We start from the raw sequence: 57,014 nt of genomic DNA, 5'->3' as shown, positions 1-57,014 counted from the left end.
GACCCGCCCGCTTCCACCACGATCACCGAATGGCCCGCTTCGGCCAGCCGATACGCCACTGCGCAACCGCCCGACCCTGCGCCCACAACCACATAATCCGCCTGCATCATTCTTGGCTCCAAAGCGGGACAGGCCGGGTCAAGGATCGCGCCAGCGACCGCGCGAAACGCGCGGCTTGTCCTTGACGCGGCCTGACCCGCGATACACTCGATATGGCGCGTTCAGGGCAGACCTGCCCCTGAACCGCCTCTCAGCAAAATAACGACACCTGCCGCCCCATACCGACGCCGGGGCAAAACGCCCGCCGACAGGCGGGCCAGCGTCAAATCTCTTCGCGCCGCAAGGCGCGGCAATTTGGTTGAAACCGCTCAATAGGGCGCATCGACATCCCCCATTCCAAGGTAGACGGACTTCACCCGCGTGTAATGCTCCAGCGCCGCATGGCCATTCTCACGCCCGACGCCGCTGGCCTTGACCCCGCCGAAGGGCATTTCCACCGGCGTCAGGTTATAGGCGTTGATCCAGCAGGTGCCCGCCTGCAACCGCCCCACCACCCGGTGCGCGCGGGTCAGGTCGCGCGTGAACACCCCTGCCGCCAGCCCGTATTCCGTGGCATTGGCGCGGACGATCACCTCATCCTCGTCGTCGAAGGCCAGCACCGACATCACCGGGCCGAAAATCTCTTCGCGGGCAATGGTCATCTCGTCGGTCACATCGGCGAAGACGGTCGGTTCCACGAACCAGCCGCCCGCCGATTTGCCGCCGCAAACCAGCCGCGCGCCTTGGGCCACGCCGCGCGCGATATAGCCCATCACCCGCTCTGCCTGCGCGGCACTGACCAGCGGCCCCATCTGCGTGGCCTCGTCCAGCGGATCGCCCAGGACAATGCGCTTTGTGCGCGCGACCAGACGCTCCAGAAACGGCTCCAGCACCGCGCGGGCCACGAACACCCGCGTGCCATTGGTGCAGATCTGCCCCGAGGAATAGAAATTCCCCAGCATCGCCGCGCCCACAGCATTGTCAAGATCGGCATCCTCGAACACGATCAGGGGCGATTTGCCGCCCAGCTCCATGGTGACTGCGCGAATGCCCTCGGCAGCTTGCGCATAGACCTTGCGCCCCGTTGGCACCGACCCGGTCAGCGAAACCTTGGCCACGCGGCTGTCGCTCACCAGTGCTGCGCCCACATCGCCCGCGCCTTGCACCACGTTGAACAGGCCTGCGGGCAGGCCCGCTTCGGTCAATATCTCGGCCAGCGCCAAAGCCGACAGTGGCGTCACCTCGGACGGTTTGAACACCAGCGCATTGCCAAAGGCCAAAGCGGGCGCGGCTTTCCACGCGGCAATCTGGATCGGGTAGTTCCATGCCCCGATTCCTGCGCAGACCCCCAAGGGTTCGCGCAAAGTATAGGCCATGTCGCGCCCAAGCGGGATGGTCTGGCCAGTGGCGGTCGGCGCGAAGCCCGCGAAATATTCCAGTGCATCCGCGCCAGAGGCGGCATCGGCCACCAGCGTTTCTTGCAGTGGCTTGCCCGTGTCCAGCGTTTCCAATTCGGACAATTCGCGGTTGCGCGCGCGCATGATCTGCGCGGCGCGGTGCAGGATGCGCCCGCGCTCCACGGGCGGGCGCGCGGCCCAGTCGGTCTGCGCATCTGCCGCCGCCGCCAAAGCTTGTTCAACAATCGCGGGCGTGGCCGAATGCAGTTGCGCAATCACCTCGCCCGTGGCGGGGTAATGGCTGTGAAACAGCTTGCCCGCGTCATCTTCAACATAGCCACCGCCAATGAAATGGCTGGCCTTGGGTTGTGCTTTCATGGGTGCCCCCCGTCTATTGCGGCGTCCAGCCAGACCTGCACCTGTTCGCAGACGCGGGTGCTGTCCGGCTCTCCGGTGCCAAGGGCCTCGAACAGATAGGCCCCGTCGATCATAGCCGCTGCGCCATCGGCCAAGACGCCCGCGCGCGGACCCACAAGCGGGCGAAGCGCGTCGCGCAGGTTCGACCGCAGCCGCGCTTGATAAATGCGCAGCAGCCGCGCGGCATCATCCTGACGCTGCGCCAGAACGTAGAAATTCAGCCATGCCGCGACCACCTCGCGCCGAAAATTACTGCCGGTGAAGGACACGCGCACCAGCGCGCGCAGCCGGTCGCGCGGCGTGTCACAGGCAACCAGCGCGCCGCGAATTTCAGCGCCATAGACTGACAGCACATGGCGCATGGCGGCCAGAAACATCGCTTCTTTCGACCCGAAATAATGGTGTGCCAGCGCCGAAGACATGCCCGCGCGCTTGGCAATTCGGCTAACGGTCACATCCAAAGACCCCGCTTGCCCGATCTCGACAATAGCGGCTTTGATAAGCGCATCGCGCCTGATAGGTTCCATTCCAACCTTCGGCATGGCAGCCCTGCACCTTTTTGCAACATTTTGGTTGCAGGTTTGCTATCCGATTGTTTATTGATTGGTCAATCAAGAAAAAACGCAACATGGGAGATATATCAATGACCCTTCGTATGACGACACTTGCCGCCGCCGTTTTTGCCGCGGGGCCAGCCTTTGCCGAGTGCAACTCTGTCACGTTTTCCGATGTGGGCTGGACCGATATTACCGCCACCACCGCCGTCGCCACCACGCTGCTGGACGCTTTGGGCTACAACACCAACACGCTGGTTCTGTCGGTGCCGGTGACTTATACATCCATGGCCAATGGCGATGTCGATGTATTCCTTGGCAACTGGATGCCCACGATGGAAGCCGACATTGCCCCCTATCGTGAGGCCGGCACTGTCGAGACCCTGCGCCGCAACCTGGCGGGCGCGAAATACACGCTGGCCACCAATGCAGCAGGTGCTGCGCTGGGCATCACCGATTTCGCCAGCATCGCCGCGCAGTCGGACGCGCTGGATGGCAAGATTTACGGTATCGAGCCGGGCAATGACGGCAACCGCCTGATCCTTGACATGATCGCGGCAGACGCCTTCGGGCTGTCGGGCTTCGAAGTGGTCGAAAGCTCTGAACAAGGGATGCTGAGCCAAGTCGCCCGCGCCGACCGCCGGGATGAACCGGTTGTGTTCCTGGGGTGGGAGCCGCACCCGATGAACGCCGCCTACGACATGACATATCTGGCCGGGGGCGATGATTGGTTCGGCCCCAACTTCGGCGGGGCAGAGGTGTACACCAACACCCGCGCGGGCTTTGCACAGGAATGCCCCAATATCGGCGCGTTCCTGAACAATCTGGAATTTTCGCTGGCCATGGAAAACGAGATCATGGGCGCGATCCTGAATGACGGCACCATGCCCGAAGCCGCCGCCAGCGCGTGGCTGTCGGCCAACACCGGCGCTATCGGCCCATGGCTGGACGGTGTGACCACCGCCGATGGCGGTGACGCCATGGACGCCGTCATGGCCGCGCTGAACTGATCCCTTCGCGCCCCGGCCTTTGGTCCGGGGCGTTTTTTCAAACAAGGGGCACCGCATGGCCGACGCATTCACCCAACCCATTATTGACGCCAAGATCCCGGTGGGCCGCGTGGTCGCCATGGGGTTCGAATGGCTGCAAGACACATTCATCACCGCGTTCGACGCGCTGGAACTGACCTTGCGCAGCATGATCGGCGGCTTGGAAACCGCGCTGATCGAACCGCATCCGTTCATCGTGATCGCGGCCTTTGGGGCCGTGACATGGCTGTTGCAGCGCAAATGGGTGTCGGTTCTGGTCGTGGTGCTATGCGCGGTATTCGCGTTGAACCAAGGCTATTGGGATTTGACCATGCAAACGCTGACGCTGGTTCTGGCGTCTTGCGTCGTGTGCATGGGGGTGGGTGTGCCCTTGGGCATTTACGCCGCGCATCATCCGAAATTCTACCGCGCCTTGACGCCTGTTCTGGACCTGATGCAAACGCTGCCGGTATTCGTCTACCTTATCCCGGTGCTGGTGCTGTTCGGGCTGGGCATGGTGCCGGGGTTGGTGGCGACCGTCATTTTCGCCATGCCCGCCGCAATCCGGCTGACGGAACTTGGCATCCGCTCGACCCCGCGCGCGCTGTCAGAGGCCGCGACCGCCTTTGGCGCGACCACGGCACAACGCATTTTCAAGGTGGAACTGCCCTTCGCCTTTCCGCAGATCATGGCAGGGCTGAACCAGACGATCATGCTGTCGCTGTCGATGGTCGTGATCGCGGGGCTGGTGGGCGCGCCGGGTTTGGGCGTGTCGATCGTGCGCGCACTGAACACGGTGAACGCGGCGCTGGGGTTTGAAGCAGGTGCGGTGATCGTGGCCGTCGCCATCATGCTGGACCGCATGTTGCGGGTGGAGGCGGTGCGATGACTGATCCTGCCGTTCGGTTTCAGAATGTCTCTATCGTGTTTGGCTCGAACCCCTACAAGGCGATCCCGCTGATGGAAACCGGCCAAAGCCGCGACGCCATCAAGGAAAAAACGGGCCAGGTTCTGGGCGTGCATGATTGCTCCCTCGATGTGGCGCCGGGAGAGATTGTTGTCCTGATGGGCTTGTCGGGGTCCGGCAAATCCACGCTGTTGCGCGCGGTCAACGGGCTGAACCCCATCGTGCAGGGCGATGTGCTGGTCCATGATGGCGACGGGCTGGTCAGTGTGCCAAATGCAAACCGCGCCACGCTACGCCGATTGCGCACGCAGACGGTCGCAATGGTGTTCCAGCAATTCGGGCTGCTGCCATGGCGCTCTGTGCGGGAAAATGTCGGGCTGGGGCTGGAACTGGCGGGCATGGGCAAACGCGCCCGGCACGAGAAGATCGACACGCAGCTAGAGCTTGTCGGCCTGACGCAATGGGCAGACCAACCTGTCAGCGCGCTGTCAGGGGGTATGCAGCAACGTGTCGGGCTGGCCCGCGCCTTTGCCACCGATGCGCCGGTTTTGCTGATGGACGAGCCCTTCTCGGCGCTGGACCCGCTGATCCGCGCGCGGCTGCAAGATGAATTGCTGGAACTGCAAGATCGGCTGAAACGCACAATCATCTTTGTCAGCCACGATCTGGACGAGGCGTTCAAGCTGGGCAACCGCATTGCCATTCTGGAAGGTGGGCGGATGATCCAATGCGGCACGCCCGCGCAGATCTTCCAAAGCCCGGCGAACCAGTATGTGGCCGATTTCGTTGCCAATATGAACCCGCTTGGCGTGCTGCGCGCACGCGACGCGTTGGTCCATGCAAGTGCCTTGGGCACGCCGACGCGCAGCGTTCCGGCCGATATGCCCATCCGCGAGGTCATGGCGCAATTCGACGGCCAACACGACATGCTTGCCGTGTCGGACGGGGACGCAACATTGGGCCGGGTCACGCGGGCATCTGTCTTGTCGGCGCTGTCGGCCACGCGCGGGGTCATCGCGGACCGGGGATAACCGGCACTGGGCGGCGCGGCATCTTCCCTTTCCGGCCCGCGCGTGGCACCAAAGGGCGCAGACCCGCACCGAAGGACCGCATAGATGCACACGCCCGCCCCCTACCCTGCCGCCCGCATGCGCCGCCTGCGCCGCACCCGCGCCCTGCGCGAGATGGTGCAAGAAAACGGGCTGACGGCGGGCGACCTGATCTGGCCGGTTTTCATTCGCGATGGCGAGGGGATAGAGGAACCGATCCCATCTCTGCCGGGGGTGAACCGCCTGTCGCTGGACCGCCTGCTGCCCGCCGCCGAGCGGGCACTGACCCTTGGTATTCCGGCGATTTGCCTGTTTCCCTATACTGCGCAAGAGCTGCGCACCGAAGATTGCGCCGAAGCGTGGAACCCAGAAAACCTGACCAATCGCGCAATCCGCATGCTGAAGGCCGAATTGCCGGACCTGATGGTCATGACCGATATCGCGCTGGACCCGTATAACGCCAACGGCCATGACGGGTTCGTTGTGGATGGGTGCATCCTGAACGATGAAACCGTCGATGCGCTGGTCAAGATGGGGCTGGCGCAGGCCGAAGCGGGGGCCGATATCCTTGGCCCCTCCGACATGATGGATGGCCGCATCGGCGCGCTGCGCACCGCGATGGAGGCCGCAGGGCACCGCGATGTGGCGATCCTGTCCTACGCTGCCAAATTCGCCAGCGGGTTTTACGGGCCATTCCGCGACGCGGTCGGCGCAGGCGCGCGGTTGGTGGGCGACAAGGCAACCTACCAGATCAACCCTGCCAACCGCGAAGAGGCCTTGGCCTGCGTCGCCCGCGATCTGGCCGAAGGGGCAGATATGGTCATGGTCAAACCGGGCATGCCGTATCTGGACATTTGCCGCGCGGTGAAGGACCGCTTCGCGCGCCCGACCTTCGCCTATCAGGTCTCTGGCGAATATGCGATGCTGATGGCGGCGGCGCAGAATGGCTGGCTGGATGGCGACAAGGTCATGCTGGAAAGCCTGCTGGCCTTCAAACGCGCGGGCTGTGACGGGATTTTGACCTATTTCGCCCCGCGTGTCGCCGAATCCTTGCGCAAGTAATCGCTGCGCCGTGCCAAGCAAGCGTGACAAGCCGCGCGGTTCGCGCTATTTTTGGCCACAAGGTCGCAGCATAGCGGCACATCTCATCAGAGGCAGAGCAATGACACAGATTAGCAGACGAGCCTTCACGCTCGCGGGGTTGGCGGGTATCGGATCGGGTTTGGCGGCCTGCGGCAACCCGATTGGCGGCGAAGGTGCGGCGCGGCTTGATGCGCGCGTCGATGCGGCACGCGACTACCTGCGCAACAATTACCCCGGCTTGGAAGAACTGTTCGATAAATCGCGCGGTATCCTGTATATCCCCGTCGTTACCGAAGCGGGGCTGTTCGTCGGCGGCTCTTATGGGCGCGGGGCGCTGCGCATTGACGATGCAAGCGTGGATTACTACCAAGCCACGCGCGCCAGCTTGGGGCTGCAAATCGGCGCACAGCAATACGCACATGCGCTGTTTTTCATGACCGAACAGGCGCTGTCGGATTTTCGGTATTCCGAAGGCTGGGCCGCAAGTGCCGACCTGCGCTACGCCACGCCAACGCGGGGTGGATCGCTTGGGGCCGAAACCACGACTCAATTCGCCCCTGTGATTGCAGTCGTGTTCGGTCAGTCCGGTATCTTGGCCGGTGCATCGCTGGCAGGCGTCAAGTACGCTCGCATCATCCCGTGAGGCATCTGCGCCCCGGCCATCGCGCCGGGGCGTCTTGTTTACCCTGCCAGTGCGGCCACGTCTTCCGGTGTGCCAAAATTGCGGGTCTCGGACCCTTTGGCAATACGCTTGACCATACCCGACAGCGCCTTGCCTGCGCCGATCTCCCAGAACTCTGTCACACCTTGATCGGCCATCCACGCCACCGACTCGCGCCAGCGCACAGAGCCTGTGACCTGTTCGATCAACAGCGCGCGGATCGTGTCGGGGTCGCTGACCGCTTCAGCCCGAACATTGGCGACCAGCGGCACGGCGGGCGCGTTCAGTGTGACATTGGCCAAGGCCTCTGCCATGGCATCGGCGGCGGGTTGCATCAGCGCGCAATGGAAGGGTGCAGAGACCGGCAACAACATGGCCCGCCGCGCGCCGCGCGCCTTAGCAATGTCGACCGCGCGCTCCACGGCCGCCTTGTGGCCTGACACCACCACTTGCGCAGGATCGTTATCATTTGCGGCTTGGCAGACTTGGCCTTGCGCGGCCTCTGACGCAACCTCGGACGCGGCGGCGAAATCCAGCCCCAGCAGCGCCGCCATCGCCCCCTCGCCCACGGGCACCGCCTGTTGCATCGCCCGGCCCCGGATGCGCAGCAGCTTCGCCGCGTCAGATACCGACAGCGCCCCGGCCGCAGCCAGCGCGGAATATTCACCCAACGAATGCCCGGCCACGAACGCGGCATCGGTGATCGCCACGCCCTCTGCCTGCATCGCGCGCAGGGCTGCGAGCGATGTCGCCATCAGCGCCGGTTGCGCATTCGCGGTCAGGGTCAGATCAGCGATATCGCCATCCCAGATCAGCGCCGACAGCGCCTCTCCCAAAGCGTCGTCCACTTCCTGAAACACGGCCTTCGCCGCCGGGTAGCTGTCGGCCAGTGCGCGGCCCATGCCGATGGTTTGCGCCCCTTGACCGGGGAATAGGAATGCGCGGCTCATATCAATCTCCAACCCTTGTGTGCGCTATGGGAATGCCCCAAACCGCCGCCCGGTTCAAGCGCTGCGCGGGCTTGCGCGGGGGCGCTGGTGTGGTAGCGTCCTGACAACCCTTTACTCGGAGCTTGCCATGCTTGACCGCCCCACCCCCAATGACCTGCGCGCCTTCTGGATGCCGTTCACCGCGAACCGCCAATTCAAATCGGCCCCGCGCATGTTGGTGGCCGCAAGCGGGATGCATTACACCACCTCTGACGGGCGGCAGATTCTGGATGGCACGGCAGGGCTGTGGTGCTGCAACGCGGGCCATGCGCGCCCGCTGATTACCGAAGCGATCCAGAAACAGGTGACGGAGCTGGATTACGCCCCCGCCTTCCAGATGGGCCACCCCAAGGCGTTTGAGCTGGCCAACCGGCTGGTGGACATGGCCCCCGACGGCATGGACCACGCGTTTTTCACCAATTCCGGGTCGGAAAGCGTGGAAACCGCGCTGAAAATCGCCATCGCCTATCATCGTGCGCTTGGCAATGGCACCCGCACCCGCCTTATCGGGCGCGAACGGGGCTATCACGGGGTGAATTTCGGCGGCATTTCAGTGGGCGGCATTGTCAACAACCGCCGCCATTTCGGGGCCATGCTGGCAGGCGTTGACCATCTGCCCCATACCCATCTGCCGGAAAACCAGTGGTCGCGCGGCCAGCCCGAGCATGGCGCGTATCTGGCCGATGATCTGGAACGCATGGTGGCATTGCACGGCGCCGACACGATCGCGGCGGTGATCGTGGAACCCGTGGCCGGGTCCACCGGAGTTCTGATCCCGCCCAAGGGCTATTTGCAGCGCCTGCGCGAGATCACGCGCAAGCATGGCATTTTGCTGATCTTTGACGAGGTTATCACCGGTTTCGGCCGCCTTGGCAGCCCCTTTGCCGCGCAGCATTTCGACGTGATGCCCGATATGATTACCTGCGCAAAGGGCCTGACCAACGGTGTGATCCCGATGGGCGCGGTGCTGACCACGGCAGATATTCACGACGCATTCATGCAAGGGCCGGAAAACCTGATCGAACTGTTCCACGGCTATACCTATTCCGGCAGCCCGATTGCCTCTGCCGCCGGGCTTGCCACGTTGGAGACCTACAAGCAGGACGACCTGTTCGCCCGCGCGCATGACCTTGCCCGCTATTGGGAGGACGCGGTGCATTCGCTGAAAGGGCACCGCCATGTCATCGACACCCGCAACATGGGGCTGATCGGCGCGGTGGAACTGGAACCGATTGCGGGCGCGCCCACCAAGCGGGCCTTCAACGCCTTTCTGCAAGCCTATGAAAAAGGCATCCTGATCCGCACCACGGGCGACATCATCGCCTTGTCGCCGCCGCTGATTATCGAAAAATCGCATATCGACCAGTTGATCGGCACGCTGGCAGAGGTGTTGGACACCCTTGAGTAAATCCGTCGCCCGCGTGGCCCGCGCGTTGCACGACGCGGGCCTTGCCAACACCATTTCCGAACCCGGAGAGGCGCGCACCGCCGAACTGGCCGCCCAAGCCTGCGGCTGTGCGCTGGACCAGATCGTGAAGTCGATCCTGTTTGCAGGGCAATCCAGCGGCGCGCTGTATCTGTTCCTGACCGCAGGCGGCAACCGTATCTGCGCCACCAAGGCCAGCGCGCTCGCGGGCGAGGCTTTGGGCCGCGCCGATGCGGCACAGGTGCGCGCGACCACAGGCTTTGCCATTGGTGGCGTGGCCCCCATCGGCCACCTGACCGCACCCAGAACATGGGCCGATCCGCGTTTGCTGGAATTCGACATTGTCTTTGCAGCCGCCGGAACGCCACGCCATGTCTTTTCAATCTGCCCGCGCGTTCTTATTTCTGTCGCCACTGCCACCGTTGCGGATTTCACAGAATGACCTTGCCCGACCCGGCGCTACAGCCCGAATTCTACACTGACGTGCCCCTTAAACGCGCTGGGGCATGGGCCATTGACCTTGTGGTCACCTTGGCGCTGACCTTGGTGGGGCTTGTGCTGACCCTGTTCATCAGCGCGTTTTTCCTGCCGTTGTTGTTTGCCGCCGTCTCGATCGCTTATCGCACGATCATGCTGGCGCGCTACGGCGCAACCGTGGGCATGATGGTCATGGCGCTGAAATGGCGCCACCTGAACGGGCGCACGCCCGATGCCACCACCGCGCTGATCTATAGCAGCACCTATGCCGTGATGTGGACGGTCTTTCCCCTTCAGATTGTTTCCATAGCGTTGATATTGCTGACCCAATACCGCCAAGGGTTGCACGATCACCTTCTATCAACCACAATGTTGCATAATATTGCCCCTGAATAATGCGGGCTGGTCTTGTTTGCAGGCTTGGCGAAAGGTCAACTGCTTGCTAACCTTTCACCGAAATCCATAGGCTGAGCCGTCCATGCGTCATTCCCTGCCGACAGTTCCCCAGTTTTATGTGACAGCTCCGCAACCCTGCCCCTATTTGCCAGGCCGGATGGAACGCAAGCTGTTCACCGCCTTGCAGGGCGACCATGCAGAGGCCATGAATGACAAGCTGTCGCAACAGGGGTTCCGTCGGTCGCAGAACGTGCTGTATCGCCCGTCCTGTGCGGATTGCGCAGCGTGCCTGTCGGCGCGCATCCGGGTGGCAGATTTTACGCCAACACGGTCGCAGCGCCGCGTGCTGAAGCGCAATGCGCATTTGAAACGCGATGTGACCAGCGCTTGGGCGACCGAAGACCAATATGCCCTGTTCCGCCGCTATCTGGACCGCCGCCATACCTTTGGCGGCATGGCGGATATGGACGTGTTCGAATATTCCGCCATGGTCGAGGAAACCCCGGTGCGCACGCGCGTTCTGGAATACCGCGACGCGGCGACCGGCCCGAACGGGCCGCTTGTCGCCGCCTGCCTGAGCGATGTGCTGGATGACGGGTTGAGCTTGGTTTATTCCTTTTTTGACCCGGATATGGCGGACCAGTCGCTGGGCAGTTTCATGATCCTTGACCAGATCGACCTTGCGCGCCGGGTTGGGTTGCCCTTTGTGTATCTGGGGTATTGGGTGCCCGGCAGCCCAAAGATGGACTACAAAGCGCGGTTTTCCGCGCTCGAAATCTATCACATGGGCAAGTGGCAAGACCTGGACGACCCGGCGCGGTTTTCTGGCGCGACACATCCGCTTTCCGTGCAACCGATTGCCGAACAGGTGGCGCAACTGTCCCTGCCGACCGACATGGGCGGGCCGGTCAACGTGCCGCCGCGCAAGGGCAAACTGTAACGCGCCCTAGCGTTCAAACACCCGCGCGGCGAGCAAAATGCGCGACAATGCCGTCACGCCGCACAGCGCGGCAAAGCCATAGGCCATGGCGGCAAACCAACCGGGCCAAAGACATAGCGCCACGAAAAAGGCGATTGTCTCTGCCCCTTCCAGCAATCCGCCGGTAAAATACAGCGATTTCACGCCATGGGCGTCGCTGCGCATCTTCTTCTTCTCGGCCAAGATCGCGTAGCCAAGAAACGATGCGCCGTTAATGTAGAAACTGGCCAAAAGCACCGCGCCGGCCACGCCATTGCTGGCCGGGTCATGCAGGACAAAGGCCAGCGGGATTGCCGCGTAGAACACGAAATCGCAGGTGATATCCAGATAGCCGCCGAAATCCGTCACCCCTTGCGCACGCGCGACCGCACCATCCAGACCATCTGCCACGCGTGAGGCAAGGATCAGCGCCACCGCCAGCAGGAAATGCCCGGCGACAATGGCCCCCCCCGCCGCCAGCCCAAAGGCCAGCCCGATCAGCGTGACCATATTCGCGGTCAACCCCGACCGGGCTATCTGCCCGCCGATCATGTTCAGCGGCGGGTCAATATAGGGGCGCAGATGTCGGTCCAACATGGGGGCGGCCTTTTGCAGATGCTCGTTTGTGTTACCGTATACGCGACAGGCAAGGCTGATGTTTCACGGTAAAGTGTCGCAAGCTGAAACTTACTGTAACCTTTGGCCGTCCCGTAGCGTAAATGCACATAAGAGGAAAACAGGAAGGACCATTTCATGCGATTTTTGACCTGCGCCGCGGCGTGCGCACTGGCCTTGGCCCAGCCCATCAATGCCCAAAGCCTGGACTTGGCCGATTGGCCCGCCGTTCTGGAACAGGCCCAAGGGCAGACGGTCTATTGGCACGCATGGGGCGGTGATCCGCGGATCAATGCCTTTATCGAACAGGTGGGTGCCGAGCTAAGCGCGCGGCACGGTGTGATCTTGGAACATGTGCGCCTTGCCGACACAGCCGATGCCGTGACCCGTGTTGTGTCCGAACGCGCCGCAGGGCGCGATACGGGCGGCGCGGTCGATGTGATCTGGATCAACGGGGCGAATTTCGCATCCATGAAGGAGCAAGGCCTGCTGTTTGGCCCATTCGCCTATGACCTGCCCAATTGGTCGCTGGTCGATACCGACGCCAACCCCGCGATCGAGATCGACTTTACCCTGCCGGTCGAAGGCTATGGCAGCCCATGGGCCATGTTCCAGATGGTGTTCGAATATGACAGCGCCACGGTCCCGGAACCGCCGCGTTCGCTAGACACATTGCGCGCATGGATTGCCGAGAATCCCGGCCGTTTCACCTATCCGCAGCCACCCGATTTCTTGGGCACGTCATTCCTGAAGCAAGCCCTTTATGGCGTGCTGGATGACCCGTCTGTGCTGCTTGGCCCGACCGATGCGGTGGAGTACGACACCGTCACCGCGCCGCTTTGGGCCTTCCTTGATGAGATTACACCCAACCTATGGCGGGCGGGCCGCGCCTACCCGGCAAATGAACCCGCGCTGGGGCAGTTGCTGGCCGATGGAGAGGTTGATATCGGTTTCAGCTTCAACCCCGGCAGGGCCTCTGCGGCGATTGCCGATGGCGAATTGCCCGACACGATCCGCACCATGGTCTTTGACGAAGGCACGCTGGCCAATTCGTCCTACTTGTCCATTCCTTACAACGCGGCCAACCAAGCGGGCGCGCTGGTGCTGGCCAACCTGATCCTTGACCCGGAAATACAGGCACTGGCCCAAGACCCGGCCGTGCTGGGCTTCCAAACCGTGCTGGGCATGGACCGGCTGGAAGCCGAGGGCCGCGCCCGGTTCGATGCGCTGGATCTGGGCATCGCCACGCTTGCGCCCGATGAAATGGGCACCGGCCTGCTGGAACCCCATCCAAGCTGGATGACCCGCATCGCCGCCGACTGGACCGAACGGTACGGCACCGCTGAATGATCCGTATCGCACCGCGATTGGTGGTCGCCCTGATGGCGCTGCCGGTCGCGGCAGGGCTGGCAGGTGCAATGCTGCCGGCCTTCGGCTATTTCCCGGCACTGGGCGGCATGGCGTTCAGCCTTGACCCTTGGCGCGACCTGCTGGCATGGCCGGGCCTTGCGAAGGCGGTGCGGCTGTCGCTGGTCACCGGGCTTGGCGCGACCCTTCTGTCGCTGGCCATAACGCTGCTGATTGTCGCGGCATGGCAAGGCACGCGCAGCTTTCGCGTGGTCACCAGCCTGCTGGCCCCGCTTCTGTCGCTGCCCCATGCGGCGGCGGCCTTTGGGCTGGCCTTTCTGATCGCGCCCTCGGGCTGGATCGCGCGCGCGGTGTCGCCATGGGCCACCGGGTGGGACCGCCCGCCAGACCTGTTGATCGTGCATGACCAAGCAGGGCTGGCCCTGATTGCCGGGCTGGTGATAAAAGAAGTGCCTTTCCTGATGCTGATGACACTGGCCGCCTTGGGCCAGTCTGATAGCACCCGCCGCATGGCCGCGGCGCGCAGCCTGGGCTATGGGCGCGTGACCGGCTGGGCCAAAACCGTTCTGCCAAGTGTCTACCGCCAGATCCGCCTGCCAGTTTTTGCCGTGCTGGCCTATTCCATGTCGGTTGTGGATGTGGCCCTTATCCTTGGGCCGACACGCCCGGCCACGCTTGCCGTTCAAGTGCTGGACTGGATGACCGCGCCCGACCTGTCCTTGCGCTTCACGGCCAGCGCAGGCGCGGTGCTGCAACTGCTGCTGGTTCTGGGCGCACTGGCTGCGTGGATCTTGTCCGAACGCCTTGTCGCAGCGCGCGGACGGGTCTGGGCCGCACATGGCGCGCGCGGTGTCGGCTGGGACCGGCCATTGCGCGGCCTTGTCATGGTGCCGATGCTGATGATCGGGCTAGGCGTGGGCCTTGGGCTGGCCGGGCTGGCGCTGTGGTCGCTCGCGGGGTTGTGGCGCTTCCCGGACCTGCTGCCACAAAGCTACGGCTTGCGCGTCTGGGCTGACCAATCCGCCCAGCTTTGGCGGTTGAGCGGCACAACCACAGCGTTGGCCGGCCTTTCGGCCATGATCGCGCTGGCGCTAACAATTGCCACCTTGCAGGCCGGGCCAGCGCGCACCGTAGGCATTATTTACCTGCCGCTTCTGGTGCCGCAGATCGCGTTTTTGCCCGGACTGTCGGCACTGGGATTGTGGCTTGGGCTTGATGGCACCACGGGCGCGGTGCTGCTGGTGCATCTGGTTTTCGTGCTGCCCTATGTCATGCTGTCACTGTCTGACCCGTGGCAGGCTTGGGACAGCCGAGCGGGGCTTGCGGCGGCCACGCTCGGCGCAGCGCCGTGGCGGGTGCTGCTGGCCGTGCGCCTACCCATGCTGATGCGCGCGCTATGTATCGCCTTTGCGGTGGGCTTTGCCACATCGGTGGCGCAATACTTGCCAAGCTTGCTGATTGGCGCAGGGCGGGTCAACACGCTGACAACAGAAGCGGTGGCGCTGGCCGCGTCGGGCAATCGGCGGCTGATCGGAGTTTGGGCCATGATGCAGATGGCACTGCCGCTGGCGGTCTTTGCGCTGGCGCTGGTGGTGCCCGCGCTGATCGCACGCCGCAGACGAGGGCTAAAGGTGACATGAGTCTGAAACTGGACCAATTGCGCATTGCGCAGGATGGGCGGCTGATGGTCGCGCTGGATATCTCTGTCGCGGCAGGGCAGGTGCTGACCATCATGGGGCCATCCGGCTGCGGCAAATCCACGGCACTGGCTGCGATTGTGGGCGCATTGCCGCCCGCATTCCGCATGTCGGGGCGGATATTTCTGAACGGACAGGATGTGACCGCACAGCCCATACATGCACGCCGCATGGGGCTGTTGTTTCAGGACGATGTGTTATTTCCCCATCTGTCGGTTGCAGGCAATCTGGGCTTTGGCGTGCCGCGTGGTCTTCGTGACCGGGCCGCGCGCATAGAGGCCGCGCTGGATGCAGCCGGTCTGAGCGGTATGGGCGCGCGCGATCCTGCAACGCTTTCGGGCGGACAAAAAGCACGGGTTGCGTTGATGCGGACCTTGCTAAGCGCACCGCAGGCCTTGCTTCTGGACGAGCCATTCTCGAAGCTTGATGCCGGGCTGCGCGCGCAGATCCGCGACTTCACCTTTGCACAGGCCCGCGCACTGCCCGTCATTCTGGTCACGCATGATATGGAGGATGCCCGCGCCGCAGGCGGCCCAATCATTTCCGTGACGGGAGAGCAGCTTGGCTGACCGGATTGTCGGCGAAGAAATCAAGCAGGGTGTGATGCAGCCGCTCCAGCTTAAGAGGCTTGGTCAAGCATGCATCAAAGCCTGCTTGCAGGTAGCTTTCGACCTGATGTGACATTGCATTCGCGGTGAACGCGAAGGCCGGGGTCTGGGCCAACCCGGCGCGTTTTTCATCACGGCGAATGGTGTTCAGCACCGTCACCCCATCCATGCCCGGCATGGAAATGTCCAGGATCATCAGGTCAAACCGTTCTGCGCGCGATTTTTGCAACGCATCCAGCCCGTCATTGGCCAATGTGACCCGCGCACCCAGTTGCCCCAACATAATGCTGAGGATCATCTGATTGGTGCGATTGTCATCAGCGGCCAGAATCGACAATTCGGGCAGGCTGCGGGATGTATCGACATTGGCGACCGACAGCGCCCGCGCCTGCACATCGACCGGTGCCAGCGGAATGGGCAACGTGACCGATATTGTCGTGCCAACATCTGGGGCAGTTTTCGTCTGGATGGTGCCGCCCATCAGGTCCACAAGGTTGCGCACGATGGACATGCCCAGCCCCGTGCCCCCAAAGCGGCGCGAAATGGTGCTGTCGGCCTGCGCAAACGGGTCGAACATGCGCGCATGTTGCGCTTCGGTCATGCCAATCCCGGTGTCTTCAACCGTCACGATGACAGAATGCTCATCCGGCGCGTTGATATCGACAAGGACGTGACCATACTCGGTGAATTTGATCGCGTTAGAGATCATGTTGTGCAGGATCTGGGTCAGGCGTTGCGGGTCGCCCAACCGGTCCTGCCCCAAGGGATCGTTGATCTTTACTGCAAAGGACAAGCGCTTCTCGGACGCTCGCAGCGTGTGCACCTCTTCGGTGCGCCGGGCCAGATCGGTCAGCGAAAACGGCGTGGAATCCAGTTCCAGCGCATCCGCCTCGATCTTCGACATGTCGAGAAGATCGTTGATGATGCCCATCAGCAACCCGCCGCTGTCGCGCAGGATATCCAGCATCCGCATTTGTGCGGGATCGCTCGTCATCTCTTCCAGAATGTCGGAAATGCCAAGAATACCGTTCAGCGGCGTGCGGATTTCATGGCTCATCTTGGCGAGGAAATTGGACTTTGCGATATTGGCGCGATGCGCCTCTTGCAATGCGGTTTCGCGGGCCTGCTCGGCCTTTACCAAGCCGGTAACGTCGGTCACGGAATAGACCACCGACGCAACCTCGACCCCGCCGCGCGAAATTGGGGCTGCGTTGATGGATGCGTAGCGCACCCCGTCCGGGCAATGCAGCGCGATACGGTGGTTTTGCACCATTGCCCCGGTGCGCTTAACAATGCTGAACGGCTCTCGCTCATCCGGCACCGCCCGGCCTTTGATATCGGTGATCCGCCACTGCGGCGCGTTGTATTTCTGCCCGATCATCTCGTCGACGCTCACGCCCAGAACGCGTTCCGCCTCGTCATTGGCATAAACGATCTCGCCGGTCTCTGACAGCACGACAAAGCCGGCGGCGTTGGTGCTGACAATACCTTTCAGGAAGGCACGCTCGCGCGCCAGTTCTTCTTCCGCGCGACGCATTTCGATTGTTGTCTTGCGCCGCATCAGAACCGAGCGCACGACATCCGCGAAGGACCGAAGCAGATAAATCTCGCCGGGCAGAAATTTGCCCACGTTGTTCACGCTGTCGAACCCGACGAAACCGACAAGGTCCTCTTCGTCGATCATCGGCACAATCAGCAGCGACCGTATCCCCTGCTGAGACAAGAATTCGTATTTTTCCGAATCCGGCGGCAGCTCGTCGATATCGGGCAGGTGGAATGCCCTGCCAGAGCTGATCGGTTCCAGCATCCATTCGAACGCTTCGACCGGCAAATCCTGCAACTGCGCGATCATCGGCTCGGTTTGGTCGCTGCACCATTCGTGGGTGTTGCTGCCGCGGTCCCCTTGAATCATGAAGACATAGGCACGGTCACGGCCCGTGAAGGTGCCAAGCTGCGCCAAGCCATCCTGCACTGCGCCATCCACATGCTCGACAGACGCAGACAAAAGGCGATTGATCAGCGTGACCACAAGCGCCTGTATTTCGGTTAGCCGTTGTTCGTTGCCACGATCCGGCATCGTCATTTCCTGCTTTGGGTCAGACACGGACAACCCCCGCCATCGGCGCCGGATAAAATCGGCATCTTCCATGGTAAACGACTTTCTCGAAATAGTCTTCGCCTTGATATGCTCTCGCGTTGGTAGACTATCGAGCGTTAATTTTCAATTTAAACACGCAAGGTCCAAAGTCACATTACCCAAGCCGCCGACCGTGTGCAAATAGGGTTGCGTTGGCACGACCATGGCCTATAACCCGCCCCAATTTGCGCGGCCCTTGGCGGGGCGCGCGTCTGCGCGTGCAAGGGGGTCAGCCATGCCGAAAAGAACCGACATCCAATCCATCATGATTATCGGGGCCGGGCCCATCGTGATCGGGCAGGCATGCGAGTTCGACTATTCCGGCGCGCAAGCCTGCAAGGCGCTACGCGAGGAAGGGTATCGGGTCATTCTGGTCAATTCGAACCCTGCGACCATCATGACCGATCCGGGGCTGGCGGATGCCACCTATATCGAACCCATCACGCCAGAGATTGTCGCCAAGATTATCGAAAAAGAACGCCCCGACGCGCTGCTGCCCACGATGGGCGGGCAAACCGGGCTGAACACCTCGCTGGCGCTGGCCGATATGGGTGTATTGGAAAAGTTCGGGGTGGAACTGATCGGCGCGAATCGCGAAGCCATCGAAATGGCCGAAGACCGCAAGCTGTTCCGCGAGGCGATGGACCGTATCGGGCTGGAGAACCCGAAAGCCACGATCATTGCCGCGCCGAAGCTGGACAACGGCAAATACGACATCAATGCCGGTGTTGCCGCCGCCATAGAGGCTATCGAATATGTCGGCCTGCCCGCCATTATCCGCCCCGCTTTCACGCTGGGGGGCACGGGCGGCGGCGTGGCCTATAACCGCGACGATTACGAACGCATCTGCCGGTCGGGACTGGACGCATCGCCCGTGGCGCAAATTCTGGTCGATGAATCGCTGCTGGGCTGGAAAGAGTATGAGATGGAGGTCGTGCGCGACCGCGCCGACAACGCCATCATCGTCTGTTCCATCGAAAACGTGGACCCGATGGGCGTGCACACGGGCGATTCGATCACCGTGGCCCCTGCCCTGACGCTGACCGACAAGGAATACCAGATCATGCGCAACGGCTCTATCGCCGTGCTGCGTGAAATCGGTGTCGAGACCGGCGGGTCCAACGTGCAATGGGCGATCAACCCCGCCGATGGCCGCATGGTCGTGATCGAGATGAACCCGCGTGTGTCGCGTTCTTCGGCGCTGGCGTCGAAGGCGACGGGTTTCCCGATCGCCAAGATCGCCGCGAAACTGGCCATCGGCTACACGCTGGACGAATTGGACAACGATATCACGAAAGTGACACCTGCGTCGTTCGAACCGACCATAGATTATGTTGTCACCAAGATCCCAAGGTTCGCTTTTGAAAAGTTCGCAGGTTCCAAGCCCGAACTGACCACCGCTATGAAATCGGTGGGCGAAGCAATGGCGATTGGCCGGACCTTCCACGAATCCATGCAAAAAGCCTTGGCCAGCATGGAAACCGGCCTGACCGGCTTTGACGAGATCGCCATTCCCGGCGCCCCTGACCGCGCCGCGATCATCAAGGCCATCAGCAGCCAGACCCCGGACCGGTTGCGGCTGATTGCACAGGCTATGCGCGAAGGGCTGTCGAATGACGACATTCAGGCTGCGACATCCTTCGACCCGTGGTTCTTGGCGCGCATCCGCGAGATCATCGAAGCTGAAGCAGGCATCCGCAAGGCCGGCCTGCCCGTGACTGCCGAGGGGCTGCGCGAGGTGAAAATGCTGGGCTTCACCGATGCCCGCTTGGCCGCGCTGACCGGCCGTGACGAAGACCAAGTGCGCCGCGCGCGCCGCAATCTGGGCGTGAACGCGGTGTTCAAACGGATCGACACCTGCGCCGCCGAGTTCGAGGCGCAAACCCCCTACATGTATTCCACCTATGAAACCCCGGTCATGGGTGACGCCGAATGCGAGGCGCGCCCCTCGGACCGCAAAAAGGTGGTTATCTTGGGCGGCGGCCCGAACCGGATCGGCCAAGGGATAGAGTTCGACTATTGCTGCTGCCACGCCTGTTTTGCGCTGACCGATGTCGGCTATGAAACCATCATGATCAACTGCAACCCGGAAACCGTGTCGACCGATTACGACACATCGGACCGGCTGTATTTTGAGCCGCTGACGCTGGAGCATGTTCTGGAAATCCTGCGTGTCGAGCAGGAAAACGGCACGCTGCACGGGGTTATCGTGCAGTTTGGCGGGCAGACACCGCTGAAGCTGGCAAACGCGCTTCAGGATGAAGGCATTCCCATACTCGGCACCAGCCCCGATGCGATTGACTTGGCCGAGGACCGCGAAAGGTTTCAGGCGCTGCTGAACAAGTTGGGTTTGCGCCAGCCGGTCAATGGCATTGCCTCTAGCCCCGAACAGGCGTTCAATATCGCGCAACAGGTTGGCTACCCGTTGGTGATCCGCCCATCTTATGTTCTGGGCGGTCGCGCGATGGAGATCGTGCGCGACGACGCGCATCTGGAACGCTATATCCGCGATGCGGTGGTCGTGTCGGGCAAGAACCCGGTGCTGCTGGACAGCTACCTGATCGGCGCGGTCGAGGTGGATGTGGATGCACTGTGTGACGGCAAGAATGTGCATGTCGCGGGCATTATGCAGCATATTGAGGAAGCGGGCGTGCATTCGGGCGACTCCGCCTGCTCTTTGCCCCCCTATTCGCTGGATGCCGACACAATCGCAGAATTGCGCGTGCAGACCGAAGCCATGGCGCGCGGGCTGAACGTGGTCGGGCTGATGAATGTGCAATTCGCTATCAAGGATGGCGAAATCTATGTGCTGGAAGTGAACCCGCGCGCGTCGCGCACCGTGCCATTCGTGGCCAAGGCCACCGACAGCGCGATTGCGTCCATCGCTGCGCGGCTTATGGCGGGTGAACCCTTGTCGAACTTCCCGATGCGCGCGCCGATCAGCGCCGATGTCGCCCCCTCGGACCCGCTGCCAATGGGCGATCCGATGACGCTGGCGGACCCGCAAACGCCGTGGTTCTCGGTCAAGGAAGCGGTGTTGCCCTTCGCGCGGTTCCCCGGTGTCGACACGCTTCTGGGGCCGGAAATGCGCTCCACCGGCGAGGTGATGGGCTGGGCACGCCGCTTTGACCGCGCGTTCTACAAGGCCCAGCTTGGCGCAGGTGTGGACCTGCCAAGCGAAGGCCGCGTGTTCTTGTCGATCAAGGATTACGACAAGGGACCGATGATGCTAGAGGCCGCCAAGCTTCTGGTCGAGATGGGCTTTGTCATTGTCGCCACACGCGGCACCGCCGATTGGCTGGCCGCGCAGGATGTGCCCTGCGAATTGGTCAACAAGGTCTATGAGGGCCGTCCGAATATCGTGGACCTGCTGAAAAGCGGCGAAATTGCCATGGTGCTGAACACCACCGAAGGCGCACAGGCGATAGAGGACAGCCGCGAAATTCGCGCGGTGGCCCTTTATGACAAGATCCCCTATTACACCACGGCGGCAGGTAGCCATGCGGCGGTTCAGGCCATCCGCGCCATGCTGGAAGGCGATATCGGGGTGCGGGCGCTGCAACACGCGGCGGCGGAGTAATCCGCCGCGCCAGCCGCGTCGTGCGACCCGCTGAAACGCCCCTGATCCGCTGCGGCTGTTCTGAGCGGCTGAAAAGACTTGGCTCTGGGCATCGTCCAAAACTGCAAGCGTTGCGCGCCCAACAGGCCCGGCAACCACGTTAGCTTGGCATCTGCCAGCTAGTTGCTGCCGACCGACCAACCCTTTGCACATGAAAAAGGCCGCCCCGAAGGGCGGCCTTTCGCGGTTCATGCGGTGCCGGGCAGGCTTACATCATGCCGCCCATGCCGCCCATGCCGCCCATATCGGGCATACCGCCTGCGTTGCCGCCTTTCGGCTCTGGCTTGTCGGCGATCATGGCTTCGGTGGTGATCAGCAGGCCAGCGACCGAAGCTGCATCTTGCAGCGCGGTGCGCACGACCTTTGCGGGGTCGATCACGCCAAACTTGAACATGTCGCCATATTCGCCGGTCTGTGCGTTGAAGCCGAAGGTCTTATCGTCGGATTCGCGGATCTTGCCTGCAACGACAGAGCCGTCAAAGCCTGCATTGTCCGCGATCTGGCGCAGCGGTGCTTCAATCGCGCGACGCACGATAGAGATACCCACGGTCTGGTCAGCATTGCCGCCTTCCAAGCCTTCCAGCGCTTTCGCACCCTGCACAAGTGCGACACCACCGCCAACAACGATGCCTTCCTGAACGGCAGCGCGGGTTGCGTTCAGAGCGTCATCAACACGGTCCTTGCGCTCTTTCACTTCCACTTCGCTCATGCCGCCCACGCGGATGACGGCAACACCGCCAGCCAGCTTGGCCAGACGTTCTTGCAGCTTCTCGCGGTCGTAATCGCTGGAGGTTTCTTCGATCTGCGCGCGGATCTGCGCCACGCGAGCTTCGATTTCGGCCTTCTCGCCAGCACCGTCCACGATGGTGGTTTCGTCCTTGGTGATCGAGACGCGCTTGGCGGAACCCAGCATGTCCATGGTCACGCTTTCCAGCTTCATGCCCAGATCTTCGCTGATGACCTGACCGCCGGTCAGAATTGCAATATCTTGCAGCATGGCCTTGCGACGGTCGCCGAAGCCCGGTGCCTTGACAGCCGCGATCTTCAGACCGCCGCGCAGCTTGTTCACGACCAGCGTGGCCAGCGCTTCGCCTTCCACGTCTTCTGCGATGATCAGCAGCGGCTTCTGCGACTGGATCACTTGCTCCAGCAGCGGCACCATCGGCTGCAAAGAGGACAGTTTCTTCTCGTGGATCAGGATGATCGCATCGTCCAGTTCCGCGATCATCTTTTCAGAGTTGGTCACGAAATAGGGCGACAGGTAACCACGGTCGAACTGCATACCTTCGACGACATCGGTTTCTGTTTCCAGACCCTTGTTTTCCTCGACGGTGATGACACCCTCGTTGCCGACCTTCTGCATCGCATCGGCGATCTGACGGCCGATTTCGGCTTCGCCATTGGCCGAAATGGTGCCGACCTGGGCCACTTCGTCGCTGTCATTGACCGGGCGGGCGGCAGCCATGATCGATTCGACGACTTTCTTGGTCGCCAGATCAATGCCGCGCTTCAGGTCCATCGGGTTCATGCCGGCGGCAACCGATTTCAGGCCTTCGCGAATGATGGCTTGTGCCAGCACGGTCGCGGTGGTGGTGCCGTCGCCAGCTTCGTCATTGGTGCGCGAGGCGACTTCTTTCACCATCTGCGCGCCCATGTTTTCGAACTTGTCTTCCAGTTCGATTTCCTTGGCGACCGAAACACCGTCCTTGGTGATGCGCGGTGCGCCGAACGATTTGTCGATCACGACATTGCGGCCTTTCGGGCCCAGCGTAACCTTGACCGCATCGGCCAGGGTGTTCACGCCCTTGAGCATACGGTCGCGCGCGTTGGTGCTGAATTTGACGTCCTTAGCAGCCATTTTGGTGCCTCCTGGTTGTCTGAATTGAATATGTCAGGTGCGAGATCAGGCGATGACGCCCAGAATGTCGCTTTCCTTCATGATGAGCAGTTCTTCGCCATCGACGGTCACTTCGGTGCCCGACCATTTGCCGAACAGAACGCGGTCGCCAGCTTTCACGGCGGGCGCGATCAATTCGCCCGAATCCTTGCGTGCGCCTTCGCCGGTGGCGATCACTTCACCCTCTGCGGGCTTTTCCTTGGCGGTCTCGGGAATGATAAGACCACCCTTGGTCTTTTCTTCACTTTCGACGCGACGAACAAGCACGCGATCGTGCAGCGGTTTGAATGCCATCTGAGAACACTCCCATGGTTCCAGGTTGAATTTTATTAGCACTCGATATGGATGAGTGCTAACGGCTCATAGGTAGGAAGGGTGCGACAGGCTGTCAACCAGTCCTTTTGCAAAAATCGTGCTGCGCCGTTACCGTTTGCGCAGGCTTCCGCAACAGAGGATGACAAGCAATGCTGCACCGCCTATAACCCGCGCAACGACCATAGACATACGGGACAGCACCACATGACCACGCTTGTTTTCGGCCATCTCTCGCCCGATACGGATTCCACCGGATCACCCGTTATCTGGGCGTGGTTCCTGAACGAAATAAAGAAAACCCCGGCAGAGGCCGTGCTGCTGGGCGAGCCGAATACCGAGGCAGCCTTCGTTCTCAAACACTGGGATTGCCCCAAGCCGCGCATCGTGACCGACATTGCCGACGGCACCCCCGCCGTGGTTGTGGACACCAACAACCCTGCCGAATTGCCCTCCAATATCAACGCGTTGGATGTGACCGCGATCATCGACCACCACAAGCTGGTCGGCGGCTTGGAAACCAAGGGGCCGATCGACATTACCATCCGCCCGCTGGCCTGCACCGCAACCATCATGCACAGCCTGATCGGCAAGCATATGGCGCAAGCGCCGGCATGGGTGAAGGGGCTGATGCTGTCCTGCATCCTGTCGGACACGCTGGAATTCCGCTCGCCCACCACCACGCAGGAAGACCGCGCCATTGCCCACGCCTTGGCGGATGATCTGGGCGTGGATATGGGCGCATTGGCCAGCGCCATGTTCGCTGCGAAATCGGATGTTTCGGCGTTTTCAGACGCCGAATTGTTGCGGATGGATAGCAAGAATTACGAAGTGGGTGGCAAGAAGTTCCGCGTGTCAGTTTTGGAAACCACCTCTCCCGAGCAGATCCTGTCGCGCAAGGCCAGCCTGATGGCCAGCATGGAAACCGTCGCGGCCGAGGACGGGGCCGATCAGGTGCTGCTGTTCGTGGTCGATATTCTGCGCGAGGAAGCGACCATGCTGGTGCCCAACGACCTGACGCGGGCAGTTGCCGAAAAATCTTTCGGCGCGACGGTCGACGGCGACAGCGTGGTGCTGCCCGGTGTCATGAGCCGCAAGAAACAGATCATCCCCGTTCTGGCGCTCTGAAAGGCCCTGACATGACCCGCATTATCAGCAGCTTCGCCGAGGTTTCGGCAAACTATAACCTTGCCTTGGTGGATCTTTGGGGCTGTGTGCATAACGGAGAGGTCATCTACCCCGCCGCCGAAGCCGCGCTGATCGCCTATCGCCAAGCTGGCGGGCGGGTCATTCTGGTCACGAATGCGCCGCGCCCCGAAGCCGGGGTGCGCGCGCGGCTAAACGAGATGGGCCTGTCGCCCGACGCCTATGACGCCATCGCCACCTCTGGCGACGCGGCGCAAACCGCCATGCTGATCGGCGCGGTGGGCACCAAGATCTGGCATCTGGGGCCAGACAAGGATGACGGGTTCTTCACCGACCTGCCCGATTGGGCGGGCGATTACCCGGCCATCGAACGCGTCAGCTTCGAGGATGCCGAGGGCATTATCTGCACCGGCCCGTTCGAAGAACTGACGGAGACGCCAGAGGACTATCGCGGGCGCTTTCTGGCCGCCAAGGCGCGCGGGTTGAAACTGCTCTGTGCCAACCCCGACATTGTTGTCGATTACGGCGAAACGCGCATCTATTGCGCGGGCGCGCTGGCGCAGCTTTATGACCAGATGGGCGGCGAGAGCCTGTATTTCGGCAAACCCCACCCGCCAATCTACGATCTTGCGCGCCGTCATGCGCAAAATCTGGGGCTACGCTTTGCCGAAGACCGGGTGATCGCCATTGGCGACGGTATTCAGACCGATATCAAGGGCGGTATGGCCGAGGGGGTGGATACGCTGTTCATCACCGGGGGGCTGGCCGCAGACAAGTTCGGCGCGGATGTCGAAACGCCTGAACAAGCCCCGCTGGCTGCATGGCTGGCAGATGAAGGCCAAGCGCCCACCTATGCTATCGGGCGGCTTCGCTAAGGCCGCCCTGTCCCGCTTGCGACAGATTGCCACGCAACATAATTACACCACAAACCCGCCATACTGACATTTTATTACGCAAGCCTCTTGCGCGACTCGGCCTGATGGGCTAGTGCTGCACCGCAACATGGCCCGGAACCTTTGAAAGGCGTGATACGATGTTGGACAACGGTATGAATGACAATTTCCCGCGTGGCACGATCTGCATCGAAGATCTGGAAATCGGCATGGCGCGCCATCTGCAAAAGGAAATCACCGACCGCGACATCGAATTGTTCGCGGAGGTGTCGACCGACCGCAACCCTGTGCATCTGGACGACGCTTATGCACAAGACACGATTTTCGAAGGCCGGATCGCACATGGAATGCTGACCGCCGGGCTGATTTCCGCCGTGATCGGCGAACAACTGCCCGGCCATGGCACGATCTACATGGGCCAGTCGCTGAAATTCATGGCCCCTGTCCGCCCCGGCGACGTGGTGCGCGCCGAAGTCACGGTTCTGACCATCGACTATGCCAAACGCCGCGTGACCCTTGATTGTCGCTGCACGGTGGGGGATATGACGGTGTTGAAGGGCGAAGCCACCGTGCTGGCCCCCAGCCGCAAATTCGACTAAGGGGCGCATTTGCCCCAACGAGGGCAGATGCAGGTTTTCCACCACTGGACCGGTCTTGACGGCAGCGCTCGTGGCGCATCGGTCGCCATGGGCAATTTCGACGGGCTGCATCTGGGCCACCGCGCCGTGATCGACATGGCGCGCCGCAGCGATGCGCCTTTGGGCGTCATTACATTCGAGCCGCACCCGCGCGAATTCTTCTTCCCAGACGCGGCCCCGTTCCGCCTGATGAATGCACAAGCCCGCGCGCACAGGTTGGATATGCTGGGGGTAGAGCGGCTGTATGAACTGCCGTTCGACAGCACGCTGTCGCAACTTTCGGCACGCGATTTCGCGGTGCAGGTGCTACATGACGGGCTTGGCATTCGCCATGTCGTGATCGGGGCGGATTTCTGCTTTGGCAAGGGGCGCACCGGGACAGCCGCAGATTTGCAGGCCCTCGGCAGTGAACTGGGCTTTGACGTGACCGTGGCCGATCTTGTGGCACAAGGCGGAGAGGTCTTTTCCTCGACCGCCATTCGCGCCGCGCTGACCGAAGGCGACCCGCGCCGCGCCGCGCGGATGCTGGGCCATTGGCACCGCATCGAAGGGCCGGTTCTGCATGGCGAAAAACGCGGTCGTGCATTGGGTTACCCAACCGCGAACATGTCCATCGACGGGCTGCACCCGCCGCGCTTCGGGGTCTATGCCGTGTTGGTCGATGTGCTGGATGGCCCGCATACAGGGCGCTATCAGGGCGTTGCCTCTATGGGTGTGCGGCCCATGTTCGGGGTGAACAGCCCCAATCTGGAAACCTTCCTGTTCGACTTCAAGGGCGATCTGTATGGCGCGCGGCTGTCGGTGGCGCTGGTCGAACATCTGCGCGACGAAGTCGCTTACGCCGGTGTCGACAAACTGATCGCCCAGATGAACGCCGACAGCCTTCAGGCACGGGCGGTCCTGACAGCGCTATAGGTTAGTTCAACCGCTGCACCACATAGGTCGCAAGGTCTGACAGCATGGCACGCAATGGCGTATCGGGCAGATCTGACAACGCCTCTTTTGCGCGGTGGGACCATGCCAAGGCCTCGGCCCGCGTTTCCTCTAAGGTGCCGTGGCGGGCGATGATGGCGCAGGCTTGCTCGAAATCGCCGTCCTGCTGGTCGCCCTTGGCAATGGTGCGCTGCCAGAAAGCGCGCTCCTCCACATCGGCGCGAGCAAAGGCGCGGATGATGGGCAAGGTCACCTTGCGTTCGCGGAAATCGTCGCCGATGCGCTTGCCGATATCGTCACCCGCGCCGCCGAAATCCAGAAAATCATCAACCATCTGAAAGCTTATGCCCAGCGCGTCCCCATAAGTGAACAGCGCCTGCACCTTGTCTTCGGGCGCGCCAGCCAGCACCGCGCCAGATTCAGTTGCCGCCGAAAACAGCGCCGCCGTCTTGCCCCGGATCACGCGCAGGTATTGCGCTTCGGTCGTGCCAAGGTTTTGTGCGGTGGTCAGTTGCAGCACCTCGCCCTCTGCAATCGTGGCAGAGGCGTTCGACAGAATGTCCAACACCCGCAGCGACCCGCAAGCCACCATAAGCTGGAACGCACGGGCAAACAGATAATCGCCCACCAGCACAGAGGATTTGTTGTCCCATAACAGATTGGCCGTGGCCCGACCCCGGCGCTGCGCGCTTTCATCGACAACATCATCATGCAGCAGCGTCGCGGTGTGAATGAACTCTACCGTTGCGGCCAAGTGGTGATGATGCGCGCCGTCATAGCCGCACAGGTCCGCCGCCGCCAGTACCAGCATGGGCCGAATGCGCTTGCCGCCCGCTTCGATCAGATGCGCCGTAACCTCTGGAATGCGGGGCGCATGCTCGGACGCCATGGTCTGTCGGATCAGCGCATTGACCGCGGTCAGGTCGTCTGACAAATGCGCGGCAAGCGCGTCATGGGGGCGATCTTGCATATGTTGCGTATCCATTCTGTGCATCCTGTCTCGACAAACCTGGCGTTGCGTTACTAAACTGCCGCCATGAAAGAGCTTTTGCGAACCACGAACCCGACGGTCATTCCGTATGCCACAGCCCTGTTGCAGGGCGAGGGTATAGAGGTGTTCGATGTAGACGTCCATATGCACACATTGGAATCAACCTTGGGCATGATGCCGCGTCGTCTACTGGTACGGCGCGAAGACCATTTCATGGCAAGTTCTATCCTGCGTGAGAATGGTATACCGTTGCATGATTGAGTCAAACGATGCTGGTTTGACCTGCGACGCCTTTCTGGGTGGTCATGTGCAGGCGTGGCAACCGCGTGTGGGCTATCGCGCGGCGACCGACCCGGTTTTTCTGGCCGCCAGCGTGCCGGCCCGCGCCGGGCAATCGGTGTTGGAATTGGGCTGCGGCGTGGGCGTGGCCAGCCTGTGCTTGGCCGCGCGCGTGCCGGGGCTGGCGTTGGACGGGGTCGAACTGCAAGGCGCGTATGCAGCGCTTGCGCGTCGAAATGCCACGACAAACCGGGTGGCCCTGACTGTGACAGAGGCCGATCTGCGCGACCTGCCCTGCGATCTGCGCAATCGCAGCTTTGACCATGTCATCGCCAACCCGCCCTATTACGCCGCCAATGGTCCGGCCGCACAGGATGCAGGCCGCGACCGCGCCTTGCGAGAGGACACACCCTTGGCCGAATGGCTGGATGTCGGCCTGCGGCGCGTTCGGGATGGGGGATATCTGACCATCATTCACCTGACCGAGCGCTTGCCCGATATTCTGGCCGGAATCGCAGGGCGGGCCAGCGCCGTTGTGTTGCCTTTGGCCGCGCGCGCCGGGCATCCGGCGCGCCGCGCTATCGTGCAGGCGCGCAAGGGCGCGCGCAGCCCCTTCATGCTGTTGCCGCCGCTGGTCATCCATCAAGGCGATCATCACCCCGGCGACGGCGAATACTTCACCGATGCAGTGCGCGCGATCATGCGCGATCTGGGCGCGCTGGATCTGACGGCGATGGCGCGCGGCTAAGGGATTGCCCCGGCCCGCGACGCATTGCATAGAGAGGCGATGGCCAAGCAACTCGATTACCCCACGATCCGCGAGATCTTTCGCCGCTTCCACGCGGCAGACCCGGAACCCAAGGGAGAGTTGGAGCATGTCAATGTCTACACACTGCTGGTCGCCGTGGCGCTGTCGGCGCAAGCGACCGATGTCGGGGTAAACAAGGCTACGCGCGGGTTGTTTGCGGTGGCGGACACACCAGAGAAAATGCTCGCCCTTGGGGAAGAGGGCGTGACCCAGCACATCAAGACCATCGGCCTGTATCGCAACAAGGCCAAGAATGTCATCAAGCTGAGCCGCATTCTGGTTGAGCAATATGGCGGCGCGGTGCCATCTTCGCGCGCGGCGCTGCAATCTTTGCCCGGTGTGGGCCGCAAGACGGCGAATGTGGTGCTGAACATGTGGTGGCGGATGCCCGCGCAGGCGGTGGACACGCATATCTTCCGGGTCGGCAACCGCACCGGTATTTGCCCCGGCCGCGATGTCGATACAGTCGAACGCGCCATCGAAGACAACATCCCCGCCGAATACCAACTTCACGCCCATCACTGGCTGATCCTGCACGGGCGCTACATCTGCAAGGCGCGCAAGCCCTTGTGCAGCACCTGCCTGATCCGCGACCTGTGCCAATTCGAGGAAAAGACCCTATGAAAACCTACCAGATTGCCGGGATCGGCAATGCCATTGTCGATGTCATCGCCACTGTGGATGACCGTTTTCTGGAACGGATGGATATTCACAAGGCAATCATGCAACTGATTGACCGTGACCGTGCCGAAACCCTGTTTGCCGCGATGCAGGACCGCGCCCAAGCCTCTGGCGGGTCGGTCGCCAATACGCTGGCGGGCGCGGGTGCGCTGGGTCTGCGCGCGGCCTTTGTGGGGCGTGTGAATGACGACGAACTGGGACGGTTCTATGCGCAGGACTCTGACAAGGTGGGCGCGGAATTCGTCAATGCCCCGGTCGCGGGTGGCGAATTGCCCACGTCGCGCAGCATGATCTTCGTCACCCCCGATGGTGAGCGGTCGATGAACACCTATCTGGGAATGTCCGCCGAGCTTGGCCCCGATGACGTGGATGAAACCGTCATGGCCGATAGTGAGATCGTGTTCCTGGAGGGCTACCTGTTCGACAAGGACAAGGGCAAGGACGCCTTCCTGAAAGCCGCGCGCGCCTGCCGTAGCAGCGGCGGCATGGCCGGAATTGCCCTGTCCGACCCGTTCTGCGTGGATCGCCACCGCGACGATTTCCGCAAGCTGGTGGCCGAGGATATGGATTACGTCATCGGCAACGAACAGGAATGGGTGTCGCTGTATCAGGCGAATGACCTTGAAGATGCGCTGGCCCAAGCCGCAACAGAATGCGACCTGATCGTCTGCACCCGCTCTGGCGACCCGGTCTGGATTATCCGCGACGGGGTGCGCGTGGAAATCCCGGTGCAGACCGTCACCCCGGTCGACGCCACCGGCGCGGGCGACCAGTTCGCCGCCGGATTCTTGTTTGGGCTGGCCACAGGGTGCGACATGGAAACCGCGGGCCGCATGGGCTGCATGGCCGCTGCCGAAGTGATCGGCCATATCGGCGCGCGCCCAAAATCCGATTTGCGCGCGGCCTTCCGCGCAGCAGGGCTATTGACCGAGTGATCGGCACGCTTGCGCAGCCCCGGCCCATTGCCCATATGATGATGGGATTGGTTCGCCGGGGGTGTGCAAGATGATGGGTTACACGAAAACCGCCATTCTGATGGCCGCGATGACCGCGCTTTTCATGGCCGTGGGCTATGCGCTTGGCGGCGGTGCGGGGCTGCTTATCGCGCTGGCCGTGGCTGTGGGCATGAACGGGTATTCCTACTGGAACTCCGACAAGGCCGTGTTGCGGATGCACAATGCACAGGAATGCAACAGTCAGGTTTATCCAGAGCTTGAACGCATGGTGCACCAACTGGCCGATGGGGCCGACATGCCGCGCCCCCGCGTTTACGTCATAAACGAAGACCAACCCAACGCCTTCGCCACGGGACGCAACCCGGAAAACGCCGCCGTCGCCGCGACCACCGGGCTGTTGCGGCGCATGTCGAATGAAGAGGTCGCCGCCGTCATGGCGCATGAACTGGCGCATATCCGCAATTTCGACACGCTTATCATGACGATCACGGCAACCTTCGCAGGCGCAATTTCGATGCTGGCGAATTTCGCGATGTTCTTCAGCGCGGGGCGGGAACGCGGCAATATCGTGGTCACGCTTTTGGTGATGATCCTTGCGCCCATGGCGGCGGCGGTGGTGCAAATGGCGATTTCGCGCTCGCGCGAGTATGAGGCCGATCGCGTGGGCGCCGAGATTTGCGGCAACCCGCTGTGGCTGGCCTCTGCACTGGAAAAAATCCAGGGCTTTGCCAGCCGGATTGACTATGATCGGGCAGAGGCGAACCCGCAAACGGCGCATATGTTCATCATAAACCCGCTGCATGTGCACAAGCGCGACAAGCTGTTTTCAACCCATCCAAACACGGAAAACCGCATCGCGGCACTGGTCAAACTTGCTGAAGAACAGGGGCAAAGCGTGTCGCGGGGGCGTGCGAACCCTTGGGGTTAGGCAAATTCGACCCAATAGCGCGGTTGCGTCGCGCATCCACGTTCGGACCCTGCCCTACGGGCGGGCATAATGATTATCCATGCCCTGTTGATGCAGCCTATTCCGCAGCAAGCCGCGCATCATCTGGTGTTGTCAGGGTTTCTAGGTAATCGGCAATCGCACTGGCAATCCGGGCCTTGCCGTCGACCGGGGTGACACCATCACGCCGGACCATAAGCGCGCGTTGCGCGTGGCCTTTGGTGTCCTCTCCGCGCGTGGCGACGATCAGCCCCGCGCGGTCCAGCCGTTTGCTGGCAACGCGGATCAGTTCTTCTTCGGTGACCTTTTCAAGGTATTTGAACGCCACCGTGTGCATCGCGCCGCCCGCGTCCATGGCCATGTCGATGACCTTTTCGGTGGGTTCCAGCAGCAGCGGCAATTCCGCGGTGCCCGACACGATCTTGCCATCGACCACCTGTTTGGGCCTGTAATCGGCCACCCCGGCGGAGAAGATGCCCGCGAACAACCCCTGTTCGGCTCGCGCCACGACCATATCGCGATAGTCGTTATAGGTGCGTGCAATGCTCAGCCGCATGGGGGCAGAGGGCCGCCACGCGCCATCGCCCAGCAGCAATTCGGCGTCGGCCCCGCGCCATGTCAGTTCCGCCGCGATATCGGCCCCCAGCCGCCCCCGGAAGCGGTTGACGATGCGGCGCACCCCGTCGATGGGCACCGGCGTTGGCCCGGCGGTGACCAGGATCGGCTTTCCCCGCAGAGGCGAGGTGGACAGCGCGCGCCCGACCGCGGTGCAGATCACATCGGTATCGGGCAGGTTGTGTTTGCCATACGCGTCGCGCGGGGCGATGAAATGCACGCCTTGCGCGGCCAGCCGTTTGGCATTGTCGACAAGCTGCGCATTGTGCATCGACCCGTGCATGGTCGGCGCGACAAGCACTTGAGTGCGCCCCTGTTCCATCCGGCCCAAGGCCGAGATCAGGGCAGAGGTCACGAGCGTATCACCAATGCCCTGCGCCATCTTGGCGATGGTGTTATGCGTGGCGGGCGCGACGAGGTAGGCATCGAACGGTGCGCCGTCAGACAGGTGTTCGGCGCGCCATGTCAGCCCGTCGACCACTTGACCAAGGCAGGCCCATTCCAACGCCTCTCGGGCAACATAGCGCAGCGCGTCGGTGCTGGCGAAGGCGGTGACATCGGCCCCGTGCCGCCGCAACCCCCGCGCGATTTGCGGGGTTTTCATGGCGGCAATACCACCTGTGACCAGAAGCGCCACGCGTTTGCCCGCAAGCCGGGTGCTTGCGGGCGGCACGTCATGGTCGCCCATATCGCTTGGCGTGGGGGCCGAAAAGTCCCAGTCGAATGTCATACCTGTTCCGCCTTAGCTGACGACGCGCAGACCGGCGCCCAGATCGGGGTGATCTTCTTCCACCCAATTGCGCCACGAACCTTGCGCGCGGTCAAGCCGTGTATTGAGGGCCTCGAATTGCGCGGGCGAGAAGCGGCTTTTCTTGCTCATCTCTTCGTTCAGATGCGGGACGACCTGAATGTCGAACGGGTCCACGCCGTTCTTTTCCGCGGTCGGGCTATAGGGTTTGCCGATGGACACATGCGCCGGCAGCAAATGCGCGTAATCCGGGAAGCTTTCCAGATAGATACCCATGCTGTCGTCATTATAAGACGAATCTGCCGCATGCCAGCGCCCATCCAGTTTGACCGCCCCGAAATAGTGCCGCACGGTCGGGCGCATCATGGCCAACCATGCAGCCGGCATCAGCTTGCCCAGAACCGACATGGACATGGGCATTTCCACGAATCCAGCTTCCAGACCTGCGGCGCGCATCAGCGTAACCTGAAGATTGGCCTTGGTCGTGCACATGCCATTGCCGCGCGCCAATGTGTCAGAGGCGCGTTCCTGCCAGTTGCCGAAACGGTAAGGCATAGCCTGAACGAACCGGAATACGGCATCGGCGGTGGCCGCTTCACTGGTGCGGCGCAAACGGGCGGCCATACGCCGGATTTGCGGGTGGTCTACATCGCTGAGCGTTTCGGGATCAGGCAAGTCCGCGGGCGGGGTCGCTGCTTGCAGCGCACGGTCGGCTGCTGTCAATGCCATCTCTAGCGCGTGCTGCAAGGCTTGCCGCCCCGGAGCCTGCCAGCCAGTTCCCGCACGGTCCAACACCCAGACCGAAGCCGTTTCGCTTTTGACCTTGTAACAGGTGCCATCGCCGGCAACGTGACACCCCGGCCCTTGCCAGCCTGTCTGCGCGATCAGAACACCATCCAGCACCACTGTCAGCGTTTGCGGGCCGCCCAAGGTCAGGGTTTCCCCTTCGGTCAGATGGTAAATCGCACCATGCGCGAAAATGCGGGCTGCGCTTTGCCCAAGGTAAAGGGCAAGGATGCTGTCTTCGAACAAGTTCCATTCGCGCGTTGCGGGGCGGGCTTGCTGCGAGCTGTGCAGATGCATGTTTTTCTCCATTTTTCCGACGGTTGGACCGATTCCCGTCCCTAACCTGTCGCAGTCTACAACCATAGGTTATATCGGCACAGATTATTTCTGTCCTAGGCGTAAATTTGAGCCAAGAAAAAGATTGTATCTAGGCGGGGACCAGTTCGGCGCGACCTTGCGGCGTCAGAAGCCAAGCTTTGCGCTCTTCCAGAACAACGGCGGACAAGGGGCCGCCATAAGCCGCCGAGCTGTCAATATTCAGCCGGTTGCGGTAATGACAGGCGCGCGGCAAGGCGGTGTGACCATGCACCACAAGTGGGCCGTGGTCACGCCGGTCCAGCAGGAAGGGATCGCGAATCCACAAAAGGTCGTGTTCGGATTGCTGGTCCAGCGGAACACCGGGCCGCAGCCCCGCATGCACGAACAATTGCGCGCCCATATCGATCATGCGTGGACGGGACGCGATAAAATCCAGATCGGCTTGGGGCACAAGGGCGGCCGCTTCTGCGCGCGCCATGTCCACGTCATGCAGCGCGGTCACGCCGTAGCTTTGCAACGTGGCGCGCCCACCAATCGCCGGGTGCAGATAGTCTAGCCCGCTGCGCAAACCCGGGTCATGCCATTCGGGCATACGGATAAAGTTCAACAACAGGCGGTCATGGTTGCCCATCAGCACCTGCCAATTTTCCCCACGCGCAATGCCATCACGCAGATAGCGCAGCACGCCGGGGCTGTCGGGGCCACGGTCCACAAGGTCGCCGATATGGATGATGGGGGCGTCCATGCACGCATTGGCGGCGCGGTCGCGCGCGATCAGGTCATGGACGGCCTGCAACAGATCCAGATGCCCGTGAATATCGCCAATGGCATAAACCTGCATCTGTCTTGTGCCTTCCAGTTCTGCGAACACCGGCACAGAACACTGCAAAAGACCCCGGGTCAACCGGGGTCTTTTGGGGGCGTGTGGGCAGATCAGCCGAGTGCGAATTCAAGCGGCCGGACCTGTTGGAACAAGCCAGTGCCGCGCAAGGCTTCCAGCGCGTTGTCCGTCGGGGCTGCATCCAGATACAGCATGGCAATCGCGTCGCCCCCGGCATCCTTCCGGCCAAGGGTAAAGTTCGCGATGTTCACGCCATTGGCGCCCAGCGTGCCGCCCAGCGTGCCGATAATGCCCGGCACGTCCTTGTTGGTGGTATAGAGCATGTGCTCGCCCACCTCTGCGTCGATATTGATGCCCTTGATCTGGATGAAGCGCGGCTTGCCATCCGAGAACACCGTGCCCGCAATCGACCGCTCGCGCGAGTCTGTCACGACGGTCAGCTTGATGTAACCATCAAACGCGCCCGACTTATCTTGCGTCGTGGTCGAAATCTGGACCCCACGTTCCTTGGCCAGCACGGGGGCCGACACCATGTTCACATCGGGATTGGTGGCTTTCATTACGCCCGCGATGGCCGCACAGCCCAGCGCGTCCAAGTTCATTTCGCTCACAGCACCATCATATAGAATGTTGATCGCCTTGATCGGCTCATCCGTCAACTGGCCCGCGAAGGCACCCAGATGTCCGGCCAGCTTCACCCAAGGCCCCATGACGCGGGCTTCCTCGGCGGTGACAGAGGGCATGTTCAGCGCGTTCTGCACAGCCCCGGTCAGAAGGTAGTCGGACATCTGTTCGGCCACTTGCAGGGCGACGTTTTCCTGCGCTTCCGTGGTGGATGCGCCCAAATGCGGGGTGACGACCACGCCGGGCAGGTTGAACAGCGGGCTTTCAGTCGCAGGTTCAACCTCGAACACGTCAAAGCCTGCGCCAGCGACATGGCCGGATTTGATGGCCTCTGCAAGTGCCGCCTCATCCACCAGACCGCCGCGCGCGCAGTTGATGATCCGCACGCCCTTCTTGGTCTTCGCAATGTTTTCCGCCGACAGGATGTTGCGGGTTTTGTCGGTCAGCGGCACATGCAAGGTGATGAAATCGGCTTTCGCCAGCAACTCGTCCAGCTCTACCTTGGTCACACCCAGCTTGGCGGCGCGCTCTTCGCTCAGGAAGGGGTCAAAGGCCACGACCTTCATTTTCAGGCCGCGCGCACGGTCGCAAACGATGCCGCCAATGTTGCCTGCACCGATCACGCCAAGCGTCTTGGCGGTCAGTTCGACCCCCATGAAGCGCGACTTTTCCCATTTCCCGGCATGGGTGGATTCGTTGGCTTCGGGAATCTGCCGCGCCACGGCCATCATCAGCGAAATCGCATGTTCGGCGGTGGTCACAGAGTTGCCGAAGGGCGTGTTCATCACGATCACGCCTTTTTTCGAGGCGGCGGGGATATCGACATTGTCGACCCCGATCCCGGCACGGCCGATGACCTTCAGGTTGGTCGCTTCGGCCAGAACCTTTTCGGTGACCTTGGTGGCAGAGCGGATGGCAAGGCCGTCATACTGGCCGATAACTTCCAGCAGCTTGTCCTTATCCTTGCCGATGCTTGGGTCGAAGGTCACATCAATGCCGCGGTCACGGAATATCTGCACGGCGGTTTCGGACAGTTTGTCAGAGACGAGAACTTTGGGTGCCATGATGGGCGCTCCTTGTCTGGTGGCGGTGCGCAACAGCGCCCGCTTGCGAAAGAGGGGGTCAGGTGCGCGAGCCGCGCGCACCCGTCATGTCGTGAAGATCAGGCTGCCGCGTCGAGCGCGGCGCGTTCGGCGTGATAGGCCCAGTCGAGCCATGGCATAAGCGCTTCCAGATCGGCGGTTTCCACCGTCGCCCCACACCAAATGCGCAGGCCAGCCGGTGCGTCCCGATAAGCGCCGATATCCAGCGCTACACCTTCGGCTTCCAGCCGCTTGGCGACCGCCTTGGCGAAGGCTGCGCCATCGGTGATGGTCGGGTCGGTAAATTTCAGGCAAACGCTGGTGGTCGATGCCGTGGCCGGGTCTTCGGCCAGGTTCGCGATCCAGTCATTGGCCGCGCAGAAACGGTCGATCACAGCGGCGTTCGCGTCGCAGCGCGCGATCAGCGCGGGCAGACCGCCAATCTCACGCGCCCAATCCAGCGCCAGCAGGTAGTCTTCGACTGCCAGCATGGACGGCGTGTTGATCGTTTCACCCTTGAAAATGCCCTCAATCAGCTTGCCGCCTTTGGTCATGCGGAAAATCTTCGGCAAGGGCCAAGCAGGCGTGTAGCTTTCCAGACGTTCCACAGCGCGGGGGCTTAGGATCAGCATACCATGTGCGGCTTCACCGCCCATCACCTTCTGCCAAGAGAAGGTCACAACATCCAGCTTGTCCCAAGGCAGGTCCATCGCGAAAGCAGCACTTGTCGCGTCGCAGATGGTCAGGCCCGCGCGGTCCGCCGGGATCATACCGCCATGCGGCATGCACACGCCCGAAGTGGTGCCGTTCCAAGTGAACACAACATCGGTGTCGTAATCGAGCGCCGCCATGTCCACGATCTGACCATATTCGGCGGTCTTCACCTCGGCATCCAGTTTCAACTGTTTCACGGCATCGGTGACCCAGCCCGCGCCAAAGCTTTCCCATGCAACCATCGTGGTCTTGCGCGCGCCCAGAAGCGACCACATGGCCATTTCCACCGCGCCCGTGTCGGACGCGGGCACGATGCCGATGCGGTAGTCATCCGGCACGCCAAGGATGTCGCGGGTACCGTCGATGGCAGCTTTCAGCTTGGCTTTGCCCACGGCTGCACGGTGCGAACGGCCCAAGGGCGCGTCGGCAAGTTTTGCAAGCTCGAATGTGGGGATTTTGGCGCAGGGGCCAGAAGAAAAGCGCGGATTGACCGGGCGCTTGGCCGGTTGAGCGGGGTTCGTCATGGTATCCTTCCAGATATGTGCCCTTCGTTGGGGAAGGGTGTCCCGCCGCCGCCATTACGCCCGTTGACGGGGTGGCGCAAGCAAAATTTTTGCTCTAAAGCGCCGCTAAAGCGCGAAAAACCGACGCGCACACATGCTTGAAGGGATGTGCCCATGTATATCGTCACACTGCTTGCCAACCCGGCGCAGGCCAATTTGACCGCGGCGACGGTCGAATCATTGCGCAATGCATGGGGCGGGGGTGTGGCCGAATGGCTGAACCCCGATATTGCCGCCGAATTCCCGCTGGAAGAAGTGCCCGCGAATCGCTGGCAGGTCTGGGAAGATTTGCAGGCGATGGGAATTGATTTGGTGCTGCGCCCCGCGCATGGCCGCCGCAAGATGATGCTTCTGGCCGATATGGACAGCACCATGATCGGGCAGGAATGCATTGATGAACTGGCCGATGAAGCGGGTGTCGGTGCGCATGTGGCCGGCATTACCGCGCGCGCCATGAATGGCGAGTTAGATTTCGAAGACGCCCTGCGCGAGCGCGTGGCGCTGCTGCGCGACCTGCCGGAAACCGTGATCGCAAAGGTTCTGGCCACACGCATTACCTTTACCCCCGGCGGGCGTGCCTTGATTGCGACGATGAAGGCGCATGGCGGTTACGCTGCACTGGTTTCGGGCGGTTTTACCGCGTTCACCGCGCATGTGGCCGAAACGCTGGGGTTCGACGAACACCGCGCCAATACCCTGCACATCACGGATGGCAAACTGGCGGGCACAGTTGCAGAGCCGATCCTTGGCCGCGAAGCCAAAGTCGCGGCCTTGCAAGACATCTCGGCCCGACTGGGGATTTCCCCATACGAGGTGATTGCGGTGGGGGATGGCGCGAATGACTTGGGTATGTTGGGCATGGCCGGCGCGGGTGTCGCCTTGCACGCCAAGCCCACGGTTGCCGCGCAATGCGATATTCGGATCAACCATGGCGATCTGACGGCGCTGCTGTATATCCAAGGCTACCGCGCGGACGAATTCGTCGCGGGCTAACCCCCTCGCCTAGCGCAGCGTTTGGCGAATGCGCGCGTCGATCTGCCCTTGGAAATGGCGCTGCAAGCCGGTCAGGCGCAGCTTGCCCGCAATCCGCGCACCGAAAAACGCCAATGCGCCGTAATTGCGCATCCCAAAGGCCCACATGCCCGCCTTGTGGTGCAAGGCAAGCTGTGCGCGCCGAATGCGTCCGGGCGCGGATTTTGGCGGCGCGCTGGGCGGGTAGCCGCGGGCTGCCATCAGAATGCCGATCTTGCTTTCCAAATCCGCGATGTCCCGCGGCGCGCAATGACGCATCCACTGGTTGGCGACAGCCGGATTGGGGGCCGCGTAGGTCGAATGCTCGGGGTAGCTGAGCATCTTGTCGGAATAGGGCACCCCAAGGAAATCGCAGATCCGCGACAGTTCAGCCTCTGGCGCGTCCATCAACGCCTCGAAACGCAGTTCAACCCAGTCCTTTGGGTCCAATCTGGACAAGGTGATGTCCCAATCCAGTTCTGAGCGCACCCAATGGTCGCAGCCATGATACAGGTTGCCCGCCCAACCCATTTCGACGCTGGACCGCGCCACGTCGCGCGGGTCGCGCAACAGGTGAACCACGCGCGCCCCCGGCAGCAATTCGACCGCAAGCGGCAAGTCACGGTGCATGCTGACACATAGCAAGCCGCGCGCCTTTTTGCCCGCCAGACGTTGCAGCAGGGCATGGGTTAGGTCCAACCCGTCCATGCCATCGGGGATTTCTATCTGCTGGGCGCGGAACATGCGATCCGCGCGCAAAGCGTCTAGGTCATAGCGCCAGCCCGTCGGCGCATCGGGCGCCGGGCGAATGTGATCGGTCAGGAAATCGACCTCTCCGGGATTGTTCAGCTCCGGATGCGCATTCAACATCAGCCGCAGCAAGGTCGTGCCGGACCGCAACGCGCCGTAGACGATGACGGGGGCGCAAAACGCCGTTCCGGTCCCGGTCTCGGGCGCGGCTGGCTGGCGTGTCGCTTCAGGATCTGGCATCATGTGGGGTGCGGGGCAATTGCAGCTGGATAACCACACATTTGCGTTTATTCTGTTGCGGGGTCCAGACACGGATAGGAAAACAATGCAAATTCCCGACAGAATTGAGGCTCTTTTGCCCCAGATCACTGCTTTGCGGCAGGATCTTCATGCCCATCCCGAAATTTTGTTCGACTGCCACCGCACCAGTGCCACGGTCGCGGATTTCCTGCGCAAGATCGGCTGCGATGCGGTGGAAACCGGTATCGGGCGCACGGGCGTCGTCGGGCTGATCCATGGGCGCAATGGCCCGGGTCGCTGCATTGGCCTGCGCGCCGATATGGATGCGCTGCCCATACATGAAGCAACGGGGCTGCCCTATGCCTCTCGCGAGCCGGGCAAGATGCATGCTTGCGGCCATGATGGGCACACGGCCATGTTGCTGGGGGCGGCGCAATATCTGGCAGAGACGCGCGCCTTTGATGGCACGGTCGCGGTCATCTTCCAGCCGGCTGAAGAAGGCGGCGGCGGCGGGCGCGAAATGTGCGAAGACGGGCTGATGGACCGCTTTGCCATTACCGAAGTCTACGGGATGCACAACTGGCCCGGCGTGCCCACGGGCACCTTCGCCATTCGTCCGGGGGCGTTCTTTGCCGCCACCGACCAGTTCGAAATCGCGGTTGAAGGGCGCGGTGGCCATGCGGCGAAACCGCATCACTGCGTTGATACGACCGTTGTTGCCGCGCATATCGTGTTGGCGCTGCAAAGTATTGTAAGCCGCAACGCGGACCCCACGCAGGAAATGGTCGTGTCGGTCACGTCCTTTGCCACCGAATCGCAGGCATTCAACGTCATCCCGCAGCATGTGATCTTGCGCGGCACGGTGCGCACCCTGTCCAAGGACATGCGCGCGCTGGCAGAGGACAGGCTGCCCAAGCTGGCCGAGATGACCGCGCAAGCCTATGGCGCGACCGCGCGGGTGACCTACATGCGTGGCTATCCGGTGATGGTGAACACCGATGCCGAAACCGAATACGCCATGGACGCTGCGCGCGCCGTCGCCGGTGACTGCGCCACCGCGCCCTTGGTCATGGGCGGCGAGGATTTCGCCTATATGCTGGAAGAACGCCCCGGCGCGTATATTCTGGTGGGCAATGGCGATAGCGCCGATGTGCACCACCCGGAATATAATTTCAACGATAGCGCCATCCCCGCTGGCTGCGCCTATTGGGCAGAGCTGGTGGCACGACGCTTGCCGTTGAGAACGGCCGCTTAATCAAGCGGCGCGATCAAGGCCCGCAGGCGTGCCAGCGGGTCTTCATCGCCCCAGATTTCCGGGCCGATGGCGAAGAAATCCGTGACCGGGGCAAGGCTTTCGACCAGTGCCGTGGTCAGCGCGCCTTCGGCCACGACCGGCACCTCTATCAACTCGGACCACCATTCGAACAATTCGCGTTCGGCATGTGCCCCGTCGCCCAAAAGCGTTTCACCCACCGGGCCAAAGGCGATGTAATCCGCACCCGCTTCGCCCGCGGCCATACCGTCATGGCGCAGGTTGCCGCAATGCGCCCCGATGATCGCATCCGCGCCCATGGTGTCGCGCAGTTTGCGAATGCCGCTGCCGGGGTCTGTCAGATGCACCCCGTCCAGCCCCAGCCGTTCGACCATCAGCACATGATCGGCAATCACCAGCGGAATGTCGCGGGCATGGGCCAATTCGCGCAACGCGTCGCCCGCACGCAGAATGGCGTCTGTGTCTTGCGTGGCCATATGCAGGCGCAGGCAGGCCACATCCTGCGCATCCAGAATGCGGGCCAGTTGCGGCGCGAAACTGTCCAGATCGAAACTGGGGGGCGTGACAAGGTAAAGCTGGGGTCTGTCCTCGGCCATTGGCATGGGTCTTTCGTGCAAAGAGCGTTGCGCCTTCTAAACCGCGCGCGTGCCAGAAACAAGCGCGCCCGGCTTGCGAGGGCGCGTCGGCCCAGCTATGGCAAGGCAATATCTGCAAGGACAGCCCATGACCCCGCAAGACGACGCGATTTTCGACGAAAACACGCCCCTTATGGTGCTGGTGCGCCCGCAGATGGGGCGCAATATCGGGGCTGCGGCGCGCGCGATGCTGAATTTCGGCTGCGCGCGGATGCGGGTGGTCGCACCCCGCGATGGCTGGCCGAACCCCGATGCGGTGGCGCTGGCTTCTGGCGCGTCGCCTGTGCTGGACCGTGCGGGCGTGTTCGATGATCTGCCAAGCGCTATTGGCGATTGCGATTATGTCTATGCCACCACCGCGCGTGGGCGGGGGATTACCAAGCCTGTGCTGACACCCGAACGCGCCATGGCCGAAGCTCGCGCCCTGACCGCGGCGGGCAAGCGCGTGGCGGTGCTGTTCGGGCCAGAGCGCGCAGGGCTTGAAAATGACGATGTGGCGCGCGCCAACGCCATTATCACCGTGCCGGTGAACCCCGCGTTTTATTCCTTGAACCTGGCGCAATGCGTGCTGCTGGTCGCCTATGAATTCCTGCGCCAAACCACCGACACGCCGCCCGAAGTGCAGGCCATGGCAGGGACCGAGTTTGCAACCGCCATCGAGCGCGAGAAACTGGGCGACCATGTCGAAACCCAGCTAGGTGACACCGGCTTTTTCTTTCCGCCTGAAAAGGCCAGCAGCATGAAGCTGGCGCTGCGCAACATGTGGGGCCGCCTGCCCCTGACCCGCGCCGATGTGCAAACCCTGCATGGCATCTTGCGGCACATGGCGCGCAAGCGCGGGTGACGCTTGAACACCGTGCGCGCGGGCACTAGCTTGCGCGCCATATAGCAGGAGCCCGGACATGGCCGCCAAACGCGCAATTTTCGAAGATGTCAGCGACAACAAACAGGCACAGGCCGCCCCGCAAGGCGGCGTGATCGACCGCCGCCCCAAAGGCGCGCGCGGTGCGATCCGCATTTGGCTGATGGTGCTGTTCGCGCTGGTCTGCGTAATGATCGCCGTCGGCGGCATGACCCGGCTGACCGATAGCGGCTTGTCGATTACCGAGTGGCGCCCCGTAACCGGCGCATTGCCGCCCCTGAATGCCGCCGACTGGGCCGCCGAATTCGAGAAATACCGCCAGATCGACCAATACCGCCTGATGAACCAAGGCATGAGCTTGGACGAGTTCAAGGTCATCTATTGGTGGGAATGGGGCCACCGCCAGTTGGGCCGGGTGATCGGGCTGGTCTGGGCCGTGGGGTTCCTGTTTTTCTGGCTGACCAAGCGCATTCCCACCGGCTGGACGCCGCGCCTGCTGTTTCTGGGGGCCTTGGGCGGCCTGCAAGGCGCGATCGGCTGGTGGATGGTGGCCTCTGGCCTGACCGAAGGCATGGTATCGGTCGCCAGCTACCGACTGGCCACGCATTTGGGGCTGGCCTTTGTGATTCTTGGCTTTATCGCGTGGTATGCGTTCCTGCTGAACCGGCCCGAGGCAGAGTTGATGACAGCGCGCCGCGCGCGCGAGGCAAAGCTATTCTCGCTGTCCACCGGGCTGATGCATTTCGCGTTTCTGCAAATCCTGCTTGGCGCGCTGGTCGCGGGCATTGACGCGGGCCGCGGCTATACCGACTGGCCCATGATGAATGGCGTCTTCTTCCCGCCAGAGGCGCTGGACATCGTGCCACTGTGGCAGAATTTCTTTGAAAACCCGGCCATGGCGCAATTCGTGCACCGCATGGCGGGGTATTTGCTGGCAGTGTTCGCGCTGGTCGTCTGGCTGCGCGGTCGCAAATCGGCGCATGGGGCCACGCGGTTTGCGTTCAATGCGGTCGGGCTTGTGGTGCTGGCGCAGATCATCTTGGGGATTGTGACGGTCATCTATGCCGCGCCTTGGCAGCTTGGAATCGCGCATCAGGCAACTGCGGTGCTGCTCTGGGTGCTGATCATCCGCGCGCGGCACCTGTCGCAATATCCACGGTTCGACAGCCTGCGCGGTGCCAAGGCATGAGCGCTTACGCCGAACTACGCGCGCATCTGCGCCAGACCGCCGCCTTGGGCGAAATCGCGGGCCGCTTGGGCTGGGACCAGCAAACCGTCATGCCACGCGGCGCGAATGACCAGCGGGCAGAAGAAATGGCGGCGCTGGAAGACGTGCTGCACGCCCGCCGAACCGACCCAGGCTTGGGAGAGTTGCTAGCGCGCGCCGAGGCCCCGGATGAGACGGGCGCTGCCATCCTGCGCGAAGCGCGGCGCGATTATGCGCGCAATACCCGCGTGCCTGCGCGTCTGGCATCGGAACTGGCCCGCGTGACCGCGCTATCGCAAACCGCGTGGGAAGAGGCGCGCGCCGCCGATGACGTCGCAGCCTTTTTGCCTTGGCTGGAACAGGTCGTGGCGCTGCGCCGCGCGGAAGGCCAAGCCATTGCCCAAGGCGCCGACGCTTACGACGCGCTGATGCAAGATTACGAGCCGGGCACCGATGCCGCACAGGTGGCGGCGATCTTCGACCGGATGCGCCCTCGGCTGGTCGATTTGCGCGACCGTATCCTTGGCGCGCCCACACCCCCTGCCCTGCAAGGCCATTTCCCGCAAGACGCCCAGTTGCGGCTGGCAAACGAGCTTGCAGGTCGGTTCGGGTATGATTTTAACCGGGGCCGCATTGATCTGGCTGTCCACCCGTTTTCCAGCGGGTCCGGCGCGGATGTGCGGATCACCACCCGCGTGGCCGAAGATGACCCGTTCAACTGCCTGTATTCCACGCTGCATGAAGTGGGCCATGCCACCTACGAGCAGAACATCGCCCCCGATTACGCGCTGACACCCTTGGGGCATGGCGTGTCGATGGGCGTGCATGAAAGCCAAAGCCGCATCTACGAAAACCAGCTTGGCCGCTCGCGCGCCTTCACCGGTTGGCTGTTCGGCGCGATGCAAGCCGAGTTTGGCGGGCTAAACATTGACAGCGCCGATGCGTTCCATGCGGCAGTGAACCGCGTGCACAAAGGCTATATCCGCACCGAATCTGACGAGGTGCAGTATAACCTGCACATCATGCTGCGTTTCGATCTGGAACGCGCGCTGATTGCAGGCACCCTTGCACCGGCCGATCTGGAAGAGGCTTGGAACACCCGCTTCGAAGCAGATTTCGGGTTCAAGGTGGACCGCCCCGCGAACGGGGTGTTGCAGGATGTGCATTGGTCCGTCGGGCTGTTTGGTTATTTTCCAACATATGCGCTGGGCAATATCTACGCTGGCTGCCTGTATCAGGCCTTGCGGTTGGAGATACCCAACATTGACGCGCACCTGTCCAATGGCGATCCGGCACCTGCAACAGCATGGCTGGCCGACAAGGTGCAGCGCCATGGCGGCCTACGTCCCTCGGTGCAGACCATTGCCCATGCCTGCAGCCGCGCACGCCCGGATGAAGGACCTTTGCTGGCCTATCTGGACGCAAAATTCGCGGATATCTACAAGCTGTAGCCGTTGCCACGCGGCCCTTGCCGTCAGGGCGCCCGGTTCAGCGGCAATTTTAGGCGCACCAGCAGCCCGCCAAGGGCTGGACTATCTGCCAGCTCTAACCGGCCACCATGGGCGCGCATCACGTCATCGGCAATGGCAAGCCCAAGTCCGACATGGGCGCCGACATCCTGATTGCGCGCGCTGTCCAAGCGGACAAAGGGTTCGCGCGCGCGGGCGCGGTCCGCAGGCGCAATGCCGGGGCCGTCATCCTCTATGGTGATGACAAGCGCATCGGCATCGGTGAACACCTGAACCCGCGCCTGTTTGCCGTAATCCAGCGCATTGCTCAGAATGTTGTCGAGCGCGCGCTCCAACTGCCCCTCTTGCAAGTGCATGGCGTGCGGAGTGTTTGGCGCGATGGTCAAGGCCACCTGCTGCCCTGCTGCCCGATAGCGGGCAACAAGGTCAGCTACGATCGTAGGCGGGTCGAACAGCCCTTCCGGCACATGGCTGTCACCGCGCGAATAATCGAGGAAAGAGTTCAGAAGGTGCTCCAGATCGGCGATCTCGGCTTCTAGCGCGGCGCTGTCCGCGGTCGGGCCAGCCATGGACACCATCAGGCGCATCCGCGTCAGCGGCGTGCGCATATCATGCCCAAGGCCAGACAGCATCAGCTTGCGTTGCGAATTCTGCCGCTCGATCCGGTTGCGCATATCAAGAAACGCCAGACCAGCCGCCCTGATTTCGCGCGCACCAGACGGGCGGAACGGCACCGATTGGCCCCGACCATAGGCCTCTGCCGCAGTCCCCAGCCGCCGTATGGGCCGGATCTGCAACCGCAGATATTGCAGCGCCATCAGAACCAACACGACAGAGGCGAGAAACACGATCACCAATAGCTGATGCGGGTTCGTCGGCGCCAAGTGGTCGCGCGGAATGGTGACCTGCAAGGTGCCTTTTCCGACCGCCACCCATAGAACCGCACTGTCCATGGGTTCGCTGCACAAGACCGCGCCCAAATATCCCGGCACGCGCGCCTGCAAGACAGAGAGTATTTCGCGACCGGCCAAATCATACCATGCCGCGTGGCTTTCAGGTATGGTTGGCAGCGCATCAAGGATCTGCACTTGCAACCCCAAAGCCGATGCAAGCTCTGGTTGGCGGGCCAGTGACCGGTCCGGATCGTGCGCAGCGTTGACTTCGTCAATCAGCACCTCCACCGCCTGCAAGACGGTTCCGGTCATTTGCTGTGTCACGCGTTCGTAATGTCGCTGCACGAAGACAATCGACAGAACGATCTGGATGACAATAACCGGCACTACAAGGATCAGCACCGCCCGGCCGAAAAAGCTGCGGGGCAAAAGAGATTTGAGCTGTGCCTTCACGCGGGCTCCGTTCATGGTCTGGGTAAAACCATATATGCTATACAGCGCGACCGCATCCGAGTATTTTCGCCAGATGATGCCCGCAACCTTTATAGACCGCGACTTGGCCCTGATCCGCGCTGAAAACCCGTCGCCCATGACGGCAGAGGGCACCAACAGCTACATTCTAGGCACGACCGAACTGGCCGTCATTGACCCCGGACCCGACGATCCCGCGCATCTGGCCCGGCTGCTGGACGTGATCGACGGGCGGCGGGTGGCTGCCATTCTTGTGACCCACAGCCATATGGACCATTCCCCCTTGGCCCCGCGCCTGTCGAACGCGACAGGCGCACCGGTGCTGGCCTATGGCGACAGCCACGCGGGCCGAAGCGCGCAGATGACTGCGCTGGCCGCGCAGCTTGACATTGGTGGCGGCGAAGGCGTGGACCTTGGCTTTGCACCGCATGACACGCTGCAAGACGGGCAGATACTGCCGCTTGGGGCAGATACCATAACCGCGATCTGGACCCCGGGCCACATGGGCAACCATATGTGTTTCCTTTGGCGCGACCATCTGTTTACCGGCGATCACGTCATGGGCTGGGCGCCCTCGCTGGTCTCTCCGCCAGATGGGGATATGCAAGCCTATATGGCATCGCTGGCCCGGCTGCAGGGTGTCGCGGCGCGGCTTTACCACCCGGGGCATGGCGCAATCATCGACCGGCCCGCCGCGCGCATTGCGGAACTGGTCGCACACCGCGTTGCGCGCGAACGGGCAATCTTGCAAGAACTGGACAAGGCACCGGCAGATATCACGTCATTGGTCACGCGAATTTATGCCGGAACGCCCGCCGCGCTGCACAAAGCCGCCGCGCGCAACGTCTTCGCTCACCTTGCAGATCTGCACGCGCGCGCTGAAGTCGCCGCCACACCAAAACTGTGCCCAGAAGCAAGTTTCGCCCGCATGCAAACAAGATGACAAAATCTTCAAAATGCCACTGGACGCTCTGAAATACAGTTGCTATAGCCCCGCCATGGTCCGGCGTAGCTCAGCGGTAGAGCAGTTGACTGTTAATCAATTGGTCGTAGGTTCGATCCCTACCGCCGGAGCCATTTTCTAAAAAATATCAATGGAAATAATGGTTTAGGGCTTTTGCCCTGTGCCGTTCCCGCCTGTCTTGCCCTCTGTGCCCAATGGCGTGGCTTTTTGCTGCGCACAATGCTCCGGAGCCGCGACATGGGACGCATTGCCTATCTTACAAAACGAGGCAAAATCTGGTGGTATCGCCGCCGCCACCCCGCTATCGTCATCGACATGGCCCAAGGCCATGATTTCCGAATAGAAAACGGCCCCAGGCGAAGCACATTTCAGGCCAAGGGACATCTGTCCGTCAGTCTTGGCACCACATCGGCTCGCGAAGCCCGCATTTTGGCCGCAAGACTCGGAACGTTGTTTGAACTTGAATGGGCGAAATACGAGCAGAGCATTTCTCAAATGGACGAACGACCACAACAGGATTTGATAGAAAGTCTGGCCGAAACCCTTGCCGCCAACGCTCGGCAACTCATTGGACATTACAGGGCGACAGAGGTCGCACGTCTCTCCCCACAGGTCAGGGAAAAAGCCTTTGCCCGTGTTGACGCCGAACTCCGGCAGTCTCTGGGTATCGCACCGAGTATGTTTCCGGACCTGTTCAACCGAACGCTACCGGCCCCGATTCTGGGCATTACGTATGAAGTTGATGACCTCGTCTACAAGGATATGTTCCCAGAGGAACACGCCTTACAACAGGAAAGCGACCGTCTCTACCAAGAATACTTGGAATACATAGAAGAGTTCGGGCCGGGAGAAGACGGCAGGCCACACCTTCCCGCCCCGCAAGTAGAGATAGTCCCGCTGGTCGCTCAAAATAAAGGCGGCACGGATGACGCCGCAACGGGTGTGACTGACGACAGCACGCAAACCATTCACCTCGAAGAAACCGTCGACGCCGTCGAGCGTGTCATAAAGCAGTTGCTTGAAACCTGTGAACGAGAGAGCCGCCCGCTCAAAACGGCTTTCCCCGGAGCAGAGCGTATTGCCAAGAGCCTGTTTGAAACAGCCTTGCGGCTTGGGCACACGCCAGAACAGACGCCCCAAGGCACGACAGCACCGGGTCAACCAGTTTACAATCAGGAGCCTTTGTCCAAGTTCGCCGAAACCTACCTGAAACTCCGCAGCGAGGGCTATACCTTGCGGCGGCAAGACGAAACCCCGCATCCCGATTCAGGCAAGAAGTTCATACGGTCCTCACTCGCCAACTATCGATCCACCATCAAGTTGTTCATCGACCTCATCGGCGACCTTCCCATCGGCGAGATTGGCCGGGATGAAGTCTTGGAGTTCAATGACCTCATTCAACGCCTTCCCAAGCACCACGGGAAGTCGTCCCAAGACCAACGCCCTGCGCGGCAGGTGATTGAGGACGCCGACGAACAGGACGCAGTGATTGAGACCGAGTTGCCTGACAAACTTGCCGAGAAGGGGATGGCACCCGGCGACATTGAGGACAAGGTTGCAGAAGCCCTCATCCAACGGATTTCAGCGACAACAGTTCAACGGCACCAAACGGCACTCCGAGCAATGTTCGAATATGCTTTTGCGTGCCGATATGTCGAAACAAACCCGTTCAAAGGTCGTGTCCTGACAGACGCAGAAGTCAAACGTCGCAAACGCAGCGAACGCCGGATTGAACGCAAAGGTTGGGGTGACAACATCTATGCCCTGTTCAAATCACCGATTTATCAAGAGACTTTGGAAGATGTCGGTGAACCTTTGTTCTGGGCACCCCTGATTGCCGTTTATGCGGGCTTGCGTCTGGAAGAGATATGCCAACTTCGTGTCAATGACTTCCTTCGTGAAGACGGGATTCCCTACATCGCTGTCCAGAACGAAATCGGCTCTCAAACCTACAAATCAGAGAACGCAATCCGCAAGATTCCGCTTCACAAAGCCCTGATTGACCTCGACTTGCCAAAACTGGTGTCTCTGCGCAGGCAATCGAAATCGAGCCGCCTCTTTCCTGACCTGCCCCGCTCGAAGTCCAACAACACGTTGAGCGGCATAATGAGCAAGCGGTTTCATCATTACCGTCAGTCCAGAGGGCTTTACGCACCCGCACAGGACTTCCACGCACTTCGGACAGAGTTCCAGACCCGCCTGACACGACAAAGGGTGCCCGACCACGTGCGGCGGGGCCTTATGGGCCACGAACAGGCCGATGTGACCCATGAGCACTATTTCCGAGCGGGCGAAACGATGGCAAGCCTCAAAGAATACATCGACCGCATTGATATCGACCACAGCAATATCAATCCGCCCTTCGGTCGCGCGCTTGCCAACCGCTCGCTCCGCTTGAAAGTCGTAGCCTCTCGGACCACCTAACAATTCCAAGCCTTTATCTGGCCACATCGTGTGGAAAAAACCGGACGGACGGACGCCCCCCTAAAGGGGCGTCCGTCCGTCCGTTAGTTTTTTCCGGTTTGTCAAGTTTTTTTTCTTGATGGCCACTTGACGAGTTTCGGGGTGGCAACATGTCTCGAAAGCCATCGGCAATCACGCCGGTGTGAACAAGAAGGAAACTGACATGAAAGGTCAAATCACAACGAACGAACTCATTGAGATTGTTGATGAAACATCACAAGAATCCACCGAGCGTCAGAAAAAAGCGACTATGTTTCTGGGGCGAGAACTCCTCTCCATCACCGGCATGATGTCACTCGCCCCACGGGAATATCTCGTCAAAAACTTGCTCCTTTTCGGGCAAGTCAGCATGTTGGCAGGCCCACCCAACACGGGAAAAACATCCCTTATTGCGTCCATCGCAGGCCATGCGGCACATGGTGATTCGCTCGGGGGACGGCAGGTTGCGAAAGCCGCCACGCTCTATGTCGCAGCGGAAGACCCCTACGGCGTTGTCGAGCGAGGCTCCGCAGTTCTACGGGATATGCGAGACGATGGATTGCCCTTCAACGTCTATCCCCACTCGGTCGATTTGACCGACGCACAGGAGATGGATGTCTTCGGCAAAGCCTTGGGTGACTACATGAAGGCCATAGACGCCGAACGGCTCTTTTTGGTCTTCGACACGCTCAACCTGTGCCTTGGTGACGGTGACGAAAACTCATCTCGGGATATGGGCCGAGCCATTAGCAACGCCCAGCGGCTTGCCCGCAACCAGAATGTCCATGTGATGATTGTTCACCACGCTACCCACAGCGACCCGGGAAAGCCCCGAGGGTCCAGCGCAATGACCGGGAATGTGGACACATTGCTGACCTTGAATGCCGCCGAGACCCAAAGCGGCGAGAAGGTCATTGAGGTTCAGCAACCAAAACAGCGAAGCATGCCCAAAGGCAAGTCGCTTCTCTTTGACCTCACCGCCGTTGAGATTGGTGTCGATACCGATGGTGACCCCATCACCCTACCGCTTGCCCTTCCCCGGGACACCGATGGCGAGCAGGTCATCGCCATGTCCAGAAAGACCGGAAGGACGGGCGACGAGCGGTCGAGCCATCTCTACGCTTGCCTCGGAATGCTGGACGCAAACGACCCCGGCAAATGGCACGCTTGGGCCAGCATTCGTGACAAGGTGTCCGGACCATTCGAAGAGTTGAAATCCAAACCCGACGCTCTTCGCAAAGCCCTCACCCGTGCCCGCGAAACGCTTGAAGCCGACAGGCGTATCGAGGTCGCAGAGGACGGGTCTGTCAGAATCAGGCCCTGAAACCGGGATTACCATGGCGGGTCTTTTGCCGCCCCGCTCCAATAAGCGATTTTCTGACATTGATTGGAAATAGACTTTGAAAACCGAAAGCACGCCGCAACGCAAGGCGTGCTCTCTCTTCTCTGACTTGATGAGCAATCTCCTCGGGCGTTGTCGGGTCAAGAGCGTCGAGAATATTTGTCCCGAGGTGGCCCGCACAACGAACAAGATGACGGGCGTGTCGCATAGTGTCGGGCATTTCACCCGAAGGCACTGACGCGGCCAGCAATCGGCTTCCTGACAGCAGTTGGTTTTCCCAATCACGGGCAATGCCCGTCAGCATTCCGGCCCTCGCCAATGCGTCGAAACGAACTGGACTGTGCCCGTCAGGCAGGGGCAGAAACAGGCTCAAAGCCGCCCGTGTGTCGTTCTGGTATTTCGCCAGTTCTTTCTCAAACCACATATCACATCCCCCTTCGGTCGATTTTCAAAACAAATAGGGAGGATTTTGGGGTGACACAAAAAACGACATATTTTAAGAGGGTTGGTGGAGTTTAGACGCACAAGGAGGTTTAGCCCCTTCGGTCCTAAACCTCACGCCGGGAGGCGTCGGGAAGTGTTCCACCGGAAACGGAGGAATAAGCGATGACGCTCGAACTCACCACCAAGTTTCGGGGCATTTCAACAAGCCCCGCAGCCCGCCAGAGAAAGGGCGAAGAGGCCCACCCATTGAAGCGGTGCTACGGAGCCTTGAACTATATCGCCCGCGAGAATGCCAGCGGCATAATCTCTTGGCACGGGCTTCGACGCCCAGATGGAAAGCCAGCGACCACACCGAAAGAGGCTCGCCTCGCCCTGCGCAGACGATTCCGAGAAGAAGCGGCAAAAGGCGGCAAGGTTGGGCGACGGATTGCGACGACCGGGATTGTGTCCTTGCCGAATACTTGGAGCGAGAAGACCGTGCGACTTGCCGTCGAACGACTGGCACGAGAACTGGCCCCGGAAGGGTCAGAAGCGTCGGCGATTGTCATTCAGCACATCGACAAGTCGCACAACGCTCATCTTCACTTTCTGGCCGTTGACGGGGTGGAGAGCAAAGACGCCGCAGCACGACGCACCGACAAACGGGCAGCGGCACAGCGTGTCAGGCGACAAAATGTTCAACGGTTCAACGAAAGGGGGGCACCGAAACGGTGGCGGGGTCGCATTGCGACAATCTTGAACACGACCGCAAAGGAATCCGGGGAAGCGGAGGTCGAATGGCGGAGTTTCAAAGAGCGTGGCCTGAAACGACAGGCAACCCAACACGACAGTCCGCAGAAACGGGCACAGGCCAAAAGCAGCGGATTTCCGGACTCGTTGAAGCGCCTTTTTGAAAACGACGAAGCGGAGAATGTGCTGGACGCCATCCTGGGAATATCGGTCGGCGTTGCCGAAGCGATGACTCGGGGGGCCGACGACCCAAGAGAACGAGGTGTCCGAGAGTGAAAAAACTGGACCCTACTGATTGTTCCAGCAGGGTCCCGTTGGACCGCCTATGCGGCGGTAAGCCATCCCCGCTTGTGCGGGGAACTGTCGGTCGCACCCGACAAGAAAAGGTGGGTTTGTTTCCAGAAAAAACAAGCCGCAAACACGATTTCATCGTTCACCACCGCCTACGCCAACTCCAAAGTCATTGGCCAGACATTATTCATATTACGTTTTGGCATCACTATTTTCCGGATTTCTCTCACTGGTATATTTATATACTCCTCTCGTGAAGAAGAGTATCCGGATATCCAAGAAATGACGCCTTTTCGAAGCGACACAGTGTTACCCTGTCGTGTCAGTGAATATGGACTGACCCTCACATCGCAAACTTTCTCAACAATATCTCCATCTCTTGATGAATAACTGATTTCTAACACATCATCGAAGTCCAGACCTTTTATTCGTGGCAGGTTCTTGTGCCAAGGAATCGGGGCGTTCACATCTCGTCGATTACAGGAAGCCTCAACGCATTGAACATATTTTTTTACGATACTCTCAATGCTTCGCTTGGAGTATCTCTTATAGTCGTCAGAGAACGCGTCTAACAAAAATTCTTCCTCGCCGTCAAATCTATCAACACGAATACTGGCGGTGAATCTAAACCAAGAAACAAAGAAATATTCACTGTATTCCGATTCCTCTTGTGAAAAATTAATGTCCAGTTCACAATAGAGGTCTGAAAACTCATCGTCGAAGTTTATCCACTTGAAGAAGTGACTGATGTTCACCCTTTCGCATTTCTTTATTGAAAAGTTCAGACTATTATTTTGAGAAATCTCGATAAGCCGAAGAAGCGTTGGGAAGACCTTATTTTCGATATGAGACGGCCCACCCAAAGGAAGCAGAAAATGATTTTGTAGTGGAGTATCAATCTCGATAATATATTCCGAGGGAATAGGTAAACCTTTTCTAAAAACTGGCGAGATTTTTTCATCTGAAATATAAGAGGCAAGTGTATTATTGGGGTAAGAATCGTTCATATCTTCTTCCTTCAACTATCCAACCTAAATATTATCAAATGGCGGCATAATGGCAGCGTCGCTCATCTCGTTTTTACAGGTTCGGTTGCGGACCACAGAGTAATGCTTTTTATAGAAAAAACAAGAACTCACCAACACTTTCAGGACTATCGGCCAGCGTAACTGAAACGATATTTCAGGGGACCGATAACCGCAGAGAGCCGGATGTTCGCGAGTAAAAAACTGGACCCTACTGATTGTTCCAGCAGGGCCCAGTTGGACCGCCTGTGCGGCGGGAAGCAACGACATTGCCTGTGCGGCAGGAAGTTTCGAAGCCGCCTATGCGGCGGTAAGCCATCCCCGCGGGGGCGGGGAACTGTCGGTCGTCGCGACAAAAAAGATGTGGGACCATTTCTGAAAAGCACAAGCGAGAAAACACGATTTTTTTGAGACCGCTGGCGCGGCCAAGGTCTACGTGTTGACAATGGCAATGCTCGATGGGCGTGCCCACTCGCAACGCCATTGACGCCAATCCTTCTTTTGGGTTCCGCCTGCCAGTTCGACAGGCCCGCAGCAATGGGCGAGCGTCGCCTTGCGACGGTTCCACCCGAGAAAACCGGTTCCTTCCACCCGCAGGCGGGCGGCTCCTTCCCGTTTTCACGGCTTCCACCCCATTGCCCCGTGCCCGTCGAACCGCAGGTCGGGCTATGCCCTCTCTGCTCTGCCCTCCGAAAATCACGGGCTTTTCGAAGGGAAGAGCAGAGAAGCCCCGCCCAGGGCGGAAAGCGGGAGAAACCGGCTTTGGCCTTTGGGAAACGACCTCACATCGCTCTTCCAGACAGCACGGAGCGACCAATGACAAAAGCGACTTTCGACCTTCACGAGCAAATCACGGCCCAGATTATCGAGGCCATCGAAGCAGGTTGCCCACCGTGGCGGAAACCGTGGACAGGCAGCAGCAAGGGAACAAGCCTACCGTTGCGACACAACGGGGAGCCGTATCGGGGAATCAACATTCTGGTTCTGTGGTCGATTGCGTCGGCCAAGGGCTACACATCGGCACGCTGGTTGACCTTCAAGCAAGCGAAAGAGTTGGGCGGTTGCGTTCGCAAGGGCGAGAAATCGGCAACGGTGGTGAAGTTTGGCACAATTGAACGAGAGAACGAACAAGGCGAGGAAGAGAAGATTCCCTACGCAAAGGGCTATCGGGTATTCAACGCCGACCAGATAGACGGGTTGCCCGCCGAATATTACGACATCCCCGCCCCCGCCGAAAACCTTGGCACGGAAGCCGACCCAGACCTTGACGCATTTTTTGCGGCAACGGGAATGATCTTGAACACTACCGCCGAACCTCGGGCGTTCTACGATGTTCAGAAAGACCAAATCCATATGCCGCCGATTGAGACCTTCCACGAGGCCGCAGGCTATTATGGCACCTTGGCACACGAACTGACCCACTGGACGGGAGCAAAGCACCGCTTGGCACGGTTCGAACGGTTCAACGACCGCAAAGCCTATGCGTTCGAAGAACTGGTCGCAGAGATTGGCAACTGTATGCTCTGTGCCACCCTTGGCCTGTTGCCCGACTTCGCCCAGAGCGGGGCGTACATCGACGGTTGGTTGACCGCCCTGAAAGAAGACAAGCGGGCGATTTTCAAAGCCGCCAGCGAGGCACAGAAGGCCGTGGATTTCATCTATATCAAGGCAGAGAAGTGCTAGCGGAATAATAGCCACCGATTTTCTATGGAAAGTGTTATTGGATTTCCTGTTTGGTCATCCTTTTGTTGATTTTTCGTGGGAATTCAAAAAATCCAGTTGTTTTTGTAAAAACCTCATTTTTTCTTCGGCTTTTTTAACTCTATCCTTTTCGACAAACCCATAAATTAAGATGCCAAAAGAAACGGCAAGCCCGAAACCCGCAACCATATCATCACCCTGAAGTCCGAAGACAGTTGCGGCAAGGCCGATGGCTCCAAGACCTATCCAGAAGTTTCCGCCTGCGTGCGATTCTACATCTGCTCGCAGTTTCTCGATTTCACTATCTATTTCCGACCGTCGTGATTCTTTCATTTCGCCATCGCCCTTTACCCTTATCAATTATTTAGAAATTACCTTAGCAGAGTAGAAGGGACTCTCACCACAACACAGGACCAAATTCCCACCACAATATTCTCTCGTCACTACAAGTATGCTTGTCTTACTTTCTCTTTTGCTAAGTAACGCTCTTACAATTTCATTTGCTGATAGATGTCGCGAAGCCAAATGGGATAGAAGTTTTTCAACTTGCTTTTCACCTAAGTGATGGCAAGGCACCTCAACAGAAAAGAACGCAGACTCCGCGCCATCAAAGCCTTCAATACGCCATCGCATTGTCTCATCCTTTCGCAATCTTCCTGCCACGCAATACCCACCCAATAAATGCCATCAGACCTCCTGCGAAAATACCTAAAATCCAACTTGTTAGGCTAACTCCCGTGGTTCGCAGGCTTATCAGAATAACCTGCCCGAGAACTCCCGCAATGGTTCCGCTACACAGTGCCAGTGACAAAGAGCGAATGAAAAGCCCAGACAAAAGCCCTCCAAGACCGGCAACTCCGAAGAGTTTTGCAACTAACATCGCAAATAGGACTTCCATTGTAACACAACCCTGAAAGAAACTTGGTAGCAAATTAGACTGATTGACACCGCCTGCTGTGTCAACTGTCAAGGGAAAGTGTCTTGGAGTCTGGATTGGTCAATAACAAAACTCTTTGCCAATAGGGCTTGTGCCCTTGACTGTATCAAGTAACTGTTCACAATGTGGCTC

53 protein-coding genes and 1 tRNA gene (1 of these 54 cut by a window edge) are annotated in these 57,014 nt (G+C 60.7%); 33 read left to right on the top strand and 21 right to left on the bottom strand.

Going from position 1 to position 57,014, the window contains the following annotated elements:
• The 3 genes from betA to betI all read right to left on the bottom strand — a co-directional run.
• Positions 1-107, bottom strand: the start of a protein-coding gene (gene betA / locus AWT76_RS04285; RefSeq protein WP_072247433.1) for a choline dehydrogenase. 1,531 nt of this gene lie to the left of the window's left edge; the window shows 107 of its 1,638 coding nt (coding positions 1-107); the start codon lies at positions 105-107; the stop codon falls past the left edge of the window.
• Positions 108-368: 261 nt separating this feature from the next.
• Positions 369-1,814, bottom strand: coding sequence for a betaine-aldehyde dehydrogenase (gene betB, locus AWT76_RS04280; RefSeq protein ID WP_072245217.1), 1,446 nt, complete (start codon positions 1,812-1,814; stop codon positions 369-371).
• Positions 1,811-2,380, bottom strand: a complete 570-nt coding sequence (gene betI / locus AWT76_RS04275) for a choline-binding transcriptional repressor BetI (protein ID WP_072245215.1) — start codon at positions 2,378-2,380, stop codon at positions 1,811-1,813. Before betI ends, betB begins: the two co-directional genes overlap by 4 nt.
• Before the next feature lie 116 nt (positions 2,381-2,496).
• Between betI and choX the strand changes: the two genes are divergently transcribed.
• The 5 genes from choX (at position 2,497) to AWT76_RS04250 (ending at position 7,117) form a co-directional block, all read left to right on the top strand.
• Positions 2,497-3,417: a choline ABC transporter substrate-binding protein gene (choX, locus tag AWT76_RS04270; protein ID WP_072245213.1), complete on the top strand. Its 921-nt coding sequence runs from the start codon at positions 2,497-2,499 to the stop codon at positions 3,415-3,417.
• Between the two features lie 55 nt (positions 3,418-3,472).
• Positions 3,473-4,324: a choline ABC transporter permease subunit gene (choW, locus tag AWT76_RS04265; protein ID WP_072245211.1), complete on the top strand. Its 852-nt coding sequence runs from the start codon at positions 3,473-3,475 to the stop codon at positions 4,322-4,324.
• Positions 4,321-5,373 (top strand): choline ABC transporter ATP-binding protein, encoded by a 1,053-nt coding sequence (choV, locus tag AWT76_RS04260; protein WP_072245210.1) that lies wholly within the window; start codon positions 4,321-4,323, stop codon positions 5,371-5,373. Before choW ends, choV begins: the two co-directional genes overlap by 4 nt.
• Before the next feature lie 84 nt (positions 5,374-5,457).
• Complete coding sequence (gene hemB, locus AWT76_RS04255) at positions 5,458-6,453, top strand: porphobilinogen synthase (RefSeq protein ID WP_072245208.1); 996 nt, start codon at positions 5,458-5,460, stop codon at positions 6,451-6,453.
• Positions 6,454-6,553: 100 nt separating this feature from the next.
• Entirely contained in the window at positions 6,554-7,117 is a 564-nt protein-coding gene (locus tag AWT76_RS04250) for a lipid-binding SYLF domain-containing protein (protein WP_072245206.1), read from the top strand.
• Positions 7,118-7,155: 38 nt separating this feature from the next.
• Here the strand turns inward: AWT76_RS04250 and fabD are convergent, their stop codons facing one another.
• The gene (fabD, locus tag AWT76_RS04245) at positions 7,156-8,085 is read right to left on the bottom strand and encodes an ACP S-malonyltransferase (protein ID WP_072245204.1); all 930 of its coding nucleotides are present in this window, start codon (positions 8,083-8,085) and stop codon (positions 7,156-7,158) included.
• Between the two features lie 127 nt (positions 8,086-8,212).
• On the opposite strand from fabD, the gene aptA reads away from it, so the two are divergent.
• From aptA to AWT76_RS04225, 4 genes are all read left to right on the top strand, one after another.
• Positions 8,213-9,532: an omega-aminotransferase AptA gene (aptA, locus tag AWT76_RS04240; RefSeq protein ID WP_072247431.1), complete on the top strand. Its 1,320-nt coding sequence runs from the start codon at positions 8,213-8,215 to the stop codon at positions 9,530-9,532.
• Positions 9,525-9,992 (top strand): YbaK/EbsC family protein, encoded by a 468-nt coding sequence (locus AWT76_RS04235; RefSeq protein ID WP_072245202.1) that lies wholly within the window; start codon positions 9,525-9,527, stop codon positions 9,990-9,992. The genes aptA and AWT76_RS04235 overlap by 8 nt, the downstream gene beginning before the upstream one ends.
• Positions 9,989-10,423 carry an RDD family protein gene (locus tag AWT76_RS04230; protein WP_072245200.1) on the top strand — a complete coding sequence of 145 codons (435 nt, stop codon included), beginning with the start codon at positions 9,989-9,991 and terminating at the stop codon, positions 10,421-10,423. Before AWT76_RS04235 ends, AWT76_RS04230 begins: the two co-directional genes overlap by 4 nt.
• An 82-nt stretch (positions 10,424-10,505) precedes the next feature.
• Positions 10,506-11,363: an arginyltransferase gene (locus AWT76_RS04225; protein ID WP_072245198.1), complete on the top strand. Its 858-nt coding sequence runs from the start codon at positions 10,506-10,508 to the stop codon at positions 11,361-11,363.
• Positions 11,364-11,369: 6 nt separating this feature from the next.
• Here AWT76_RS04225 and AWT76_RS04220 read toward each other — a convergent pair whose 3' ends face one another.
• Positions 11,370-11,978: a CDP-alcohol phosphatidyltransferase family protein gene (locus tag AWT76_RS04220; protein WP_072245196.1), complete on the bottom strand. Its 609-nt coding sequence runs from the start codon at positions 11,976-11,978 to the stop codon at positions 11,370-11,372.
• A 156-nt stretch (positions 11,979-12,134) separates the two neighbouring features.
• Here AWT76_RS04220 and AWT76_RS04215 point away from each other — a divergent pair, with 156 nt between their 5' ends.
• Genes AWT76_RS04215 through AWT76_RS04205 form a run of 3 tightly spaced genes read left to right on the top strand, consistent with a single transcriptional unit; the run spans position 12,135 to position 15,630 of the window.
• On the top strand, positions 12,135-13,346 hold the full coding sequence (locus AWT76_RS04215; RefSeq protein ID WP_072245194.1) for an ABC transporter substrate-binding protein: 1,212 nt from the start codon (positions 12,135-12,137) through the stop codon (positions 13,344-13,346).
• On the top strand, positions 13,343-15,004 hold the full coding sequence (locus AWT76_RS04210) for an ABC transporter permease (protein WP_072245192.1): 1,662 nt from the start codon (positions 13,343-13,345) through the stop codon (positions 15,002-15,004). The genes AWT76_RS04215 and AWT76_RS04210 overlap by 4 nt, the downstream gene beginning before the upstream one ends.
• The gene (locus AWT76_RS04205) at positions 15,001-15,630 is read left to right on the top strand and encodes an ATP-binding cassette domain-containing protein (RefSeq protein WP_072245190.1); all 630 of its coding nucleotides are present in this window, start codon (positions 15,001-15,003) and stop codon (positions 15,628-15,630) included. Before AWT76_RS04210 ends, AWT76_RS04205 begins: the two co-directional genes overlap by 4 nt.
• On the opposite strand, the gene AWT76_RS04200 is transcribed toward AWT76_RS04205, so the two are convergent.
• Entirely contained in the window at positions 15,599-17,773 is a 2,175-nt protein-coding gene (locus AWT76_RS04200) for an ATP-binding protein (RefSeq protein WP_176699335.1), read from the bottom strand. The two genes, AWT76_RS04205 and AWT76_RS04200, sit on opposite strands and share 32 nt — an antisense overlap.
• Positions 17,774-18,041: 268 nt before the next feature.
• On the opposite strand from AWT76_RS04200, the gene carB reads away from it, so the two are divergent.
• On the top strand, positions 18,042-21,386 hold the full coding sequence (gene carB, locus AWT76_RS04195) for a carbamoyl-phosphate synthase large subunit (protein WP_072245187.1): 3,345 nt from the start codon (positions 18,042-18,044) through the stop codon (positions 21,384-21,386).
• A 247-nt stretch (positions 21,387-21,633) separates the two neighbouring features.
• On the opposite strand, the gene groL is transcribed toward carB, so the two are convergent.
• Positions 21,634-23,283 (bottom strand): chaperonin GroEL, encoded by a 1,650-nt coding sequence (groL, locus tag AWT76_RS04190; RefSeq protein ID WP_072245185.1) that lies wholly within the window; start codon positions 23,281-23,283, stop codon positions 21,634-21,636.
• A 45-nt stretch (positions 23,284-23,328) separates the two neighbouring features.
• Positions 23,329-23,616, bottom strand: a complete 288-nt coding sequence (locus tag AWT76_RS04185; protein WP_072245183.1) for a co-chaperone GroES — start codon at positions 23,614-23,616, stop codon at positions 23,329-23,331.
• Positions 23,617-23,841: 225 nt separating this feature from the next.
• Here AWT76_RS04185 and AWT76_RS04180 point away from each other — a divergent pair, with 225 nt between their 5' ends.
• From AWT76_RS04180 to AWT76_RS04165, 4 genes are all read left to right on the top strand, one after another.
• Positions 23,842-24,762: a manganese-dependent inorganic pyrophosphatase gene (locus tag AWT76_RS04180; protein ID WP_072245181.1), complete on the top strand. Its 921-nt coding sequence runs from the start codon at positions 23,842-23,844 to the stop codon at positions 24,760-24,762.
• Between the two features lie 11 nt (positions 24,763-24,773).
• On the top strand, positions 24,774-25,655 hold the full coding sequence (locus AWT76_RS04175) for a TIGR01459 family HAD-type hydrolase (RefSeq protein WP_072245179.1): 882 nt from the start codon (positions 24,774-24,776) through the stop codon (positions 25,653-25,655).
• A 173-nt stretch (positions 25,656-25,828) separates the two neighbouring features.
• Positions 25,829-26,272: a MaoC family dehydratase gene (locus AWT76_RS04170; RefSeq protein WP_072247429.1), complete on the top strand. Its 444-nt coding sequence runs from the start codon at positions 25,829-25,831 to the stop codon at positions 26,270-26,272.
• 27 nt (positions 26,273-26,299) lie between these two features.
• Positions 26,300-27,226 (top strand): bifunctional riboflavin kinase/FAD synthetase, encoded by a 927-nt coding sequence (locus AWT76_RS04165; RefSeq protein WP_072245177.1) that lies wholly within the window; start codon positions 26,300-26,302, stop codon positions 27,224-27,226.
• A gap of 1 nt (position 27,227) precedes the next feature.
• Here AWT76_RS04165 and AWT76_RS04160 read toward each other — a convergent pair whose 3' ends face one another.
• Complete coding sequence (locus AWT76_RS04160; protein ID WP_072245174.1) at positions 27,228-28,229, bottom strand: polyprenyl synthetase family protein; 1,002 nt, start codon at positions 28,227-28,229, stop codon at positions 27,228-27,230.
• 51 nt (positions 28,230-28,280) lie between these two features.
• On the opposite strand from AWT76_RS04160, the gene AWT76_RS04155 reads away from it, so the two are divergent.
• The 5 genes from AWT76_RS04155 (at position 28,281) to htpX (ending at position 31,887) form a co-directional block, all read left to right on the top strand.
• Positions 28,281-28,496 (top strand): putative signal transducing protein, encoded by a 216-nt coding sequence (locus tag AWT76_RS04155; protein WP_072245171.1) that lies wholly within the window; start codon positions 28,281-28,283, stop codon positions 28,494-28,496.
• Entirely contained in the window at positions 28,489-29,262 is a 774-nt protein-coding gene (locus AWT76_RS04150) for a tRNA1(Val) (adenine(37)-N6)-methyltransferase (protein ID WP_072245170.1), read from the top strand. The genes AWT76_RS04155 and AWT76_RS04150 overlap by 8 nt, the downstream gene beginning before the upstream one ends.
• A gap of 39 nt (positions 29,263-29,301) precedes the next feature.
• Complete coding sequence (gene nth / locus AWT76_RS04145) at positions 29,302-29,946, top strand: endonuclease III (RefSeq protein WP_072245169.1); 645 nt, start codon at positions 29,302-29,304, stop codon at positions 29,944-29,946.
• Complete coding sequence (locus AWT76_RS04140) at positions 29,943-30,938, top strand: adenosine kinase (RefSeq protein WP_072245168.1); 996 nt, start codon at positions 29,943-29,945, stop codon at positions 30,936-30,938. Before nth ends, AWT76_RS04140 begins: the two co-directional genes overlap by 4 nt.
• 73 nt (positions 30,939-31,011) lie before the next feature.
• Positions 31,012-31,887 carry a zinc metalloprotease HtpX gene (htpX, locus tag AWT76_RS04135; RefSeq protein WP_072245166.1) on the top strand — a complete coding sequence of 292 codons (876 nt, stop codon included), beginning with the start codon at positions 31,012-31,014 and terminating at the stop codon, positions 31,885-31,887.
• A gap of 97 nt (positions 31,888-31,984) precedes the next feature.
• On the opposite strand, the gene AWT76_RS04130 is transcribed toward htpX, so the two are convergent.
• From AWT76_RS04130 to AWT76_RS04110, 5 genes are all read right to left on the bottom strand, one after another.
• Positions 31,985-33,250, bottom strand: coding sequence for a phosphopantothenoylcysteine decarboxylase domain-containing protein (locus AWT76_RS04130; protein ID WP_072245165.1), 1,266 nt, complete (start codon positions 33,248-33,250; stop codon positions 31,985-31,987).
• A 12-nt stretch (positions 33,251-33,262) separates the two neighbouring features.
• Positions 33,263-34,351, bottom strand: a complete 1,089-nt coding sequence (locus AWT76_RS04125; protein WP_176699334.1) for a transglutaminase family protein — start codon at positions 34,349-34,351, stop codon at positions 33,263-33,265.
• 130 nt (positions 34,352-34,481) lie between these two features.
• Positions 34,482-35,213 (bottom strand): metallophosphoesterase, encoded by a 732-nt coding sequence (locus tag AWT76_RS04120; RefSeq protein WP_072245161.1) that lies wholly within the window; start codon positions 35,211-35,213, stop codon positions 34,482-34,484.
• 92 nt (positions 35,214-35,305) lie between these two features.
• Positions 35,306-36,901, bottom strand: a complete 1,596-nt coding sequence (gene serA, locus AWT76_RS04115; RefSeq protein WP_072245159.1) for a phosphoglycerate dehydrogenase — start codon at positions 36,899-36,901, stop codon at positions 35,306-35,308.
• A gap of 98 nt (positions 36,902-36,999) precedes the next feature.
• Positions 37,000-38,157, bottom strand: coding sequence for a phosphoserine transaminase (locus AWT76_RS04110; RefSeq protein ID WP_072245157.1), 1,158 nt, complete (start codon positions 38,155-38,157; stop codon positions 37,000-37,002).
• Between the two features lie 153 nt (positions 38,158-38,310).
• On the opposite strand from AWT76_RS04110, the gene serB reads away from it, so the two are divergent.
• On the top strand, positions 38,311-39,189 hold the full coding sequence (gene serB, locus AWT76_RS04105) for a phosphoserine phosphatase SerB (RefSeq protein WP_072245155.1): 879 nt from the start codon (positions 38,311-38,313) through the stop codon (positions 39,187-39,189).
• Positions 39,190-39,198: 9 nt separating this feature from the next.
• Here serB and AWT76_RS04100 read toward each other — a convergent pair whose 3' ends face one another.
• Entirely contained in the window at positions 39,199-40,200 is a 1,002-nt protein-coding gene (locus AWT76_RS04100; protein WP_072245153.1) for a sulfotransferase family protein, read from the bottom strand.
• 82 nt (positions 40,201-40,282) lie between these two features.
• On the opposite strand from AWT76_RS04100, the gene AWT76_RS04095 reads away from it, so the two are divergent.
• Positions 40,283-41,452, top strand: coding sequence for a M20 aminoacylase family protein (locus tag AWT76_RS04095; RefSeq protein WP_072245151.1), 1,170 nt, complete (start codon positions 40,283-40,285; stop codon positions 41,450-41,452).
• Here the strand turns inward: AWT76_RS04095 and AWT76_RS04090 are convergent.
• Positions 41,449-42,066, bottom strand: a complete 618-nt coding sequence (locus tag AWT76_RS04090; protein WP_072245149.1) for a thiamine phosphate synthase — start codon at positions 42,064-42,066, stop codon at positions 41,449-41,451. The genes AWT76_RS04095 and AWT76_RS04090 overlap by 4 nt on opposite strands.
• A gap of 127 nt (positions 42,067-42,193) precedes the next feature.
• On the opposite strand from AWT76_RS04090, the gene AWT76_RS04085 reads away from it, so the two are divergent.
• From AWT76_RS04085 to AWT76_RS04075, 3 genes are read left to right on the top strand one after another with little or no spacing between them, the layout of a single operon-like run.
• On the top strand, positions 42,194-42,949 hold the full coding sequence (locus tag AWT76_RS04085; RefSeq protein ID WP_072245147.1) for an RNA methyltransferase: 756 nt from the start codon (positions 42,194-42,196) through the stop codon (positions 42,947-42,949).
• A gap of 58 nt (positions 42,950-43,007) precedes the next feature.
• On the top strand, positions 43,008-44,156 hold the full coding sequence (ctaA, locus tag AWT76_RS04080; protein WP_072245145.1) for a heme A synthase: 1,149 nt from the start codon (positions 43,008-43,010) through the stop codon (positions 44,154-44,156).
• Entirely contained in the window at positions 44,153-45,625 is a 1,473-nt protein-coding gene (locus AWT76_RS04075) for a carboxypeptidase M32 (protein ID WP_072245143.1), read from the top strand. The genes ctaA and AWT76_RS04075 overlap by 4 nt, the downstream gene beginning before the upstream one ends.
• A 23-nt stretch (positions 45,626-45,648) precedes the next feature.
• On the opposite strand, the gene AWT76_RS04070 is transcribed toward AWT76_RS04075, so the two are convergent.
• Entirely contained in the window at positions 45,649-46,989 is a 1,341-nt protein-coding gene (locus AWT76_RS04070) for an ATP-binding protein (protein WP_072247427.1), read from the bottom strand.
• 13 nt (positions 46,990-47,002) lie between these two features.
• Here AWT76_RS04070 and AWT76_RS04065 point away from each other — a divergent pair, with 13 nt between their 5' ends.
• The 4 genes from AWT76_RS04065 (at position 47,003) to AWT76_RS04045 (ending at position 51,737) form a co-directional block, all read left to right on the top strand.
• A complete protein-coding gene (locus AWT76_RS04065) occupies positions 47,003-47,950 on the top strand; it encodes an MBL fold metallo-hydrolase (protein ID WP_245638769.1) in 948 nt (315 codons plus the stop codon).
• 59 nt (positions 47,951-48,009) lie between these two features.
• Positions 48,010-48,084 (top strand) — tRNA-Asn (locus AWT76_RS04060).
• Between the two features lie 124 nt (positions 48,085-48,208).
• Positions 48,209-50,395, top strand: coding sequence for a site-specific integrase (locus tag AWT76_RS04050; protein ID WP_176699333.1), 2,187 nt, complete (start codon positions 48,209-48,211; stop codon positions 50,393-50,395).
• A gap of 202 nt (positions 50,396-50,597) precedes the next feature.
• Positions 50,598-51,737 carry an AAA family ATPase gene (locus AWT76_RS04045; RefSeq protein WP_072245137.1) on the top strand — a complete coding sequence of 380 codons (1,140 nt, stop codon included), beginning with the start codon at positions 50,598-50,600 and terminating at the stop codon, positions 51,735-51,737.
• On the opposite strand, the gene AWT76_RS16660 is transcribed toward AWT76_RS04045, so the two are convergent.
• Positions 51,727-52,179 carry a hypothetical protein gene (locus AWT76_RS16660; RefSeq protein ID WP_141655875.1) on the bottom strand — a complete coding sequence of 151 codons (453 nt, stop codon included), beginning with the start codon at positions 52,177-52,179 and terminating at the stop codon, positions 51,727-51,729. The genes AWT76_RS04045 and AWT76_RS16660 overlap by 11 nt on opposite strands.
• A 182-nt stretch (positions 52,180-52,361) precedes the next feature.
• Here AWT76_RS16660 and AWT76_RS04040 point away from each other — a divergent pair, with 182 nt between their 5' ends.
• On the top strand, positions 52,362-53,204 hold the full coding sequence (locus AWT76_RS04040; protein ID WP_072245135.1) for a MobA/MobL family protein: 843 nt from the start codon (positions 52,362-52,364) through the stop codon (positions 53,202-53,204).
• A gap of 167 nt (positions 53,205-53,371) precedes the next feature.
• On the opposite strand, the gene AWT76_RS16655 is transcribed toward AWT76_RS04040, so the two are convergent.
• Entirely contained in the window at positions 53,372-54,226 is an 855-nt protein-coding gene (locus AWT76_RS16655) for a hypothetical protein (RefSeq protein ID WP_141655874.1), read from the bottom strand.
• A gap of 555 nt (positions 54,227-54,781) precedes the next feature.
• Between AWT76_RS16655 and AWT76_RS04035 the strand changes: the two genes are divergently transcribed.
• Positions 54,782-55,927, top strand: coding sequence for an ArdC family protein (locus AWT76_RS04035; RefSeq protein ID WP_342667153.1), 1,146 nt, complete (start codon positions 54,782-54,784; stop codon positions 55,925-55,927).
• A gap of 54 nt (positions 55,928-55,981) precedes the next feature.
• On the opposite strand, the gene AWT76_RS16650 is transcribed toward AWT76_RS04035, so the two are convergent.
• A complete protein-coding gene (locus AWT76_RS16650; RefSeq protein WP_141655873.1) occupies positions 55,982-56,278 on the bottom strand; it encodes a hypothetical protein in 297 nt (98 codons plus the stop codon).
• A 304-nt stretch (positions 56,279-56,582) separates the two neighbouring features.
• Complete coding sequence (locus AWT76_RS16645) at positions 56,583-56,915, bottom strand: hypothetical protein (RefSeq protein WP_141655872.1); 333 nt, start codon at positions 56,913-56,915, stop codon at positions 56,583-56,585.
• Positions 56,916-57,014: the final 99 nt, after the last annotated feature.

The sequence above is a fragment of the Roseibaca calidilacus genome (assembly GCF_001517585.1).
Taxonomy (GTDB): domain Bacteria; phylum Pseudomonadota; class Alphaproteobacteria; order Rhodobacterales; family Rhodobacteraceae; genus Roseinatronobacter; species Roseinatronobacter calidilacus.
Note: the sequence above shows the minus strand (reverse complement) of the source record. Positions and strands in the feature narration are given on the sequence as shown.

Excerpts from the sequence above, each read along its gene's own strand:
- choV (WP_072245210.1), top strand. The coding sequence starts at position 4,321 with ATGACTGATCCTGCCGTTCGGTTTCAGAATGTCTCTATCGTGTTTGGC.
- AWT76_RS04180 (WP_072245181.1), top strand. The coding sequence starts at position 23,842 with ATGACCACGCTTGTTTTCGGCCATCTCTCGCCCGATACGGATTCCACC.
- htpX (WP_072245166.1), top strand. The coding sequence starts at position 31,012 with ATGGGTTACACGAAAACCGCCATTCTGATGGCCGCGATGACCGCGCTT.
- AWT76_RS04090 (WP_072245149.1), bottom strand. The coding sequence starts at position 42,066 with ATGGCCGAGGACAGACCCCAGCTTTACCTTGTCACGCCCCCCAGTTTC.
- AWT76_RS04095 (WP_072245151.1), top strand. The coding sequence starts at position 40,283 with ATGCAAATTCCCGACAGAATTGAGGCTCTTTTGCCCCAGATCACTGCT.
- AWT76_RS04040 (WP_072245135.1), top strand. The coding sequence starts at position 52,362 with ATGACGCTCGAACTCACCACCAAGTTTCGGGGCATTTCAACAAGCCCC.
- AWT76_RS04125 (WP_176699334.1), bottom strand. The coding sequence starts at position 34,351 with ATGCATCTGCACAGCTCGCAGCAAGCCCGCCCCGCAACGCGCGAATGG.
- AWT76_RS04045 (WP_072245137.1), top strand. The coding sequence starts at position 50,598 with ATGAAAGGTCAAATCACAACGAACGAACTCATTGAGATTGTTGATGAA.
- serA (WP_072245159.1), bottom strand. The coding sequence starts at position 36,901 with ATGGCACCCAAAGTTCTCGTCTCTGACAAACTGTCCGAAACCGCCGTG.
- AWT76_RS04100 (WP_072245153.1), bottom strand. The coding sequence starts at position 40,200 with ATGATGCCAGATCCTGAAGCGACACGCCAGCCAGCCGCGCCCGAGACC.
- aptA (WP_072247431.1), top strand. The coding sequence starts at position 8,213 with ATGCTTGACCGCCCCACCCCCAATGACCTGCGCGCCTTCTGGATGCCG.
- carB (WP_072245187.1), top strand. The coding sequence starts at position 18,042 with ATGCCGAAAAGAACCGACATCCAATCCATCATGATTATCGGGGCCGGG.
- AWT76_RS16655 (WP_141655874.1), bottom strand. The coding sequence starts at position 54,226 with ATGAACGATTCTTACCCCAATAATACACTTGCCTCTTATATTTCAGAT.
- fabD (WP_072245204.1), bottom strand. The coding sequence starts at position 8,085 with ATGAGCCGCGCATTCCTATTCCCCGGTCAAGGGGCGCAAACCATCGGC.
- nth (WP_072245169.1), top strand. The coding sequence starts at position 29,302 with ATGGCCAAGCAACTCGATTACCCCACGATCCGCGAGATCTTTCGCCGC.
- choX (WP_072245213.1), top strand. The coding sequence starts at position 2,497 with ATGACCCTTCGTATGACGACACTTGCCGCCGCCGTTTTTGCCGCGGGG.
- AWT76_RS04065 (WP_245638769.1), top strand. The coding sequence starts at position 47,003 with ATGGTCTGGGTAAAACCATATATGCTATACAGCGCGACCGCATCCGAG.
- AWT76_RS04220 (WP_072245196.1), bottom strand. The coding sequence starts at position 11,978 with ATGTTGGACCGACATCTGCGCCCCTATATTGACCCGCCGCTGAACATG.
- AWT76_RS04210 (WP_072245192.1), top strand. The coding sequence starts at position 13,343 with ATGATCCGTATCGCACCGCGATTGGTGGTCGCCCTGATGGCGCTGCCG.
- AWT76_RS04170 (WP_072247429.1), top strand. The coding sequence starts at position 25,829 with ATGAATGACAATTTCCCGCGTGGCACGATCTGCATCGAAGATCTGGAA.
- AWT76_RS04120 (WP_072245161.1), bottom strand. The coding sequence starts at position 35,213 with ATGCAGGTTTATGCCATTGGCGATATTCACGGGCATCTGGATCTGTTG.
- AWT76_RS04085 (WP_072245147.1), top strand. The coding sequence starts at position 42,194 with ATGACCCCGCAAGACGACGCGATTTTCGACGAAAACACGCCCCTTATG.
- AWT76_RS16660 (WP_141655875.1), bottom strand. The coding sequence starts at position 52,179 with ATGTGGTTTGAGAAAGAACTGGCGAAATACCAGAACGACACACGGGCG.
- AWT76_RS04175 (WP_072245179.1), top strand. The coding sequence starts at position 24,774 with ATGACCCGCATTATCAGCAGCTTCGCCGAGGTTTCGGCAAACTATAAC.
- betI (WP_072245215.1), bottom strand. The coding sequence starts at position 2,380 with ATGGAACCTATCAGGCGCGATGCGCTTATCAAAGCCGCTATTGTCGAG.
- ctaA (WP_072245145.1), top strand. The coding sequence starts at position 43,008 with ATGGCCGCCAAACGCGCAATTTTCGAAGATGTCAGCGACAACAAACAG.
- groL (WP_072245185.1), bottom strand. The coding sequence starts at position 23,283 with ATGGCTGCTAAGGACGTCAAATTCAGCACCAACGCGCGCGACCGTATG.
- AWT76_RS04185 (WP_072245183.1), bottom strand. The coding sequence starts at position 23,616 with ATGGCATTCAAACCGCTGCACGATCGCGTGCTTGTTCGTCGCGTCGAA.
- AWT76_RS04035 (WP_342667153.1), top strand. The coding sequence starts at position 54,782 with ATGGGCGAGCGTCGCCTTGCGACGGTTCCACCCGAGAAAACCGGTTCC.
- AWT76_RS04230 (WP_072245200.1), top strand. The coding sequence starts at position 9,989 with ATGACCTTGCCCGACCCGGCGCTACAGCCCGAATTCTACACTGACGTG.
- AWT76_RS04110 (WP_072245157.1), bottom strand. The coding sequence starts at position 38,157 with ATGACGAACCCCGCTCAACCGGCCAAGCGCCCGGTCAATCCGCGCTTT.
- AWT76_RS04250 (WP_072245206.1), top strand. The coding sequence starts at position 6,554 with ATGACACAGATTAGCAGACGAGCCTTCACGCTCGCGGGGTTGGCGGGT.
- AWT76_RS04165 (WP_072245177.1), top strand. The coding sequence starts at position 26,300 with ATGCAGGTTTTCCACCACTGGACCGGTCTTGACGGCAGCGCTCGTGGC.
- AWT76_RS04050 (WP_176699333.1), top strand. The coding sequence starts at position 48,209 with ATGGGACGCATTGCCTATCTTACAAAACGAGGCAAAATCTGGTGGTAT.
- choW (WP_072245211.1), top strand. The coding sequence starts at position 3,473 with ATGGCCGACGCATTCACCCAACCCATTATTGACGCCAAGATCCCGGTG.
- AWT76_RS04155 (WP_072245171.1), top strand. The coding sequence starts at position 28,281 with ATGAAAGAGCTTTTGCGAACCACGAACCCGACGGTCATTCCGTATGCC.
- AWT76_RS04140 (WP_072245168.1), top strand. The coding sequence starts at position 29,943 with ATGAAAACCTACCAGATTGCCGGGATCGGCAATGCCATTGTCGATGTC.
- AWT76_RS04215 (WP_072245194.1), top strand. The coding sequence starts at position 12,135 with ATGCGATTTTTGACCTGCGCCGCGGCGTGCGCACTGGCCTTGGCCCAG.
- hemB (WP_072245208.1), top strand. The coding sequence starts at position 5,458 with ATGCACACGCCCGCCCCCTACCCTGCCGCCCGCATGCGCCGCCTGCGC.
- AWT76_RS04150 (WP_072245170.1), top strand. The coding sequence starts at position 28,489 with ATGATTGAGTCAAACGATGCTGGTTTGACCTGCGACGCCTTTCTGGGT.
- AWT76_RS04205 (WP_072245190.1), top strand. The coding sequence starts at position 15,001 with ATGAGTCTGAAACTGGACCAATTGCGCATTGCGCAGGATGGGCGGCTG.
- betB (WP_072245217.1), bottom strand. The coding sequence starts at position 1,814 with ATGAAAGCACAACCCAAGGCCAGCCATTTCATTGGCGGTGGCTATGTT.
- AWT76_RS04225 (WP_072245198.1), top strand. The coding sequence starts at position 10,506 with ATGCGTCATTCCCTGCCGACAGTTCCCCAGTTTTATGTGACAGCTCCG.
- AWT76_RS16650 (WP_141655873.1), bottom strand. The coding sequence starts at position 56,278 with ATGAAAGAATCACGACGGTCGGAAATAGATAGTGAAATCGAGAAACTG.
- AWT76_RS04130 (WP_072245165.1), bottom strand. The coding sequence starts at position 33,250 with ATGACATTCGACTGGGACTTTTCGGCCCCCACGCCAAGCGATATGGGC.
- AWT76_RS04075 (WP_072245143.1), top strand. The coding sequence starts at position 44,153 with ATGAGCGCTTACGCCGAACTACGCGCGCATCTGCGCCAGACCGCCGCC.
- serB (WP_072245155.1), top strand. The coding sequence starts at position 38,311 with ATGTATATCGTCACACTGCTTGCCAACCCGGCGCAGGCCAATTTGACC.
- AWT76_RS04160 (WP_072245174.1), bottom strand. The coding sequence starts at position 28,229 with ATGGATACGCAACATATGCAAGATCGCCCCCATGACGCGCTTGCCGCG.